This window comes from Specibacter sp. NPDC078709 (genome assembly GCF_040686795.1).
GTDB lineage: Bacteria > Actinomycetota > Actinomycetes > Actinomycetales > Micrococcaceae > Specibacter.
Window position 1 is genome coordinate 1 of the sequence record NZ_JBFBLU010000005.1, and the last position, 57,671, is coordinate 57,671.

Annotated in this window: 40 protein-coding genes and 3 tRNA genes (1 of these 43 running past the window's edge); 18 read left to right on the top strand and 25 right to left on the bottom strand. The window is 61.6% G+C overall.

Going from position 1 to position 57,671, the window contains the following annotated elements; translation table 11 throughout:
* Positions 1–372 precede the first annotated feature (372 nt).
* The 3 genes from glgB to AB0P14_RS10495 are packed head-to-tail and all read right to left on the bottom strand — an operon-like array spanning position 373 to position 7,970.
* The gene (glgB, locus tag AB0P14_RS10485) at positions 373–4,041 is read right to left on the bottom strand and encodes a 1,4-alpha-glucan branching protein GlgB (protein WP_363841457.1); all 3,669 of its coding nucleotides are present in this window, start codon (positions 4,039–4,041) and stop codon (positions 373–375) included.
* Complete coding sequence (gene treS / locus AB0P14_RS10490) at positions 4,041–5,828, bottom strand: maltose alpha-D-glucosyltransferase (protein ID WP_363841460.1); 1,788 nt, start codon at positions 5,826–5,828, stop codon at positions 4,041–4,043. Before treS ends, glgB begins: the two co-directional genes overlap by 1 nt.
* A gap of 3 nt (positions 5,829–5,831) precedes the next feature.
* On the bottom strand, positions 5,832–7,970 hold the full coding sequence (locus tag AB0P14_RS10495; protein ID WP_363842158.1) for an alpha-1,4-glucan--maltose-1-phosphate maltosyltransferase: 2,139 nt from the start codon (positions 7,968–7,970) through the stop codon (positions 5,832–5,834).
* Between the two features lie 239 nt (positions 7,971–8,209).
* Here AB0P14_RS10495 and glgP point away from each other — a divergent pair, with 239 nt between their 5' ends.
* On the top strand, positions 8,210–10,825 hold the full coding sequence (glgP, locus tag AB0P14_RS10500) for an alpha-glucan family phosphorylase (RefSeq protein ID WP_363841463.1): 2,616 nt from the start codon (positions 8,210–8,212) through the stop codon (positions 10,823–10,825).
* A 208-nt stretch (positions 10,826–11,033) separates the two neighbouring features.
* On the opposite strand, the gene glgX is transcribed toward glgP, so the two are convergent.
* From glgX to AB0P14_RS10530, 6 genes are all read right to left on the bottom strand, one after another.
* Entirely contained in the window at positions 11,034–13,196 is a 2,163-nt protein-coding gene (glgX, locus tag AB0P14_RS10505; protein WP_363841466.1) for a glycogen debranching protein GlgX, read from the bottom strand.
* A gap of 2 nt (positions 13,197–13,198) precedes the next feature.
* A complete protein-coding gene (gene rlmB, locus AB0P14_RS10510; RefSeq protein ID WP_363841468.1) occupies positions 13,199–14,194 on the bottom strand; it encodes a 23S rRNA (guanosine(2251)-2'-O)-methyltransferase RlmB in 996 nt (331 codons plus the stop codon).
* A gap of 356 nt (positions 14,195–14,550) precedes the next feature.
* Positions 14,551–15,969 (bottom strand): cysteine--tRNA ligase, encoded by a 1,419-nt coding sequence (gene cysS, locus AB0P14_RS10515; RefSeq protein WP_363841471.1) that lies wholly within the window; start codon positions 15,967–15,969, stop codon positions 14,551–14,553.
* A gap of 27 nt (positions 15,970–15,996) precedes the next feature.
* Complete coding sequence (gene ispF, locus AB0P14_RS10520) at positions 15,997–16,488, bottom strand: 2-C-methyl-D-erythritol 2,4-cyclodiphosphate synthase (protein ID WP_363841474.1); 492 nt, start codon at positions 16,486–16,488, stop codon at positions 15,997–15,999.
* Between the two features lie 4 nt (positions 16,489–16,492).
* Positions 16,493–17,272: a 2-C-methyl-D-erythritol 4-phosphate cytidylyltransferase gene (ispD, locus tag AB0P14_RS10525; protein ID WP_363841477.1), complete on the bottom strand. Its 780-nt coding sequence runs from the start codon at positions 17,270–17,272 to the stop codon at positions 16,493–16,495.
* Positions 17,273–17,389: 117 nt separating this feature from the next.
* Entirely contained in the window at positions 17,390–17,872 is a 483-nt protein-coding gene (locus AB0P14_RS10530) for a CarD family transcriptional regulator (RefSeq protein WP_363841479.1), read from the bottom strand.
* Between the two features lie 277 nt (positions 17,873–18,149).
* Here AB0P14_RS10530 and AB0P14_RS10535 point away from each other — a divergent pair, with 277 nt between their 5' ends.
* Positions 18,150–18,752: a hypothetical protein gene (locus AB0P14_RS10535; RefSeq protein ID WP_363841482.1), complete on the top strand. Its 603-nt coding sequence runs from the start codon at positions 18,150–18,152 to the stop codon at positions 18,750–18,752.
* A gap of 419 nt (positions 18,753–19,171) precedes the next feature.
* On the opposite strand, the gene AB0P14_RS10540 is transcribed toward AB0P14_RS10535, so the two are convergent.
* The 3 genes from AB0P14_RS10540 to AB0P14_RS10550 form a co-directional block, all read right to left on the bottom strand.
* Positions 19,172–19,525 carry a beta-galactosidase gene (locus tag AB0P14_RS10540; protein WP_363841485.1) on the bottom strand — a complete coding sequence of 118 codons (354 nt, stop codon included), beginning with the start codon at positions 19,523–19,525 and terminating at the stop codon, positions 19,172–19,174.
* A 76-nt stretch (positions 19,526–19,601) separates the two neighbouring features.
* A complete protein-coding gene (locus AB0P14_RS10545) occupies positions 19,602–20,282 on the bottom strand; it encodes a response regulator transcription factor (RefSeq protein ID WP_363841488.1) in 681 nt (226 codons plus the stop codon).
* Between the two features lie 15 nt (positions 20,283–20,297).
* Entirely contained in the window at positions 20,298–21,632 is a 1,335-nt protein-coding gene (locus AB0P14_RS10550) for an ATP-binding protein (RefSeq protein ID WP_363842161.1), read from the bottom strand.
* Between the two features lie 170 nt (positions 21,633–21,802).
* Here AB0P14_RS10550 and phoU point away from each other — a divergent pair, with 170 nt between their 5' ends.
* Positions 21,803–22,465, top strand: coding sequence for a phosphate signaling complex protein PhoU (gene phoU / locus AB0P14_RS10555; RefSeq protein WP_363841491.1), 663 nt, complete (start codon positions 21,803–21,805; stop codon positions 22,463–22,465).
* A 243-nt stretch (positions 22,466–22,708) separates the two neighbouring features.
* On the opposite strand, the gene AB0P14_RS10560 is transcribed toward phoU, so the two are convergent.
* A complete protein-coding gene (locus AB0P14_RS10560) occupies positions 22,709–23,455 on the bottom strand; it encodes a phosphoglyceromutase (protein ID WP_363841494.1) in 747 nt (248 codons plus the stop codon).
* Between the two features lie 361 nt (positions 23,456–23,816).
* On the opposite strand from AB0P14_RS10560, the gene AB0P14_RS10565 reads away from it, so the two are divergent.
* Together AB0P14_RS10565 and AB0P14_RS10570 are read left to right on the top strand one after the other, a co-directional pair.
* Complete coding sequence (locus AB0P14_RS10565; protein WP_363842164.1) at positions 23,817–24,629, top strand: class I SAM-dependent methyltransferase; 813 nt, start codon at positions 23,817–23,819, stop codon at positions 24,627–24,629.
* Between the two features lie 37 nt (positions 24,630–24,666).
* Positions 24,667–25,560 carry a PhzF family phenazine biosynthesis isomerase gene (locus AB0P14_RS10570; protein WP_363841497.1) on the top strand — a complete coding sequence of 298 codons (894 nt, stop codon included), beginning with the start codon at positions 24,667–24,669 and terminating at the stop codon, positions 25,558–25,560.
* Between the two features lie 50 nt (positions 25,561–25,610).
* Here AB0P14_RS10570 and AB0P14_RS10575 read toward each other — a convergent pair whose 3' ends face one another.
* A complete protein-coding gene (locus AB0P14_RS10575) occupies positions 25,611–25,970 on the bottom strand; it encodes a DUF2516 family protein (RefSeq protein ID WP_363841500.1) in 360 nt (119 codons plus the stop codon).
* A 9-nt stretch (positions 25,971–25,979) separates the two neighbouring features.
* On the bottom strand, positions 25,980–27,173 hold the full coding sequence (locus AB0P14_RS10580) for an aminotransferase class I/II-fold pyridoxal phosphate-dependent enzyme (protein WP_363841503.1): 1,194 nt from the start codon (positions 27,171–27,173) through the stop codon (positions 25,980–25,982).
* Positions 27,174–27,297: 124 nt separating this feature from the next.
* Between AB0P14_RS10580 and aztD the strand changes: the two genes are divergently transcribed.
* The gene (aztD, locus tag AB0P14_RS10585; RefSeq protein ID WP_363841506.1) at positions 27,298–28,707 is read left to right on the top strand and encodes a zinc metallochaperone AztD; all 1,410 of its coding nucleotides are present in this window, start codon (positions 27,298–27,300) and stop codon (positions 28,705–28,707) included.
* A 120-nt stretch (positions 28,708–28,827) separates the two neighbouring features.
* Here the strand turns inward: aztD and aztA are convergent, their stop codons facing one another.
* Positions 28,828–29,481: a zinc ABC transporter ATP-binding protein AztA gene (gene aztA / locus AB0P14_RS10590; protein ID WP_363841509.1), complete on the bottom strand. Its 654-nt coding sequence runs from the start codon at positions 29,479–29,481 to the stop codon at positions 28,828–28,830.
* 50 nt (positions 29,482–29,531) lie between these two features.
* Here aztA and aztB point away from each other — a divergent pair, with 50 nt between their 5' ends.
* From aztB to AB0P14_RS10630, 8 genes are all read left to right on the top strand, one after another.
* Positions 29,532–30,401: a zinc ABC transporter permease AztB gene (gene aztB, locus AB0P14_RS10595; protein WP_363841511.1), complete on the top strand. Its 870-nt coding sequence runs from the start codon at positions 29,532–29,534 to the stop codon at positions 30,399–30,401.
* Positions 30,398–31,660: a hypothetical protein gene (locus tag AB0P14_RS10600; RefSeq protein ID WP_363841514.1), complete on the top strand. Its 1,263-nt coding sequence runs from the start codon at positions 30,398–30,400 to the stop codon at positions 31,658–31,660. Before aztB ends, AB0P14_RS10600 begins: the two co-directional genes overlap by 4 nt.
* 26 nt (positions 31,661–31,686) lie before the next feature.
* Positions 31,687–32,640: a zinc ABC transporter substrate-binding protein AztC gene (gene aztC / locus AB0P14_RS10605; protein ID WP_363841517.1), complete on the top strand. Its 954-nt coding sequence runs from the start codon at positions 31,687–31,689 to the stop codon at positions 32,638–32,640.
* 140 nt (positions 32,641–32,780) lie between these two features.
* Positions 32,781–33,524: a dTMP kinase gene (gene tmk, locus AB0P14_RS10610; protein ID WP_363841520.1), complete on the top strand. Its 744-nt coding sequence runs from the start codon at positions 32,781–32,783 to the stop codon at positions 33,522–33,524.
* A complete protein-coding gene (locus tag AB0P14_RS10615; protein WP_363841523.1) occupies positions 33,521–34,690 on the top strand; it encodes a DNA polymerase III subunit delta' in 1,170 nt (389 codons plus the stop codon). The genes tmk and AB0P14_RS10615 overlap by 4 nt, the downstream gene beginning before the upstream one ends.
* Positions 34,691–34,708: 18 nt before the next feature.
* A complete protein-coding gene (locus AB0P14_RS10620) occupies positions 34,709–36,262 on the top strand; it encodes an alpha/beta hydrolase (RefSeq protein ID WP_363841526.1) in 1,554 nt (517 codons plus the stop codon).
* Between the two features lie 107 nt (positions 36,263–36,369).
* A tRNA-Thr gene (locus AB0P14_RS10625) sits at positions 36,370–36,445 on the top strand.
* A gap of 541 nt (positions 36,446–36,986) precedes the next feature.
* Positions 36,987–38,159 (top strand): low temperature requirement protein A, encoded by a 1,173-nt coding sequence (locus tag AB0P14_RS10630; RefSeq protein ID WP_363841529.1) that lies wholly within the window; start codon positions 36,987–36,989, stop codon positions 38,157–38,159.
* On the opposite strand, the gene AB0P14_RS10635 is transcribed toward AB0P14_RS10630, so the two are convergent.
* The 8 genes from AB0P14_RS10635 to AB0P14_RS10670 form a co-directional block, all read right to left on the bottom strand.
* Positions 38,156–39,460: an ABC transporter ATP-binding protein gene (locus AB0P14_RS10635; RefSeq protein WP_363841532.1), complete on the bottom strand. Its 1,305-nt coding sequence runs from the start codon at positions 39,458–39,460 to the stop codon at positions 38,156–38,158. The two genes, AB0P14_RS10630 and AB0P14_RS10635, sit on opposite strands and share 4 nt — an antisense overlap.
* Positions 39,457–41,070: an iron ABC transporter permease gene (locus AB0P14_RS10640; protein ID WP_363841534.1), complete on the bottom strand. Its 1,614-nt coding sequence runs from the start codon at positions 41,068–41,070 to the stop codon at positions 39,457–39,459. The genes AB0P14_RS10635 and AB0P14_RS10640 overlap by 4 nt, the downstream gene beginning before the upstream one ends.
* A 5-nt stretch (positions 41,071–41,075) precedes the next feature.
* Positions 41,076–42,140, bottom strand: coding sequence for an iron ABC transporter substrate-binding protein (locus AB0P14_RS10645; RefSeq protein WP_363841537.1), 1,065 nt, complete (start codon positions 42,138–42,140; stop codon positions 41,076–41,078).
* A gap of 147 nt (positions 42,141–42,287) precedes the next feature.
* Positions 42,288–42,803 (bottom strand): hypothetical protein, encoded by a 516-nt coding sequence (locus AB0P14_RS10650; RefSeq protein ID WP_363841540.1) that lies wholly within the window; start codon positions 42,801–42,803, stop codon positions 42,288–42,290.
* A gap of 5 nt (positions 42,804–42,808) precedes the next feature.
* A complete protein-coding gene (locus AB0P14_RS10655; protein ID WP_363842167.1) occupies positions 42,809–43,423 on the bottom strand; it encodes a bacterial proteasome activator family protein in 615 nt (204 codons plus the stop codon).
* A gap of 276 nt (positions 43,424–43,699) precedes the next feature.
* Positions 43,700–43,900 (bottom strand): YbdD/YjiX family protein, encoded by a 201-nt coding sequence (locus AB0P14_RS10660; RefSeq protein ID WP_363841543.1) that lies wholly within the window; start codon positions 43,898–43,900, stop codon positions 43,700–43,702.
* A 2-nt stretch (positions 43,901–43,902) separates the two neighbouring features.
* On the bottom strand, positions 43,903–46,170 hold the full coding sequence (locus tag AB0P14_RS10665) for a carbon starvation CstA family protein (protein WP_363841546.1): 2,268 nt from the start codon (positions 46,168–46,170) through the stop codon (positions 43,903–43,905).
* 524 nt (positions 46,171–46,694) lie between these two features.
* On the bottom strand, positions 46,695–47,678 hold the full coding sequence (locus AB0P14_RS10670; RefSeq protein ID WP_363841549.1) for an NAD(P)H-quinone oxidoreductase: 984 nt from the start codon (positions 47,676–47,678) through the stop codon (positions 46,695–46,697).
* A 96-nt stretch (positions 47,679–47,774) separates the two neighbouring features.
* Here AB0P14_RS10670 and AB0P14_RS10675 point away from each other — a divergent pair.
* Positions 47,775–47,862: transfer RNA gene (locus tag AB0P14_RS10675), tRNA-Ser, on the top strand.
* 501 nt (positions 47,863–48,363) lie between these two features.
* On the top strand, positions 48,364–53,169 hold the full coding sequence (locus tag AB0P14_RS10680) for an ExeM/NucH family extracellular endonuclease (protein WP_363841550.1): 4,806 nt from the start codon (positions 48,364–48,366) through the stop codon (positions 53,167–53,169).
* A gap of 100 nt (positions 53,170–53,269) precedes the next feature.
* Here AB0P14_RS10680 and AB0P14_RS10685 read toward each other — a convergent pair whose 3' ends face one another.
* On the bottom strand, positions 53,270–55,231 hold the full coding sequence (locus tag AB0P14_RS10685; RefSeq protein WP_363841553.1) for an FAD/NAD(P)-binding protein: 1,962 nt from the start codon (positions 55,229–55,231) through the stop codon (positions 53,270–53,272).
* Between the two features lie 220 nt (positions 55,232–55,451).
* Here AB0P14_RS10685 and AB0P14_RS10690 point away from each other — a divergent pair, with 220 nt between their 5' ends.
* Positions 55,452–57,566, top strand: coding sequence for a prolyl oligopeptidase family serine peptidase (locus AB0P14_RS10690; protein ID WP_363841555.1), 2,115 nt, complete (start codon positions 55,452–55,454; stop codon positions 57,564–57,566).
* Between the two features lie 92 nt (positions 57,567–57,658).
* Positions 57,659–57,671 (top strand) — tRNA-Ser (locus AB0P14_RS10695) (it continues 79 nt past the right edge of the window).

Sequence of the window (57,671 nt, forward strand, 5' to 3'; positions counted from 1 at the left end):
CACAGGGGCGGCAACACACAACCAAATAACCAATTCAATATAAATAAATTGGTATCAATAAAACTTGGCACACTATTGAGTTCTCAAACAACAACCACACCCAGCCAACACACCACAAACCAACAAACAATCCATGACGATCAGTGCCGAGGCAACTTTTCAAGCTTACCCGCATGACTTCCTGGAAGTCAAATCCATGATATCGACTGCATTCAAACTTGCATTTGAACACGCATCATCGGGCCTATTTTCAAGGCCACATGAGTTTGTCTAGTTCCGGATCTGAACCATTCGTTCAGCGGAGTACTAACAATAGCACCTGCCTGCTGTGAACACAAAACAACAGGCAGGTGTCCAGAAGATGTCCGGAAGTTAGCGAGCAGAGGGGCCCTTCGGCACCAGGTAGAGGGCGCCCAGGGGCGGAACTCGCAAGCGCAGCGAGGCTTCCTGACCATCCCACGCGAGATCTTCAGCCGTAAGCTCGCCAATGTTGCGTACATCAGAACCGCCATAGACAGAAAGGTCTGTGTTGAGAGCTTCTTCCCATCCACCGAGCTGCGGCAAGCCCACCCGGTAGCCCTCATAGGCAACACCGGAGAAGTTGATGATGCACACCAGCGGGTTACCGGACTTGTCCCAGCGAACGAAGGAGAGCACATTGTTTTCTGTGTCGCCTCCGTTGAGCCAGGTGAAGCCCTCGGAAACATTGTCCAGCTCGTAGAGTGCCGGGGTGCCGGCATAGCTTTGGTTTAAGTCCCTGACCAATTCCTGAATGCCGCTGTGGGCCGGGTTCTCTGCCAGCCACCAATCCAGCCCGTGCTGTTCACTCCATTCAGCTTCCTGACCGAACTCGGTTCCCATAAAGATCAGCTGCTTACCGGGATGCGCCCACTGGAACGCAAGGTAGGCCCGCAGGTTGGCCAATTGCTGCCATCTGTCCCCTGGCATCTTGCGGAGCAATGAGCCCTTACCGTGCACCACCTCATCATGACTGATGGGCAGCATGAAGTTTTCCGTAAACGCGTAGACCAGGGAGAAGGTGATTTGGTTGTGATGCCAGCCTCGGTTGATGGGATCCTCTGCCATGTAGGTCAGCGAATCGTGCATCCAGCCCATGTTCCACTTGATGCCGAAGCCCAGCCCTCCACCACTGGTGGGCGCAGTAACTCCCGGGAACGCTGTGGATTCTTCGGCGATGGTGACAATTCCAGGGTTGCGCCGATAAGCGGTTGCGTTCATTTCCTGCAGGAAGCTGATGGCTTCCAAGTTCTCCCGACCACCGAAGCGGTTGGGGCTCCATGCGCCATCATCACGCGAATAGTCCAGGTACAGCATGGAGGCTACGGCATCCACACGCAGCCCGTCGATGTGGAACTCCTCAAACCAGTAAAGTGCGTTGGCGACCAGGAAGTTACGCACCTCATTACGGCCAAAATCAAAGATCAACGTGCCCCAGTCCGGGTGTTCTCCCAGTTGGGGGTTGGCGTGTTCATACTGCGCCACTCCATTGAACTTGGCCAGCGCCCATTCATCCTTGGGGAAATGAGCCGGAACCCAATCCATGATCACACCAATACCCGCTTGGTGCAGGGCATCAACAAGGTGCCGGAACTGGTCAGGGTGACCGAAACGCGAGGTTGGCGCGTAGTACGAGGTGACCTGGTATCCCCACGAACCACCAAAAGGGTGCTCCGAAACAGGCATCAGCTCAACATGTGTGAAGCCCAGCCACTGCACGTACTCGACCAATTCCTTGGCCAGTTCGACGTAGCTCAGGCCCGGCCGCCACGATCCCAGATGGACTTCATAAACGCTCATGGGCGCGTTGTGCGGATCGGACTTGGCTCGCTGCGCCATCCAGTCACCATCTTGGAAGGCATACGTTGATTCCACAACGCACGACGCCGTCAAGGGTGGCACTTCGGTGCCATAGGCCATGGGGTCCGCTTTTTGCAGCCACTGCCCGTTCTCAGTGAGAATCTCAAACTTGTAGCATTCGCCAGCAGCAATGTCTGGGATGAAAAGTTCCCAGATGCCACTGCCGCCTAGGCTGCGCATGGCATGGGCGCGCCCATCCCAGCTGTTGAACCCGCCAATGACACGCACAGCCTGGACGCCAGGTACCCAGACGGAAAAACTCACTCCTGATACCTCACCCAGCTGTGAGTGGTAGCGCTGGACATGGGCTCCAAGGACAGTCCACAACGTCTCGTGGCGACCCTCCGCAATCAGGTGCATGTCCAATTCGCCCACCGTGGGCAGGTATCGGTAGGGATCATCGCAGCGGAGCACGCCGTCGGCGTAGCCAACATCCAAGCGATAATCGGGCACCTTCCCGGAGTTTTCAACGGGAACAACGGCAACCCAAATTCCCCCGTGTTCGTGTGTCATTGGGTATTCCCCGGAATCTGTCACCACTTGTACCCCTGTTGCCAGATGTCGCAGAGTACGTATGGTGGCGAAACCCTCACCGCCTAAATGCGCACCCAGCACTGAGTGCGGGGCGTAGTACGTGCCCTCGGAAATTCTTGCCAAGACTTCCGCGTCGACTGCCATCGGGGCCAGCTTATTAAGTCCCACGTCCACACCACTTTCTCTGGTTTCAAACAATTCCCGCACGGCGTTTACCGGCACCCAGACCCAATCGGGCCGGTTTTGCAGTTCATATGCAACCTCATACAGCGCCTTATCCAGCCACAATGCCATGAATAGCGCCGAATCCTTGTCAATTTTCGTATCTGATCCGCTGTCATATCCAGCAATAAATGCCGCAGAACTACTCGCAGCCCACGCTGCCGCAACGGCGCGGGAAGTTGTTCCGGTGTCCGCAGCCTGCGCTCCGGCGTAGTCGAAGGAGCGCAGCATGCCGGCAATATCGCGCAGCACCACATCCACCCGGCTGCGTTCAGCCAGCGGGCGCAGCGGTTCACCTTCGAAGTCCAGAATGTGCCAGCCATCGCCCGGCGCAGCCGTGTCTTGGTGCAGGATCTGGCCCAGGTGCAGATCGCCGTGGATGCGTTGTAGAGGTGGCAATCGCTTTATTTGGTTCAGTCGAGCTAAAACACCCTGGAGTTGCTCACCATACGGCCCGATAGCAGTTCCCACTAGATCCCAGCTGACCTGTAGCCGCGCACTCAGGGATCCTATGAAGTCAGCAACACCAGCCGAATCCTGCCTGTGCTCGCCTAGGCTTTGCGCCAATCCAAGATGAACCTGCGCCAACGCCTCGCCGATGGCGTGAGCCTGCTCCGTAAAGTCCTTCCCAGCGGTGGCCGCTTCCAGGGCAACGACCCAAGCATCTCTCGCCGCTGGCACGAAGTCATGGACAACGAACAAGGTTGTGTTTTCTCGCCGAGTTTTCACCGCCAGTCGCAGCGCTGGCACTTGGGTAACTGCTTTTTTGTCAGCCAAACCCGAAAGAGCCACACCGATTTCCTGCTCGGGATGGTTCCCGGAATGCAACACCCTGAAGATTTTTACAATCACGGGACGGCCACCCAGCTCAAAGATGACAGAGCTGTTGGACTGTTCAGTCCCGACCACCCGAACCTTGGAAACCGCTCCCAATCCGACCCGACTCACATCAGACCATTGCGGATGCACCCAGCTGTGCAACCGAGCAGCGACAATGGCGGAGGCGCTTGAACCCTCATCTTGGAAAGAGTTATCCAGCAAATCCAGCCATGCTTGCAAGAATGCCCGGTCCCCTAGACCGTCGTACACGCTCAAGCCTGCTAGGCGACCCACAAACCCGACGGGGATTCTTTCTGGCACAGATGCGCTTTTAGGCTGCTCAGTCGTATGGAAACTCAAGGGAACTTGAAGTAACTGGCTGGATTCCTCCGGTCCAACCCGGACAAACAGCACGCGGAATCGAACCGTCGGGTCCGCGGACGGCAAGTCCAGCTCGCCTTCAAGGGCCAGCTGAGAATCGCCCGCCAACCCGCCCTTGCGGGGGTACCAGCGCTGGCGCGGCAACCATGAAGCCAAGAGAGCTAAAAGCGCCGAACGATCTGAAGAGTCCTTGAGCGTGTCCGCCATCAGTATCCGAACTCCGATCCGTCAATCACCGGCAGTGCCTGTGTTTGGGTGGACAGGGTGTTAGATGACTGCGAACGCACACGCAACCAAAAGAAATCGTAGGACCCCAGCGTCAAGGTGAGGTGGCCGCCGTCGTCAATTCCGGGGAAAATATCGCCACCAAAAACATCACGCAGCCCGCGGCCGGCCAAACCCGGCAGATTCAGAGTGGCTGCGGAGGGGTGCTGGGACAAGTTGAATACGCACAGGACGGTCTCGGGTGCCTCCCCTTCGGCATTGCCCACGGGCAGCACGCGCAAGAAAGCCAGCACGGATTCGTGTGAGGTGTCCACGTTGTCGTAACGGCCCAGGCCAAAAGCTGGGTGGGCTTTGCGGATCTTGAGGATCTGTTTGTTCCAGTGCAGCAGCGAACTGGTGTGCGCCGTCTGGGCCTCAACGTTGACGTGGTTGTAGTGGTACACCAGCGATTGCACCACCGGCAGGAAGAGCTTGCCCGGGTCGGCATTGGAAAAGCCGGCATTCCGATCCGGGTTCCACTGCATGGGTGTGCGCGAGGCATCCCGGTCATCGAGCCAAATGTTGTCCCCCATGCCGATCTCATCGCCGTAGTACAGGAAGGGACTGCCCGGCAGTGCCAGCAGGAGTGCGTTAATGAGCTCAATCTCGGCGCGAGAGTTATCCAACAAAGGTGCCAGCCGGCGTCGGATACCAATGTTGGCGCGCATGCGAGAATCCGGGGCGTACCAGCCCAGCATGGCCTCGCGCTCGGACGGGGTCACCATTTCTAGGGTCAGCTCGTCATGGTTGCGCAGGAACGTTCCCCACTGAGCGCCCTGTGGAATGGCCGGGGTGTTGGCCATGGTCTCCACGATCGGGGCGGCTTTCTGATCCCGCAACGCGTAGTAGAGCCGGGGCATGATGGGAAAGTGGAACGCCATGTGACATTCGGGCACTTCTTCCGTACCAAAGTAATCCACCACTTCGTGGGGCATCTGGTTCGCCTCGGCGATGATCACCCGGCCGGGGAACTCGGCGTCGACCATGGCTCGCAAGTCCTGCAGGAACTGGTGGGTGGCTGGCAGATTCTCGCAGTTGGTGCCGTCCTCGGCGAACAGATAAGGAATAGCGTCGGCGCGGAAACCGTCAATGCCTTGTTCCATCCAGAAGCGCACCACATCAAAAATGGCGGCCCTGACAGCGGGGTTCTTGAAGTTCAAATCCGGCTGGTGGCTGAAGAAACGGTGCCAGAAGAATTGGCGACGGATGGGATCGAACGTCCAGTTGGATTCCTCCGTGTCCACGAAGATGATTCGGGCGTCCTGATATAGCTCAGTGGTGTCGCTCCACATGTAGAAATCGCCATAGGGGCCCTCCGGGTTTTCCCGCGACGCCTTGAACCACGGGTGCTGGTCAGAGGTGTGGTTGATGGGCAGATCGATGATGATCCGCATGCCACGTTCGTGCGCCTGGGTAACCAAGGATTTGAAATCTCTGATGGTGCCGTAGGCTTCCATGACGGCGGTGAAATCGCGGACGTCGTAGCCGCCGTCGAGCAGGGGCGAATCAAAGAATGGCGGCACCCACAGGCAGTCGATCCCCAACCATTGCAGGTAGTCCAGGCGGGAAATCAGCCCAGAAAAATCCCCGGCCCCGTCCTCGTTGGCATCGGCAAAACTCTGCACCAGCACTTCATAAAAGACGGCCTTCCGGTACCAGTGCGGGTCGTGAGCCAACCCGGGCGCGTTCAAGTTGAACTGCGGCGCACTATTGGCATGTGGGAAGGCCATGTGTCATCTCCTAATGTGCAGGATATGTGCTGGTTCCAGGTGTGCATCGAGGCGGAAGTAGTTCTTCTTGCCCCAGTTCCAGGTGGCACCGGTGACCAGATCATCCACCAGGAACGTGCCATCCGGGGACAGCCCCTCCAGCTCCAGGGTATCCAGGTCAAGAGTCACTTCGCCTTCACGCATGCTGTGCGGGTCCACATTGATCACCACAATGATGGTGTCCTTGCGGGCAGGCTCAGTAGCTGTGGCGGCAATGTTCTTGTGTTTGCTAAACACCAGCACAGCATCATTGGAGCTCTTGTGCAGGCTCAGGTTTTGCAGATCCAGCAGGGCCGGGTGTGCGCGACGGATGGTATTGAGCAGGGTAACAAACGGGGCCAGCGATTTCCCGGCAGCTTCGGCCGCGGCAAAGTTCCGGTCCTTGAACTCATACTTCTCATTGTCAATGTTCTCTTCGGACCCCGGCCGCGCCACGTGCTCGTAGAGCTCATAGCCGGCATACATGCCCCATAGTGGACTGCCCATAGCGGCGAGGATGGCGCGGATCTTGAACGCCGCCGGCCCGCCGTACTGCAGGTATTCGGTGAGAATATCCGGGGTGTTGACGAAGAAGTTGGGACGGAAATACCCTGCCGATTCACGGCTCACATGCACCAGGTACTCTTCGAGTTCTTCCTTGGTGTTGCGCCACGTGAAGTAGCTATACGACTGCTGAAAACCAGCCCGCCCCAGCGCGGCCATCATGGCCGGACGGGTGAAAGCCTCAGCCAGGAACACCACATCCGGGCTCTCGGCATTGATGATGCCAATGAGCCATTCCCAGAACCAGACCGGCTTGGTGTGCGGGTTATCGACACGGAAAATCCGCACCCCGCGCTCAATCCACAGCCGGACAATACGCAGAATCTCGGCGCTGAGCCCGGCAGGATCGTTGTCAAAATTTAGCGGGTAAATGTCTTGGTACTTCTTGGGCGGGTTTTCCGCGTACGCAATGGTGCCATCGACTCGAGTGGTGAACCACTCCGGGTGCGCCGTGGCCCAGGGATGATCCGGAGCGCATTGCAGCGCCAAATCCAGCGCAATCTCTAGCTCCAGCTCATTGGCAGCCGCCACAAACGCCGCAAAATCCTCCAGCGAGCCCAGATCCGGATGAATGGCGTCGTGACCACCAGCCGCCGATCCGATCGCCCACGGCGATCCCGGATCCTGTGGCCCGGCCACCAACGAATTGTTGGGACCCTTGCGGTTGATGGTGCCGATGGGGTGAATGGGCGGCAGATACACCACGTCAAAACCCATGGCCGCGACGGCGGGAAGACGGTTGCGAGCCGTGCGGAAATTGCCGCTGGTCCACTCCCCCGTCTCAGGATTGCGACGTGCGCCTTCCGAGCGTGGGAAGAACTCGTACCAGGCGCCACGTCCGGCGGCATCGCGCTCCACCAGCAGCGGGTATTCGCGGCTTACCGTCACGTGATCGCGCAGCGGGAAACGTTCGACGGCGGCACGCACCTCTTTGCCCGTGCCGCCGGCTAGGCGGTCATTGGTATTCAGGGACGAATCCGCCAAGGTGCCCGACGCCTGCTTGAACACGCTGGCGGCTTCCGGTGCGGTGGCTTTGGCTTCCTTGGCGGCGTTGCCTAGCAGCAGCGCACCTTCGGCCAGCATGACCTCAACATCAACATCGGCGTTGATCTTCACTTGGGCGTTGTGGGCCCAGGTGGCAAACAGATCGGTCCAGCCTTCGACGACGAAGCTCCACGTTCCTTCGAAAACGGGAGTCAGCACGCCTTCCCAAGAATCGGTACCTTTAGCTCCGGGCGTCATCTTGGCGCGCTGGACTTCAGACTTATCCGGCGCCAAGAGCACGGCCGTGGCACCCAACGCGTCGTGGCCTTCACGGAAAATGACGGCACTGACCCGGACATCGGCGCCGCGGATGGCCTTGGCCGCAAATTTGCCGTCTTCAAGAACGGGCTGGACGTTGGTGATGGGAATCCGGCCAAAGCGCAGACCCTGCTGCGGATCCGCGGGCACAGTTGCTGTGGTGGGCACAGTTGCTTCGGCGGGCACAGCGGGGGTGATTAGTGCAGCGGCAGGCGAGGGGACCGGCGTCGTACTCGATTTTTCGACGGCGGCAGGCATGGCTGCGCGTCCGGCGGCGTTGGCGGGCACATTTCGCGAAGGCTTAGAAGTACTCACAAACTGAACGTTAGCGACTCCCGGCCAAGATTGCTAAGGTCGCCCGCCATGTAGACGCGTTGGGCCGTCATACGGGGACGGAATTGCCGGTTCGGGGCCGCCTTCGGGCGTGGCGCGTAACAAGCAGCGAATTTGTCACATTTTTGCTCAGCGCGCGGTCGGAGTGGGCTAGTGTGACCGGCATGAAGGCAATTCGCAGATTCACTGTCCGCACTGTTGTCCCCGCGCAGATCTCCGCGCTGACCCGGTTGGCGACCAACCTCCGCTGGTCCTGGCACGTGCCCACCCGCGCCCTATTTGAGTCCCTCAGCCCGGAGCTGTGGGAAAAATCCCGCCGCGATCCGCTCGCCATGCTCTCCGCCCTCTCGCGCGAACAGCTGCAGACATTGGCCGCTGATCCAGACGTGGTGGCCCGCGTGACCGCAGCGGCCAGCAGCCTGGAAAAGTACCTGTCCCAGCCCCGCTGGTACCAAAGCCTGGGCGCGGATGCTCCGGAATGCATCGCCTACTTCTCCCCCGAATTCGGCATCACCGAGGTGCTGCCGCAGTACTCCGGCGGACTCGGAATTCTGGCCGGCGACCACCTGAAATCTGCTTCCGATCTGGGTGTTCCGCTGATCGGCGTTGGACTTTTGTACCAGGCCGGCTACTTCAAGCAGTCGTTGTCCAAGGACGCCTGGCAGCAAGAAAGCTACCCGCTGCTGGATCCTGACGCCCTGCCGCTGACCTTGCTGCGTGAGGAGGACGGCACACCCGTGCAGATTCACCTTCCGTTGCCTGATAACCGGTTGCTGCGCGCGCATGTTTGGCGTGCCGATGTGGGCCGGGTCCCTCTGCTGTTGCTCGATTCCAATGTTGCCGAGAACGACGACGCCGCCCGCGGGGTCACCGATCGGCTTTACGGCGGCGGTGGCGATCACCGTCTGACGCAGGAACTGCTGCTGGGCATGGGCGGGGTAAAGGCGTTGCGCGTTCACGCCCGTCTCACCGGCACCGCTGCGCCGGAAGTTTTCCATACCAACGAGGGGCACGCAGGCTTCCTCGGCATCGAACGCATCCGCGAACTCATGGACCCGGCCATCACGCCGTCGCCGCTTTCGTGGAGCGAGGCGCTGGCGGCCGGCCGCGCGTCGACAGTTTTCACCACGCACACCCCCGTACCGGCAGGGATTGACCGCTTCCCGCGCAGCATGATCGAGCACTTCTTCGCGGGTTCTCTGGCGCCGGGCGTTCCGGTCCCTGAAATCCTCGCTCTGGGCGCTGAGAATTACGACGGCGGCGACTCCGAGGTGTTCAATATGGCCGTCATGGGACTGCGCCTGGCCCAGCGCGCGAACGGCGTGGCCAAGCTGCACGGCGTGGTCTCGCGCGGCATGTTTTCCGGTCTCTGGCCGGGCTTCGATGTGGCCGATGTGCCCATCACCTCCGTCACCAACGGCGTGCACGTGCCCACCTGGATTGACCCGCAGCTGGCCGCGCTGGCGCGGGACCGCTTTGGCGCCGAGGTAGTGGACGGCCCGGATTGGTCCAAGGTGTACGAGGTCAGCGACGCGGACGTCTGGGCCATGCGCCGGCGCCTGCGCTTTGCCCTGGTCGAGGACGCCCGTGCCCGCCTGCGCTCTTCGTGGAAGAAGCGCGGTGCCGCCGATGCCCAGCTGGCCTGGACCGATTCCGCCCTGGATCCGGACGTGCTGACTATTGGTTTTGCGCGCCGCGTGCCCACCTACAAACGGCTGACACTGATGTTGCGCGACCCCGCCCGGCTCAAGGCACTGCTGCTGCACCCGGAGCACCCGATCCAAATCATCATCGCCGGAAAATCGCACCCCGCGGACGACGCCGGCAAGAAAATGATCCAGGATTTGGTGCAGTTCACCGACGATCCCGAGGTGCGCCACCGCATCATCTTCCTGCCCAACTACGACATCGCCATGGCCCGCACCCTCTTCCCCGGCTGCGATGTGTGGCTCAACAACCCGCTCCGACCGCTCGAGGCCTGCGGCACCTCCGGCATGAAGGCCGCCATCAACGGCTCGCTGAATCTGTCCGTCATGGATGGTTGGTGGGATGAAATGTACGACGGCGAAAACGGCTGGGCGATCCCGACGGCCAATACCGGGGCAGACGAAACGGAACGCGACGATATCGAGGCCGCCGCCCTCTACGAATTGTTGGAAACGCAGGTTGCGCCGCGCTTCTACGGCGAAGTGGTGGCTGCGGCCGCCGGGGCTGCAGGACCCTCTCAAGCACACGACGGCGGACTGCCCGCGCACTGGATTTCCATGATCAAGCACACCATCGCCCACCTGGGGCCGGCCGTTTCAGCGAACCGCATGGTGGCCGAATACGTGCAGCGTTTGTATCAGCCGGCAGCTGTGGCTGGGCGGCTTGCCCGGGCCGAAAACTACGCCTCGGTGCGTGAGCTTGCGGCGTGGATTGATCGGGTCCGGCCCGCTTGGCAGGAAGTCCATGTGGAACATGTGGAATCCTACGGGCTCACAGATGAACCGCAAATTGGTGAAACCCTGCAGGTCCGAGCCCACATCATGTTGGGATCGTTGAACCCCGCGGATGTCCAGGTCAACGTGGTGTACGGCACGGCCGGAGAAAGCGATGATCTGAGTTCAACACAGACCCTGGCGCTGGACTCGGTGCAGGACAACGGTGGTGGCCGGTACCAGTACGCGGCCGATCTGCTGATCGACCGATCCGGCGACTTCGGCTACGGCGTTCAGGTGCTGCCCCGCCATGCGTCACTGGCTAACCCGGCCGAGCTGGGGCTGATCACCACAGCGTAAGATGTGACCCCCGGTGATTGAGCCTGCCGGTGGCTGAGCCTACCAAAAGCCCGGCCCAGCTACCGCCAAGTCCGGCTACCGCCGGGTCCGCCGCTCGCAGAAAGATTTTTTAGGGCTCGTTCCTCGCCGAAAAAATCCGTGCTCACTATCCGGCCCGGCGTTCGCCGGGCCGGATAGTCCGCTCGGCTGTGGTGGGAACCGGTGGGGACTACGTGCCGGAAAGGTCGTTCCGGAAAATCTGGACGGTATTTGCACAGGCGCGCACGGCGTCTCCTGCTTCGATCAGCGGTTCCGAACGGGACAGCGTGAAGGTGGGTTCGCCGTCGTCCGTCCGAATCGGGGCCTCCGTGGTCATCCGCAACATATAGGGCCGCGGCGTGCCGGCGATCTCGCTTTCGGGATCACTGAAGCGCGGGTTCGCGGGGAGCACCACGTCCTCATCCGTGATGCCGGTGTTGAAGACGACCAAGCCGTCCACCGCGCCATCCGGGGATCCCATGAGCATGGTGAGGACACGTTCGTGCGGATTTCCCCAGGCTTCCGGGGTCATCGGCTCGCCATTGGCGCCGAACCAGTGGATGAAGGCTTGTCCGCCACGGGTGGGGTAACTGCTGGGCTGGGCGGCGAGGAAATCCTTACGGATCTTCAAGAGGCGCGTGGTGGCCGCGAGCATGGTCTTGGCCTCGTCGTCCATGGTCCAATCGACCCAGGCGATCTCATTGTCCTGGCAGTAAACGTTGTTATTTCCACCTTGGCTGCGGCCAATCTCATCGCCCGCGGTGATCATGGGGACGCCCAAAGCTAGCAGCATGGTGGCCATCAGGTTGCGGCTGGTCCGGGCACGCTGGGCCAGTGTGTTGGGGTTGTTGGTGATGCCCTCGACGCCGTGGTTCCAGCTGCGATTGTTGCTGGTGCCGTCGCGGCTATCTTCCTGATTGTCCTCATTGTGCTTGTGGTTGTAGGCAGTGAGGTCAGCCAAGGTGAAGCCGTCATGGGCCGTGATCAAGTTGACCGTGGCCATGCGGCTACGCCCCGAGGCGGCAAACATCGCAGCCGACCCGCCCAATGCATCACCGAACTTCGCCAGCCCATTGTGATGGTACCCGGCCAGCATCGCAGCCCGATCGGTGAGCCAGACATCGCGGACATTGTCACGGAAGGAATCGTTCCAATCGGCCCAACCGGTCGGGAAATTACCGGTCTGCCAGCCACCGTAGCCAACATCCCACGGTTCCGCGATGAGCTTGGTGGAGGCCAGCACGCCGTCGGTAGCTGCTGCGAGCAGGAACGGATGGTTGTTATTGAAGGCGTGCTCGCCGTCGCGCGCCAATGACACGGCAAGATCGAAACGGAAGCCGTCAATATGGAATTCTTCAACCCAATAGCGCAGCGAATCCATGGCCATCTTGATGACGTGCGGATTGCTGAAATTCAGGGTGTTGCCACAGCCTGTGGTGTCGTAATACTGGCCGTCGCGCATACGGTAATACTGCTCTTCGGCGAGGCCACGCCAACTGTACGACGGGCCGCCGGAGCCACCCTCGGCCGTGTGGTTGTAAACCACATCGAGGATCACTTCAATACCCGCCATATGCAGCAGCTTGATCATGCCCTTGAGCTCGGCCTGGACAGCCTGCGGCCCGGCCGCCTGCGCCGCAGCACTGGCGTACTGGACATGCGGGGCAAAGAATCCCAGCGTGTTGTAGCCCCAGTAATTAGTCATGCCCGTGCCGTGCAGATGTGGCTCGTCAATGTGGAAATGCACCGGCAAAAGTTCGACGGCGGTCACCCCCAACTCCTGTAGGTGCGCAATCATCGCGGGGTGCGCCATACCGGCATACGTTCCGCGAATATCTTCCGGCACCTCTGGGTGGAGCATGGTCTGGCCCTTGACATGGGCTTCGTAAAACACGGTCTCGCGCCACGGCGTGTTGGGACGCTTAACAGTGCCCCAGTCAAAGCCCGAATCCATCCGCACCGAAAGGTACCGGCTCACGCCGTCAGCATCGGTCTGCTCATCGATGTACCGGCCATACGGATCCAGCAAGAGCTGCACGGCTTCGGGATCAATCAGGAGCAATTCCTCCTGGGTGGCATCCATATTCGTGTAGAAGCCGTAGCGCGTTCCCGGCGGCATGTTTTCCACCAAACCGTGGTGCACGCCGTCGGTCTTATCCGCCAAGAGCACTGCTTTCCAACCGCCGCCTGGCGGCTGGAAACACAAAATCACATCACGGTAGGCAGGCGAATACACCGCCACATTGGCGGCAGTCTGACCATGTTCTCTGGGAATGGAGCTGACGCCCAGAGGATAGTGGCGCGACAAGGCCGCACCCAACGTGCTGATCGCCTCAATGACGGTGATAGCCATGGCTAGCTTTGGGCCGAGCGTTGCTTAGAGATCTCGTACAGCGTGATGCCGACTGCCATGGAGGCGTTGAGTGATTCCATGGCCGAGTCGATCGGAATGGAAACAATTTGATCGCAGTTTTCGCGCACTAGGCGGGACAGGCCCTTGCCCTCAGAGCCAACCACAATGCACACAGGCTCCTGCGCCAGTCCCAGAGCGGGCAGCGAAACGTCGCCGTCGCCGTCGAGCCCTAGAACAAAGAATCCCATCTTCTGGAAGGCGCCGATGGCACGGTTCAGGTTGGGAGCCTTGGCAACGGGCACGCGGACGGCGGCACCGGCGCTGGTCTTCCAGGCAGCTGCGGTCACACCGGCGCTGCGACGCTCCGGGATAATGACGGCGTGGCCGGAGAACGCCGAAACGCTACGAATGATGGCGCCGAGGTTGCGGGTATCGGTGATGCCGTCTAGGGCGACGATCAGCGGGGCGTTGGCGATGTGGCCCTTTTTCCACTGGCCGATGATTTCGCTGGCCTTATCTACCGCATCTTCGTAGTCGTACGGCGGAATCTGCAGTACTAGGCCCTGGTGGATGGCGTCTTCGGTGAGGCGGTCCAGCTCAGGCTTGTGGGCTTCGAGCAAGGGGATGCCGCGTTCGGTGGCCAGCTTGATGGATTCGCGCACGCGCTCGTCCATGTCAACGCGGACAGCAACGTAGAGCGCCTTTGCGGGGATGCCTGCGCGCAGCGCCTCAACCACAGAGTTACGGCCGGTCACGAGCTCTTCGGTGGCCTTGCCCTTGGGGCCGCTATTGCGGCGCGGGGAGTTGCTGGTGCCAGCACGCTTGGCAGCGGAGCGATCGGCAAGCTCCTTGTTCTTGAACGCTTTGTGGTACGTACGCTCTTCAGCCTTAGGGGTAGGACCCTTGCCCTCGAGTGCCTTGCGACCAAGCCCGCCCGTGCCCTTGATGGGACCCTTCTTGAGCTTGCGAACAGCGCCGGAACGGGGATTGTTGGCCATGGTGAAACCCTTAAGATTGGTGCGGCGCCTAACAACAGGCACCGAAGTTCGTCAAACTAATCTGTCAAACTATTGCGTCAGCGGGCACATTTTTGGCACGCCGGATAACGGGAAACAACAAACCCGTAACTAGTAGCTTACGGCCTCGATGCAAATCCCGCGCCACATCCACGAAAAAGTGGCACTTCTCACCACTGCCCGTGGCTGTCATCTTCTCTCGGCAAAGCCCATCCACTAGAAACCCCATCTTCTCTGCAAGGCCCGGCGCGGGAGGGTTGGCGCGAACACTGCGCTAGCGTCCGTGAATTTTCAACCATTGCTGCGATAGCGTCCGTGGGAGGGGGCTTTTTGTGGGGCTATTTCTTCAGGGACCAGCTGGAGCCTGTTGCGGAATCTGCAACCTCGACGCCGGCTGCTGCCAGCAGGTCGCGGATCCTGTCCGATTCGGCCCAGTTTTTCTCCGCCCGGGCCTGCGCGCGGGCCTCGAGCTGGGCCTTGACGAGAATGTCGAGCGCCGTCAGCTCGGCCCCCGAGCCACTGCCCTGCTGCCACTGCGCATCCAACGGGTTGATGCCCAATGCATCCGTCATACCCATCACGGCGAGGAACGCATCCTGCAGCGCGTCCTTGTCCCCCGAGGCGAGTGCTGTGTTACCGGCCCTTACGGTTTCATGCAGCACGGCGAGGGCGGCAGGAATGTTCAGGTCGTCGTCCATGGCCTTGCCAAACGCCTCCGGACGGGTTCCGATGTAGCCAAAATCGTTCCCCGGGAAAAGCTGGGCCAGGGCCGCCTTGGCGAACGTCTCGATGCGGTCGACGGCGGCAGCGGCCTCCGTGAGCGAGCCCGGACGGTAGTCCAGCACCGAGCGGTAGTGTGCCTGCCCCAGGTAGTAGCGGACCACGAGGGGACGGGCGAGTTCTAGCATTTCGCGTGGGTTGATGGTGTTGCCGATGGACTTGGACATTTTTTCACCCTGGTAGGTGACCATGCCGTTGTGCATCCAGAAGTTGGCGAAGCCGTGGCCGGCAGCCTGCGACTGTGCCATCTCGTTCTCGTGGTGCGGGAAGCGCAGATCCAGGCCACCACCGTGAATATCAAACTCGGTGCCGAGGTATTTGGTGACCATGGCCGAGCACTCCAGATGCCACCCTGGGCGGCCGGCGCCCCACGGAGACTCCCACCGGGCAGTCTCCGGATCGCCTTGTTTATGACCCTTCCACAGCGCAAAGTCGCGGGGATCGCGCTTGCCCCGGGGATCGGCGTCGGGCGCTGCCTGCATGTCATCAATATTTTGGTGAGTAAGGGAGCCGTACTGCTTCCAGGAGCGCACATCAAAGTAGACGTCACCGGAGTCATCCAGGGCCGGGTAAGCATGGCCGCGCTCGATCAACGTGGCAATGAGGGCGTGCATCTCGGGGATATGGCCGGTGGCGCGGGGCTCGTAGGTGGGCTTCTGAATACCCAACGACTCGTAAGCGGTAGCGAAAGCCTGCTCAAAGCGGTAGGCCAGCCCCCACCAGGGCTCGTTGTTTTCGGCGGCCTTGACGAGAATTTTGTCGTCAATGTCCGTCACGTTGCGCACCACTGTGACGTCGTAGCCGCTGGTCTGCAGCCAGCGCGTCAGCTGGTCAAAGGCGAGGGCGGAGCGGACGTGGCCGATGTGCGGCTCGCCCTGGACAGTGGCGCCGCAGTAGTACAGCGAAACCTGCCCCTCTTTGAGCGGGACGAAGTCGCGGGTGGCGGCGGTGGCGGAGTCATGGAATCGCAGGGTCACGGCTCTAGGGTATCCCTTCAGAAAGATTTACGGGTGCTCGTGCTGGATGACCAGGGCGGTGGCAATAGCGGTGATGCCTTCGCTGCGGCCGGTGAATCCCAACCCGTCGGAGGTGGTGGCACTGACGGATACGGGCGCTCCGGCGGCAAGGCTCAAGGCGGCTTCTGCCTCGCGACGGCGGGGTGAAAACTTGGGCCGGTTGCCAATGAGTTGCACAGCAACATTGCCAATCTCAAAGCCTGCTTCACGCACAATCCGGGCCGCCTCCCCCAATAATTTCGCACCGGATGCGCCGGCGTATTCGGGGCGGTCGGTGCCAAAGTGGGTGCCGAGATCGCCTACTCCGGCTGCCGAAAATAGGGCGTCGGCAGCTGCGTGGGCTACGGCGTCGCCGTCGGAATGGCCGCTAAGTCCGCGTTCGCCTTCCCACAGCAAGCCTGCGAGCCAGAGCGGAGCGGGGGAATGATCGGGGGCGAAGGCGTGCGTGTCGACGCCGATGCCTGTGCGGGGCAAGATCATGGGCTTAGCCTTCAATCCATCGGGGGCGCAGCGGCCCTTCCAGCAGTGCCTCGGCTAGCAGCAGATCGGTGGGCGAGGTGATTTTCAGGCTGTGGGTTGAGCCCTGCACCACGAACACGTCCTCGCCAAGGGCTTCCACCAGCATGGCGTCGTCGGTGATGGCTGCTAGCTCGTCGTCGCTGAGTGTCAGGGCGTGAGCGTGAGCCTGGCGCAGGGTTGCGAGGTCGAATCCTTGGGGAGTTTGGACCGCTCTCAACACGCTGCGCGTGGGCGTGCCCACCACCTTCTCCACGCCAGCGCCCGTGGCGGGCAGAGTTCCTGGTTCCACGGTCTTGATGGTGTCCACCACGGCCAGCGCCGGGATGACGGCTTTGGCACCATCGCGCAGGGCTGCTGCTACGCGGCTGAAGACTCCCGACGGCGTCAGCGGCCGGGCGGCGTCGTGAATCATCACGGTGGTGACGCCCTCCGCCAAGCTGGCCAAGGCTGCGGCCACAGAGTCCGAACGCTCAGCTCCACCCTCGACAACGGTGAAAAGGATACCTTGAGCCTGCGCCAGCTCGGCAGCGGTCTCACAAATGGTCACCAGCTCGGTATCCTCGGGCGGAATGGCGACGCAGATTTGGGCCGCCACACCTGCCTTGACCACGCCACGAATCGCATGGAGCAGCATGGGCTGACCAGCCACCGGAACGCGGGCTTTGGGAACACCGTAGCCTAGGCGCTGCCCGGAACCGGCTGCAACAATAACAACGGCACAGGAGCCTGTCTTGACCTCAATCATGTTCTCTACAGTAGTCCGGTGGGCCCGGTCTTGGTCTAGACGGTACAACTTTGGGCCACCCATGCAAAAACCCCCACACCAAGAGGCGCAGGGGTTTGCATGATTTTCTGGTGGCCGTTAGGAGGCCAGAACCTCGTCCAGCACTTCTGCTGCCTTGTCTTCGTCAGTCTTTTCCGCCAGGGCAAGCTCGGAAATCAGAATCTGACGCGCCTTGGCAAGCATGCGCTTTTCACCGGCAGACAAGCCGCGGTCATGATCACGGCGCCAGAGGTCACGGACGACCTCGGCAACCTTGATGACATCACCGGAGGCAAGCTTTTCCAGGTTGGCTTTGTAACGGCGAGACCAGTTAGTGGGCTCCTCCGTAAACTCGGCACGCAATACTTCAAAAACGTGCGCGAGACCTTCCTTGCCTACAACATCTCGGACCCCAACTAGGTCAACGTTCTCCGCAGGGACTTCAATTGTCAGATCCCCCTGGGCAACCTTGAGCTTGAGATACATCTTCTCTTCACCCCGGACAGTGCGCATCTTGATCTCTTCGATCTTTGCCGCACCATGGTGTGGGTAAACTACTGTCTCGCCGACCTCAAAAAGCATGTGGATTCTCCCTTTCCAATACTCCTAGTTTACCACGGTTAACTAGCCACTCCCTTGAGTTTCCGCAGGTCAGGGGCGGCCAGAGCTACGCTGGCGGCGCAATTGTTCCAACAATTGTAAGAATTCTCCATCCCTTGACTATCGAGCCTCAAAGTGCAGTGGAGCACCACCGCTATTCGGGCTCAGGTTTAGGCCCCGGCGGCGGAAGCATGCTTTTGGCGAATTTGCGGATAAGCTGGACAAAGATATTTTGTCTTTTCCATGAGGAGTTACTGACGTGAGAATCGCTGCCGGCATTCGCGGTACCAAACGAGCGCAACGCTTAAGCCTGATTGCCGCCATCGGCATTGGCGCCATGGCCTTCACCGGTTGCAGTGCCATCAACCAGCAAAGCACCACCATGGTGTACTCCGCATCTGATGGAGTTCGCCTAGATATGGGCCAGCTGGAACTGCGCAACGTGCTGATCATCTCCGAAGCAGCGGGTGGACCGGGCCGGGTTGTCGGCACCTTCTATAACCAGGCTGATTCAGACATCACCTTGACCATCAGCGGCGCCCAGGGCTCGCAGACGGAAATCACCGTCGAGCCCGGCATTCCGCTGGTCCTGAATAGCAAGTCGGATAAGTCGATCCTGAGCACCATGGATCAGGCCCCGGGCAGCATCGAATCCCTTGAACTTCGCCAATCCGGTGCCGGTTCCGAGACCGCAACCTTGAAGGTTCCTGTTCTGGATGGCACCTTGGTCGAGTACAAGGACCTGGTTCCCAGCGCAGAGCCCAGCGCCACAGCTTCTGCTGACGCCAGCGCCGAGGCTTCTGCTGCAGCTTCTGCGGACGCCAGCGCCGCACCTAGTGCTGAAGCTACCGTAGCCCCGTAATTCTGTAGTTCAGCTCAGCAAGTTCGCGTTACAGCCGTTATTGGAGCGCACATCTTGTTGCAGCACTAGTTTTTTCTGAAGTGCAAGTGGGGCCGGTTGTCGTTGAGACAACCGGCCCCACTTTTTTGTCCACCCACAGCCAGCACCCGACCGCCACCTATTCCAAATCACAGATCGCGCGATGAATTCGCGATTTTTGCCGCATCAGCTGCAGTTTGGATCCGGGTTAAAGCTAGAAGCAGGGCAAGAAACCGCATCAGCTGTAGTTTGGATCCGGTCGCAGTGCTTCCAGCGCGGACGCTGACCCGGAATAAGCGACTCCGGGCGGGCACTGGATTGGAATCCTGTGCCCGCCCGGAGACGTTCTTCTACCGGCCTTTGTTAGTGACTGGCCGACATTCTACAAGCTCATTCTCCGCCTAGTAGGTGACAATGGAACCGCCACCATCAGTGACCTGATGCTTGACGGCGGTCTTGGTAGAGGCATCGAGCCACTTCAGTGATTCGGCCGATGCCTCGGGGTCCATGCTGCGTAGGGACTGTGAACCGTTCTTGGTCAAGTAAGCCGGTAGCCCGCCCATGGAGATTTCCGCGTTGATATACGGGCCGAGGCGAGCGATGACATAGAGGCCTTCTTCCTCAGCAATGGTCAGCAGGAGGTTGATGTCCCTAATACCCGTGAAATCAAACTGGCCAGATTCGGTGGAGTGCAGGCCCCAGAAGAAGTCCAGGGACACGGCATTAAAGCCGCTGCCCAGTATCCTCGGGAACATGTCACGTCAGTCGTCAGTACCGGGCAGGCGCCAATGATGGAATTCGCCATCAGAGCCTTGACGAAAGGCTCAACCGCTACGGTTCCAGTTTGTAGCCCAAACCGCGCACAGTGACGAGATGCCGCGGGCTGGCTGGATCTAGTTCGATCTTGCTCCGCAGCCGCTTCACGTGGACATCGAGCGTTTTGGTATCGCCAACATAGTCAGAACCCCAGACCCGATCGATCAGCTGTCCGCGGGTGAGGACCTTGCCAGCATTGCGCAGCAACATTTCCAAGAGCTCGAATTCCTTCAGTGGGAAGGAAACATTCTCGCCACGTACGCTGACCACATGCCGTTCAACATCCATCCGCACCGGTCCGGCATTCACGGTGGAATCCATGAGCTCTTCGGGCTCGCCCTGTCGCCGCAGCACAGCCCTGATCCTGGCGATGAGCTCCCGGGAAGAATAAGGCTTGGTGACATAGTCATCGGCACCCAATTCCAGCCCCACCACCTTGTCGATCTCCGAATCCTTGGCCGTGAGCATGATGATCGGGACACTGGAACGCTGACGCAAGTGCTTGCACACCTCGGTTCCACTCATGCCCGGTAGCTGCAGATCCAGCAGGACCAGATCTGCGCCGGAGCGCTCAAATTCCACCAGTGCGTCCAGGCCGTTGTCTACAACGGAGACCTCATAGCCTTCCTTGGACAGCAGGAACGACAAAGGGTCGCTAATGGAATCCTCGTCCTCAACAATCAAAACTCTGCTCACGCTCGTTGCGCTCCTTTAGATCAATCCGGGGTGCCGGTCACTACGCAGATGCGTACCGACGTCGGACGTTTGGTTGGAAAGTTGGGGCAGCCGCACGGTGAACGTGGAGCCCAGCTTGGGGGCCGACCACAGTGTCACCTCGCCGCCATGGTTGTTGATGATGTGCTTGACGATGCTCAGGCCTAGCCCGGTGCCGCCCGTGTGGCGCGAGCGGGCCGTATCGACCCGGTAGAACCGCTCGAAAATCCGGTCCTGCTCCGCGGGACTCAGACCGTCACCCTGATCGGAGATACTGACAGATACGACGTCGTCAGCCACCGACAATCCGATCCCCACCTGGGTGTTTTCCGGGGAATAGCGCACGGCGTTGTCAATCAAGTTGCGCAACGCGGTCACGAGTTGGGAGCGGTCACCATAGACGTCGGCGCGCTTACGGGGCCCCAGCGCGATGGTGATGTTCCGGCTCTGCGCCGGCGATCTAGTGCGGTCCACGGCCTCGGCAATAACATCGTTTATGTCCACGCTCGTGCCAACCAAAGCCACATCCTTGCCCTGCACCCGCGAGAGCTCGATGATGTCCTGAACCAGAGCCGCCAGCCGCGCGGATTCGGTCATCATGCGCGAAGCGAAACGGCGCACCGTGGCCTGATCTTCGGGAGCCGATTCCAGCGCCTCGGCTAGCAGCGAGATGGCACCCACTGGCGTTTTCAGTTCGTGCGAAACGTTGGCCACGAAGTCATTGCGGACAGCTTCGGTGCGGGCAATTTCGGTGCGGTCATCCGCCAGGAGCAGGATGTATTCCTCCCCCAACGGAGCCACACGCACCTGAATGACCAGAGTTCCCTGGCCCGGCGCGGCCCAATGCATGGGGATCTGCTCGACGGGGGTGACTGCAGGGGCTGTTGCTCCGGGCGCGGCGGCGGTTGCGCTAGTACCAGCCGCGCTAGTTACTGCGGGAGCCGGCGTCGTGCTTGATGGTCCGTGGGGCGCCGGATGAGGATGGGCAGCGCTGGGTAAGATGACGCGCGGCAAGATCAGGTCGCGTTCTTCAATGACGCCCGCGCGGCGCACCCGGTGGGCGAGCTCAATCAGTTCCTGGTGGACCACGGTATGACCGCGCACCAGACCAAAGGCGTACGCGCCGGGACTGGCCCGCACCACGCCGTCGACCGTGTCAATAACAATGTAGGCCTTGCCCACAACGGAGAGGACCTCGGCGGCACCATCAGGCAAAGTGGGTTCGCCAATGTCCACGGTGTGTTTGCGCGAACGCTCGCTGATACTAAACGCGAGCATGCCAAAAACACCAAGGGCCAGGCCAATAAGCCCGGCCGACACTCCAACCAGCAAGGGATCCACACCACAACCCTATGTGCTGGCCGCGGCAATTTGCGCAAAACGGGGCCGGGAGCGTCCCCGTTCAACTAACGTTCACCTTGGCGTGCTGTCTCGTTCACGTGCGGGTGGCATGCTATTACTCATAACAGACCCATTTGGGCTGCCCTTGAAAGGAACCACGCGTGCGCAAAGTATTCCAGGCCGAGCTTCACCAAATTGGTGAGGGGCTTATTGAGATCTCCGAATTGGTTGGCGAGGCGGTAAAGAAGGCAACAACAGCTTTCGCCGCGGCCGATCTCCAGAGCGCCCAGGAAGTTATTGCCGCAGACGCTCGAATCGATTTCCTGCAGAATGACTTGGACGAGCGCGCCATTGACGTATTGGCGTTGCAGGGCCCGGTTGCCAGCGATCTGCGCATGATCGTTGGCTCGCTGCGCATGAGCGCTTCGCTGGAGCGCATGGGCGATCTGGCTCGTCATATTGCCCAGTTGACCCGCCTGCGTTACCCCAACCCGGTGATCCCGGCGCCGCTGACGGAAACGTTTGCCGAAATGGCACGGCTGGACATCATCATCGCCGAAAAGGTCACCGAGCTGCTGGATTCCCGGGACTTGGAGCTGGTGGGTCATATTGCCGCTGCCAAGATTGAGATCAACAAGCTCCACAAGTCGGTGTTCACCGTCATGGGAGCCCCGGAGTGGGACGCCTCCGCTGCGACCACCGTGGATGTCACCCTAGCCAGCCGCTACTTCGAGCGCTTTGGCGACCATGGCGTCTCCGTGGCCCGTAAGGTCTCCTACCTGGTGACCGGCGAATGGCAGCCCGAGGATTTCCTAGCCGGCTAATTCCTGGCCGGCCGCAGCTGAAAAATGCGCCCGTCCCCCATTAATGCGCCCGATCTACGGGGCGCATTTGTGGGGGACGGGCGCATTTTTGCTTGGCGCACGCGCCGGGGCGTGAGTTGGGCTCGCTTAAAGTTCGACGGCGGGACGTCACCTGTGAAAGGTGACGTCCCGCCGTCGTTCTTCACCGCCTCCCACCGCTCGCAAGCTCGCGGCGGGGCCCTCGGCGGCTCTCTTAGGCGTTAGTTACTTCTTGCCCTGGTTAGCGACTGCCTGGATGGCGGCGGCTGCTGCGTCCGCGTCCAAGTACTTGCCGCCGGGGGTGATGGGAGCGAAGTTCTCGTCCAGTTCGTAAACCAGCGGGATACCGGTGGGGATGTTCAACGACGCGATGGCCTCGTCGGAGATGCCGTCGAGGTGCTTGACGAGGGCGCGCAGCGAGTTGCCGTGTGCGGTGACCAGAACAGTCTTGCCAGCCTTGAGGTCAACCTTGATGTCCGATTCCCAGTAGGGCAGCAGGCGGATGAGGACGTCCTTGAGGCACTCGGTGCGCGGCAAGGCGTCGCCCAAGTTGGCGTAACGGGGATCGTGCGCCTGCGAGAACTCGCTGTCGTCGGAGAGGACCGGCGGCGCGGTGTCGTAGCTGCGGCGCCAGGTCATGAACTGCTCTTCGCCGAACTCGGCGAGCGTCTGGGCTTTGTCCTTGCCCTGCAATGCACCGTAGTGGCGCTCGTTCAGGCGCCAGTCGCGCTTGACGGGAATCCAGCCGCGGTCGGCCTTGTCGAGGGCCATGTTCGCGGTGTTGATGGCACGCTTCAGGAGTGAAGTGTACAGCACGTCGGGGAGCAGGTTGTTCTCCACCAGCAGCTCACCACCGCGTGCGGCTTCGGCGCGACCCTGATCGTTCAGGTCAACATCCACCCATCCGGTGAACAGGTTCTTGGCGTTCCACTCACTGTGGCCATGGCGAAGCAAAATCAGCGTATAAGTCATGGTTCCATCCTACCGGGCGGGGCCGGAGGGCTCGAATTACTACGCGACACTGAAGCTGCGTACGGTTTGCCCGCAACCATGCGCAGCTCCTTGAGTGGCGCATGGTTACAACCGAACGGTGCGCAGCAGCAAACAGCAGCGGCCCAACATCGGCACAGCATCGGCACGCAGCGGACCCGGCACGGCACAAACGGCACGGCATGAACCGCACACCACCGCCAAATGTGTCCGGTCACACAACGCAGCAAAGGCGGTTTCGTCAAATCCGGTCACGTGCGGGAAATAAAATTTTCTAGTGGTTCAACGTGCGCAAAGGGTCAAGGGTTCCTCGAGCAACCCCTCAGCAGGTCCAGCCCAAGGCATCACGCAACAACGCGGCAAGCCTTTTGGCAACGCCACCCGCGGCACCACCAATCCCAACCGACTACGCCGCGTCGACCGCTGGCTTGCCGGGCCCCAAGCGTGGCGGCTGAAGTGCGAAAGCAATCCGCTAGTGGTGGATTTAGGGTACGGCGGCTCCCCCGCAACAGCTGTGGAACTGTATTCACGCATCCATGCCATCTGCCCCGAAGCACATGTGACCGGCATTGAAATTGAGCCTGATCGTGTCCGCATCGCCAAACCCTTGGAGCATGAGGGACTCGATTTTCAGGTGGGCGGCTTTGAAATTCCTGTTCCCGGCCAGGCCAGCATGGTGCGCGCCTTCAACGTGCTCCGCCAGTACGACGAAGCCGATGTCCGCCTCATCTGGGACACCGTCTGCGCCCGACTTGCCCCACAAGGCATCTTCATCGACGGCACCTGCGATGAGATTGGCCGGCGCAGCACCTGGGTGGCTTTGGGCGTTGACGGACCCCAATCCCTGACGATTTCGCTGCGTTTTGGCGACTTCGAGTTACCCAGCGATGTTGCCGAACGGCTCCCCAAAGCCCTGATCCACCACAATATGCCGGGCGAAAAAATCCACGGCTTCCTGCAAGCTCTGGACAAGCATTGGCTCTCAGGCGCGTCCCTGGCATCCTTCGGCAACCGGCAGCGGTGGCTGCGCATGTGCCAGAAAATGTACGACGACGGCTGGCCGGTTGTGCGCTCACCCTCTCGTTGGCGTTTGGGTGAGTTGACCATCGCGTGGACGGCTGTTGACCCAACCGCAACCGTCGACTTCACTAGCTAGGAACGGCCACGACGGCTTGTGATGAGCGGAGCAAACCATGAGCGATGCAACACGTCCGGAGGTTCTCCATTTGGCAGCTTTCGCCGATGGTCACGGCGGAGGAAATATGGCCGGGGTGGTTCTCGCGGCCGCAGATCTTAGCGATGCAGAGATGCTGCAAACGGCCAAGGACGTCGGCTACTCGGAGACAGCCTTTCTCACCAGCGGCCTCGATGTTAACCGTAGTGCCCGGATCCGCTACTTCTCCCCCGGCGCCGAGGTTCCTTTTTGTGGCCACGCCACGGTGGCAACGGCTGTTGCTCTCGCCGAAAAATATGGTCCCGGCCCGTTTTCTCTGATCACCTCTGCCGGTGAAATAGTTCTGGATACGTTCGTTTCCGAGAAGGGCATGACGGCCGCTTTCATGAGCGTCGAGCCGTCGGTCACCCCGATTTCACCCACGGTATTGTCCCGTTTGCTGGGGCTACTCTCACTCAACGCAGCGCAGCTACATCCGGAATATCCGGCGGCGCTGTCCTATGCCGGAAATACGCATCCAGTGCTCGTTGTCCAAGAGCAAGCCAACTTTGATGGCTTCGTTTTTGATGCGGACGGACTTCGGATCTTGATGGACGAACAGGGGTGGGCAGGGACCGTGACAGTCTTGTGGGTTTCAAGCACCGGTGCTACGGAAGCCGGCTCTCAAGGATCCGATGCTATGGAACTTGTTGCCAGAAATTTGTTCCCCGTGGGCGAGATTTTAGAAGATCCTGCGACAGGTTCTGCCGCCGCATCAACAGGGGCGTACCTACGAAGCTTGGGAGCTGTAAAAACACCGTCGACCGTGATCATCCGACAAGGCGCGCATGTGGGACGGCCCAGCATTCTTCATGTCAGCATCCCTGCCCAAGGCGGCATAAAGGTGAGCGGGACGGCCACTCGCATTCGCTGATCAGGCTCACCCGATCAGGCTCACCCACTCGGGCCCACCTGCTTAGGAGATTACCAGGAGGATCCGCGGTTGTTTCCGCCGCGCCCGCGTCCGCGTACCTCGGCCAGGGCCGGACGAACATCGGCCAAATAGACGCCTGCTGCGGTGACGCCCGCAAGAGTGAACAGCATCATCATGCCCATGGGCGGCACCGTCAGATTCATGATGGGGCCAATGATGTAGAGGAAGCCAAAGAAGCTGGCACCACCAGTCAAGGCCGTCCAGAACGTCTTGTTCCGCTTGTAGACTCGCTCGAAAGCGGTCGGTGGGGTACGCAAGCAGTCGGCAAAGGCCCACACCTGAATGCCTAGGGCCAGCAGACCAAGGGCAACGAGGATGAAGAACTCCACAAAATTCAAAAGGTTAGACACAGGCTCAGCTTACAGCCCGGTACTGGAAATAGTCTGTGCCGAGTGGGCCAATGCCTGCTCCAGATCGGTCCAGAGGTCTTCCACGTTTTCAATGCCTACGCTTAAGCGCAGCAGGTTCGCGGGAACAGATGCTGGTTCGTTGGAGTGACGGCGGCGGCGCTCGATGAGTGATTCCACGCCACCCAGCGAGGTAGCAGGTGTCCACAGGCGCAGCGCTTGGACTACCGAGTCGGCGACTTCTTCGCCTCCGACAATCTGAATACACAAGATCGATCCAAAGCCGCTCATCTGCGCCTTGGCCCTAACATGACCCGGATCTGACGGTAGACCGGGGAACAAAACCTTCTCAACGCCGTCGTGCATGTCCAGACGGTTGGCCAGCTCGAGGGCACTGGCCTGCGAGCGCTCGACCCGCAATGCCAGAGTGCGCAAACCGCGCAGGGCCAGCCAGGCTTCGAACGGCCCGGCGATGGCGCCATGGATGGAACGGTGGTGCAGCAGCTGCGCGCGGATCTCGGGGTTGGAGGTGGCCAGCGCGCCCATGATGACATCGGAATGGCCGGCCAGGTACTTGGTCACCGAGTGCAGTACGACGTCGGAGCCCAACTCAAGCGGTTTTTGCACGAGAGGGGTGGAGAAGGTGTTGTCGGTGACCACCAGTGCGCCGACGGCCGCAGCGGAGCGGCACAGAACCTGCATGTCTGCGACTTCCAGCATGGGGTTCGTGGGACTCTCAAGCCAGAGCATGCTGGCCGCCTTGTCCCCGGCTCCGGTGAGGGCTGCGATGACCTCGTCGTTATTGGCGATGTCCACGGTCCGCAAGGTGAAGGAACCCTTGGCTGCCATTTCCTGCGCCATGACCAGCGCGCCCTGATAGGAATGGGCGGGCATGACCAGCACGCCGCCCGCAGGAATCAGTGAGAGTGCGGCAGAAACAGCGGCCAGTCCGGAGCTGAAAATGAGCGCTGGCAGTGTTGCACCCTCCAACTGGGCCAGCGCGTCTTCCAACGGATCCCAGGTGGGGTTGGAGTAGCGCCCATAGGCTCGGTCGCCATCCACCACGGTGCCGGTGCCCACATAGGTGGAGGAGAGCACGATCGGCGGGTTGACTGGGGTGTCGTGCCCACGTTCGGGGCGTCCGGCCGCAACAACGACTGTGTCTGGGCTGAGATGGTCTGGGTGCGAGGCAGGCTGGTAGCTCATATTTTCCAGAGTAGACCGACAGTTCCCGGCAAGGGGAATTTCATGACGCGCTCAAGGGTGGTTTTATGACAAATTACCCCTCCCTCCTTTTGATAATGATTCTCATTAACGTTAGCATCGGGTTATGACCATCACAGAAAATACCCATCCACCCATTTCTACGCCCGCTGCTTCGCCCACCGCGTCGCTCACTTCTCCGCCCCGGCGATCCCCTGCGCCGCGAGGGACCGCACTGCGAAGTTCAACCCTGGCAGGCATGGCGCTCGCGGCAACTCTCGCGCTGGTTTCGTGCGGCAGTGCGCTTGGCGCCCCTGGCACTACACACACCGAGACTTCCGCCAACCATGCGTCGGGCAATCACGATCACGAGAGCACTGAGGTTGAGACCCCCCAGTCTCGGCTAGTCCTCACGCACGACGGCGGCATGACAGTTCTCGACGCAAGCACCGGTAAGCCTGTGGCTGAGCTGGATCTGTCGGGCTTCAACCGCGTCAATCCCGCCGGTGATGGCAGGCATGTTCTGGTGTCCACCACGGGAGGATTCCAGGTTTTGGATGCGGGCAGCTGGTCTGAGGCACATGGCGAACACCACCATTACTTCACGGGAACCCCAGCCCTGGAAGAGCTGAAGTTTCCGGCAACCACGCCCGGTCACGCCGTCAACCATGGCGGTGTGACAGCCCTGTTCGATGACGGCACCGGCGCTGTCAATATTTTCACCCCCTCAGATTTGGGCGGCGATTCACTACCTCCCACACAGGAGTACAAGACCAGCGCCGCCCATCATGGTGTGGCCGTGCAATTGACTAACGGCCGATTGCTGGTCACGGACGGAACCAGCGAGAGCCGTAAGGGTGCAAAGCTTCTGGACGCACCGGACGCTAAAGGTGCCCGCGCCGTTCTGGCAGAAAGCTCAGACTGCCCCGGCGTTCACGGCGAAGCGACAGCCAAGGGCGAGGCCCTGGTTCTTGGCTGCGAAGACGGCCTACTTCTCATCAAGGACTCCACGTTCACCAAGATCGCCTCCCCGGACGCCTATGGGCGAATTGGCAATCAAGCCGGCAGCGACGTCTCCACAGTAGTTCTGGGTGACTACAAGAAGGACAAGAACGCCGAACTGGAGCGCCCAAATTCGTTCTCGCTGACAGATACGGCTTCCGGAAAGCTCACGCTGGTGCCGATAGATTACTCGTACTCATTCCGCTCACTTGCCCGCGGGGGCGACGGAGCCGCGTTGATGCTGGGCACCGACGGCAAACTGCACGTCTACAACCCAGACACGGGCAAGGAGAGCGCAGCCGTGGACATCATGGCTGCCTGGGAAGAGCCTCTTGATTGGCAGCAGCCGCGCCCAGCGATCTTCGCAGCCGGATCCGTGGCGTACGTGAGTGATCCGGCAAAAAAGATGATCCATACCGTGGATCTAGCCTCGGCTAAGGTGACAGCAAGCCACCCACTGGATCATGTCCCCAACGAAATTACCGCAGTCTCCGGACTTTCCGCAGTCGCCGGCGCAGACAACTCGGCTCACTAGTCCCGCTAACCCGCTAACCCAGCACCCCTAGCCGCCTGAACCTCTAGCTGCCTGATCCTCGGTCCGGGCCTCACTTTCCATCAGCGATGAGTGAGGCCCGGGCTCGCCCCTTCAACAGGACTACCCGACCAACGTCGTAGCGGTATCCGCTACGACGCAACCTTGGGCTAGCGTCACGATGCGTCCAGCCTGAGCCGCATCAGCATCGCTGTGCGTGGCCTCGATCACGGTGACACCGCGAGCAACTTCTTGGGTGATGATGTCCCGGATGCGCGTCTGCGTTTGAGTGTCCACGCCAGCGGTAGGCTCATCCAACACCAGCAGCCGCGAACCCTGAACCAGGCCTTGAGCCAACAACACGCGTTGACGCTGGCCACCGGAAAGCTCACCCAGCTGACTACGTGCAATATCACTCAAACCCAAGGCTTCCAGGGTGCGATCCACCGCGACCCGCTCCCCCACCCCCAGCCGGCTCAGCCATCCGCGGTTACCCCAACAACCCATAGCCACCGCCTGCCGAACAGTCAGTGGCAACGATTCCGGCGCCGAGCTACGCTGCAGCACCAACGCCGGGCGCACCCCGGGCATCGCAAGAACTTCGCCCCGCGAGGGGCGGAGGACTCCGGCAAGCAACCCGAGCAGAGTCGACTTCCCCGATCCATTGGCTCCTTGAATAGCTGTCAACGTTCCGGCGTCGAGACTCAGATTCATCCCGTCCATGACCACACGATTCCCATAGGCGAAAGCAACATCCCGCAGACTAACAACACTCATGACACATCCCCTCTAATTGATAATGATTCTCATTATAGTAGGTTGATTGAATGCACTGGCTCCTTGACCCCTTCACCGTTTCCTTTGTCCAACGTGCCGCCCTGGGTGGATTCGCGGTGTCCCTGCTGTGCGCCGTCGTAGGAACCTGGGTGGTCCTGCGAGGCATGGCCTTCATTGGCGACGCCATGTCCCACGGCATGCTTCCGGGCATCGCCATCGCCCTACTCCTTGGCATCAACCCAGTCATCGGGGCAGCCGTCAGCGCGTCCGCCATGGCATTCGGAATCTCGGCCATGTCCCGCCAGCGGCGCCTCTCCCACGACACCTCCATCGGATTGCTGTTCGTGGGCATGCTGGCGGCCGGCGTCATCATCATTTCGCGCTCGCGGTCCTTCGCCGTGGACCTGACAGGCATCCTCTTCGGCGACGTTCTGGCCGTCACGTGGTCCGATATCTGGCTCTTGTGCGGCGTATTGGCTGGCACGGCCGTGATTGCCACGGTTTTTCACCGCCCCTTCGCTGCCCTGACTTTCGACGCGCGGAAAGCCGTCACCTTGGGCATGCGTCCCGGGCTGGCTACCACTGTCCTCTTGCTCATGGTCACCGCAGCCATGGCAGGCTCATTCCAAGTGGTGGGCACGTTGTTGGTCTTTGGCTTACTCATTGCCCCACCGGCCGCCGCGCTGCCGTGGGCAAAATCCATCCCGGCCATCATGGCCATCGCCGCCGTTCTGGGCTGCGTTGCTGTGCTCGCCGGGCTTCTGATCTCTTGGCACGCGCGGACCGCCGCGGGCGCCACTATCGCAGCGACCGCCGTCGCCCTTTTCTTTGCCTCCAGCATTCTGGCCGCCAGCGTCCAATCCTCCGGCACTGCCAAAGCTGCGCGGCCATCCCTGAACCGAAAGGCACTTTCCGCATGACCTTCCACACCACCAGACGAACCCTCATCACTTCCTTGGTCCTGACGTCATTGGTGGCGCTGACCGCCTGCGCCAGCTCACCAAGCGCAGAACCGGGACTAGAGCCCGGGCCAGGACAGGAAAGCAGCGCCGTTCCACACGGCTTCGTTGCTGGCGCCACTGAGGCAGACGAAGCGCAAGTCCGTTTGAGCTATCTGTCGGCCGATTCAGGGGCCATCACCATGATCGATCCGCTCACCGGCGAGGAAGGATTTAGCACAGCTGTCCCGGGGGCCACTTCCTTGAGTCACGACGGCAGGTACATCTTTGTCCGCACCACACCCAACGCGCCCCTGAAAATGATTGACACTGGGGTGTGGACCCGCGCCCATGGCGATCACAGCCATTTCTACTCCGCCGCCGCGCACACCGTAGAGACCGACTCACCCCTGCCATCAGGCAGCGCCAGAGGGGATGGCAACAAGGTGGCCATCTTCGATGAAAGCACTGGCACCACCTCGGTCCTGCTGCGCGAAGCACTCGATAAAGGGGACGTCCACGTAGCGCTGAGCATTCCGGGGACACCGCACACCGGGCTGGCGGTCCCTTACAAAGGACATGTGCTGGTGACAGGCGCCCCGGGCGGCGATCAGCTCCCCACCACGGTTTCCGTCTTTGACAACGCTGGTGCCAGCGAATCCCTTACGAACGCCGCGTGCCCATCATTGCGTGGCCATGCCATCACCAGTTACGGCGTGCTTTTCGGCTGCAGCGACGGTGTACTTATTGTCAGCGACGACACCGGTTCTCTCACGGCTGCCAAGATCCCGTACCCCAGCACTCACCCGGGTACGAACCCCGGCGAGCGCATTGAGTCCTTTGGGCATAGGCCCGGATCAAGCGAACTGACAGCGCTGGCGGGCACTGCCGGATTGTGGCACCTTGACGCGGCTGCCCAGAAAATCCAGTTCATCAAGAGCCCCGAACCTCTCGTTACGTCAACCACCGCCGGCAACGGCACCCCCGCCTTGGCCGTTGGCACGAGCGGAACGGTTTACGCCTTCAATACCAAGACCATCGCAGTGGAAGCACAAGCGGACCTCCTGCCCGCCACGAAAACGGGCCAGACGCCGTCGCTCGTGGTGGACAATAACCGCGCCTACCTGAGCCACCCCGGCACAGCAAAAATCTACGAACTCGACTACCGCGACCACTTGCGTGTGGCGCGCACCTTCCCCACCAGCACCACACCCGCGCAACTCGTGGAGACCGGACTGTGAGGGGCCTGGGCTTGAAAAGAAACAGCATGAGCGCAAAAGCCAAGATTGCTCTGGCAGCGCTCCTAGTTGTCGCCGCCGGAGCACTCCCTGCCTGCTCAACCTTCCCAGATGGGAACGGGCAGGCAAGTGAGAAGACCGGCAGCGACAAGGCCACCATCATGGTGACGACGAATATCCTGGGCGACATCACGCGCAACATTGTCGGTGACACGGCCGACGTCGTGATTCTGATGGAGGCGAACGCCGATCCGCATTCATTCGGGGTTTCCGCGTATCAGGCGGGCCAAATGGAGCAGGCTGAACTGATTGTTTTCAATGGTCTGGGGCTGGAAGAAACGGTGCTTAACCACGTCGCCTCGGCTGAAAAGCAGGGCGTTCCTGTCCTCGAGGTGGGCGCTGCGATCGAACCGCTGTCTCATCGGGGCGCAACGGCGGGCGGAACTCTCGATCCGCACTTTTGGACCGATCCGCAGCGCATCCTCACAGCCATTACGGTCATTGAGGAGGCCGTCGCCCAGCATGTGAGAATCGCTAATCCCCAAGCGCTGCACAGCAATGCCGCCAGCTACCGTGCCGAAGTGGCTGAGCTGGATGCCTGGATGGCTGCGGAATTTGCCGCCGTGCCATCTGACCGGCGCAAGATCGTCACCAACCACCATGTGTTTGGTTACCTGGCGAACCGCTTCGATCTAGAGGTAGTGGGCGCCGTCATGCCCAGCGGCACCACGTTGGCCGCACCCAGCGCCGCCGATCTCAGCGCCTTGGCCACCACCATTCGTGAGGCCGGCGTTCCCGCCATTTTTGCCGACACATCCCAGCCCGAAAAGCTCGCCGAGGTCTTGGCGCAGGAAGCAAAAGTGAAGGTGGAGATCGTTCCGCTGTTTTCCGAATCCCTCAGTGCCCCGGGTGAGGGCGCGGACAGCTATCTCGAAATGATGCGAACCAACACCACGCGCATGAGGACCGCACTAGCGCGATGAGCGTTCGGCGCTGTGGCGCTGCGGCGCGTGGTGGCGTTGTGGCTACTGGGCACGTCCGGGTCTCGCAGCTGGCCCCTGTGCCTGTGGATAGTCCCAGCGCGCCCAAGGAATCATTCAGTTTGGGCCGGTAGGCTTATGGCGTGACTGATTCCCCCGCTCTTTCTGCCCCCGCCGCGCCTACACTGGGCCTTTTCATCGCTTTTGAGGGCGGGGACGGCGCCGGAAAATCCACTCAGGCCGCGTTGCTGGCCAAGGCCCTGTCCGACGCCGGCCGCACAGTTCTGCGGACCCGCGAGCCAGGCGGGACTCCCGTCGGCGAAAAGCTGCGCTCCTTGGTTCTGGACCATGGGCAGGGTGAGATCGATGCCCGGACCGAGGCACTCATTTTTGCCGCCGCACGTGCAGCACATGCCACCCAAGTCATCTCCCCCGCAGTGGCCCGCGGCGAGATTGTCATCAGCGACAGGTACGCGGATTCCTCGATCGCCTATCAAGGGGTGGGCCGGGGATTGGGCGCCTCCGCGATCGAAAAACTCAACGACTGGGCCACCGGCGGCTTGTGGCCGGATCTGACGGTTTTGTTGGACGTCTCCCCCGCTGCTGGCCGTGAACGCCGCACTGCCGGCGAGGCTGCAGAGGACCGGATGGAATCCGAACCCGACGGCTTCCATGCTGCCATTCGTGCCGCCTTCTTGGAACGAGCCGCAGCCACCCCGGAACGGTACCTGGTCCTCCCTGCAGATGGAGCCATTGACACTTTGGCCCTCGCCATTGCCGAACGCGTGGCCATGCTGCTCTCGGAGCACGGCGACGGCGCCGGGCTGTCCAACCACGCCACGGGGCACGCCAACCACGCCAACCACGCCAACCAGGAGCGTGCATGAGCGTCTGGGTCGACCTGCAAGGTCAGGAATCGGTGGTGACACAGCTACGGCGGGCCGCCCAGTCCGGCAGCCCCACCCACGCTTGGCTCTTGACAGGCCCGCCGGGCTCCGGCCGCTCCAATGCAGCCTTAGCTTTCGCGGCCGCGCTGGTGTGCGAACAAACTGAGCTCAACGCCCGAGGCTGCGGCGTCTGCAAGGCCTGCCACACCACCTTGGGCGGCACCAACGCCGACGTCACCTTCATCGCCACCGAAAAAACTACGATCACCATCGAAGAGGCGCGGCAACTTGTCCGCAAGGCACACGACAGCCCCTCCTCCGCCCGCTGGCGCGTCATCATTGTGGGCGACGCCGACCGCATGGCCGAACGCACCACCAACGTCCTCCTCAAAGCCATCGAAGAACCGCCGCCGCGCACCATCTGGATCCTGTGCGCCCCGAGCCCTGCCGACGTTCTGGTCACCATCCGGTCCCGCTGCCGCACCCTAACCCTGCGCCTGCCACCGGTCGAGGACGTGGCAGCCCTGCTGGTGCGCCGCGACGGGATCGAACCGGCCCTAGCCCTCACAGCCGCCCGCGCCGCGCAAAGCCACATTGGCATCGCCCGCCGTCTGGCGCAGGATACTGGCGCCCGCAAACGCCGCGACACCACCGTTCGACTGCCCCTGAATCTGCGCGATGTCACCTCCGCCGTCATGGCCGCCGCCGCCCTGTTGGCTCTGGCTCAGGACGAAGCCTCCTCCTCCAATGAAGAGCGCGACGCCGGCGAGAAGGCCACGCTGTTGCGGAACCTTGGCGCACCCGAGACCGGGACGTTGCCGCCGCCTATGCGCGCCCAGGTTCGCGCCTTGGAAGAGGACCAGAAACGCCGCGCCAAGCGCTCGGTGACGGACCACCTCGACCGGGCCCTGACGGATCTGCTCTCCTTCTACCGGGATGTGCTGGTACTGCAGCTCAACGCCCGAGGAGGCAACGGCGTCGAACATGCCTCGGTGGAGCTGGTCAACGAAACCCTGCGCGCGGAGCTGAACGAATTTGCCCGCGGCTCGCGCGCCGAAACCACCCTGGTGCGCATGGATGCCATCAACGCCGTCCGCAACCGCCTGACCACCACCAATGTTGCCCCGCTGCTGGCTCTTGAAGCCATGGCAGTCAGCCTGCTCTAAGCCATGAAGGATTTTTCTATGACTGCCCGTAATACACGACGGCGCCACCGCCACTTCCTCAGCCTGCCCCTCACCGCCGCCGTGGCTGTGCTGGGCCTGATGCTGGGATCGTGCTCGGTGCTGGCGCCGGAACAGCCTACCGTGAGTTCCGCGGACCCGACGGTGGTGGGCGATGTGCCCGCAAACCTGGCGGATTTCTATACGCAGGCGGTGACGTGGACCTCGTGCAGTGGCGGATTCCAGTGCGCGGAAGTGGAAGTGCCGATGGACTATGAGAAGCCGTCTAAGGAATCGATCAAGCTTGCGGTGACCCGGCTGAAGGCCAGCGGTAAACGGCAGGGCGCCATGCTGGTCAACCCGGGCGGTCCGGGCGGATCCGGGGTGGACATGGTCCAGGACGCCGCACAGGCCTACTTCTCCGAGAAGCTGCGCGACGCCTACGACGTGGTGGGCTTTGACCCGCGCGGGGTGCAACGCTCGGCGCCCGTGAAGTGCCTCGACGCTGCACAAATGGACGCTGCCCGCCAGCAAACTTTCGATCCGTCCACCGACGCCGGCATGGCCTCGTTGGAAGGGGAAGCCAAGCGCCAGTCCGAGCTGTGTAAGGATAATTCCGGTCCGTCACTGCCGTTTGTGGACACCGTCAGCGCTGCTCGCGACATGGATATTTTGCGGGCCGTGGTGGGAGACCCGAAGCTGAACTACATGGGCTTCTCCTACGGCACCAAACTGGGCGCAACCTATGCCGGCTTGTTCCCCGAACGGGTGGGAAAGTTCTCCTTGGATGGCGCCATGGACCCGTCGTTGGACATTGATCAGGTCTCGATGGGCCAGGCCGTGGGCTTTGAAAAAGCCCTGCGGGCGTGGGCTGCTGATTGCTTGGCCGGCTCCGATTGCCCCGTGTCCGGAACCGTGGATCAGGCAATGGCTCAAATCCGCGATCTCAACGACGTCTACACTGCCACACCCCAGCAAACACCTGAAGGCCGCGTCGTGACGGGCACCGAATTTGGCGGCGCCTTGGCGTTTGGCATGTACTCCACGGATCTGTGGGCACCCCTGACCGGCGCCTTGAAGCAGGCGTTTGCTGGTGATGCCTCGGGCATGCTGATGCTGGCAGACTTCTCCGCCGACAGGGACTCCGACGGCCAGTACAACTCCAACACCGCTGCAGCGTTCACGGCCATCAACTGCCTGGACTACCCGATGAACTCGGACATTGCCCATATGCGCGAACAGGCCAAATTGCTCAAGGAAGCCGCTCCCACGTTTGGGGATTTGCTGGCCTACTCCGGATTGAGCTGCAAGTTCTGGCCGTATGAGGCAACGGGCAAGCCAGCCGCCATTTCTGCCGCGGGGGCTGGCCCGATCCTCGTTGTCGGCACCACCGGCGATCCGGCGACCCCCTACGCATGGTCTGAGGCTCTAGCCAAGCAGCTAGATTCCGGAGTATTGGTCACGTGGGAAGGCGAAGGTCACACCGCTTACGGGCGTTCCAATGCCTGCCTGACCTCCGTCGTGGACGACTACTTCGTGGACGGTAAAGTTCCCGCCGAGGGAACTCGCTGCTAATTTTTCGGGTGTTTGGGGGCGGGCGGATTTTGTACATCAGGCCCGGTCATATTAGAGTGGTTTCTTGTGTTCGGTACTTGATCCCGTAGGGGTAAAAAACAGCACAGGCCTCCATAGCTCAGTTGGTAGAGCGTTTCACTCGTAATGAAAAGGTCAACAGTTCGATTCTGTTTGGAGGCTCCACTTAAACCCCGCCACGGCGGGGTTTTTTGGTTAAGCCGGCTTCGGCTTGCTGTCCAACGTCAGCCGTCGCTGTAGCCAATTGCCCGGAGCTGCTGTACCCAAGCCCGAAAACCAAGCCCTCGAAACTGCAAGTGATGCGATTCCGCCAGACCGACCACTTTCAAACTGCAGCTGATGCGACAAATCCGCGATTTTCACCGCATCAGCTGCAGTCTCGAATCGGCAGAGTCCCAACAAACCGCATCAGCTGCAGTTTCAAACTGTCCGAAGTGGCGATACCGGAATGCTGGGCAGGTTGAGCACCGGCGTAAATCGATCCGTGAGCTTTGGTCGTTTAGGGAGCTCTAAACGACCAAAGCTCACGGATGAATTCTGGGCACCCTGCTTCGGACCCTCGTCCCCGCGTCCCCGGGCCTCCTCGGACCTCGGGCGGACCGCGGGCCTCTGGCGGGCCCTCGGGCAGAACTCGGGCTCCCTCCCCGCGGACTTACCTCCAGGTTTTTCGACCCTCAGCGCCGCGCCACGGGTCTACCATTGGCCCATGGAGGGAATTTCCCAGCCCTTGAATGCCCCGCACCGGCCACCGGCGCGTGAACCTGGCCGCGTCCACTGGATGGAACTGTTCTTCGATTTGGTGTTCGTGGCATTCGTGGGGCAGCTGGCCCACGGCATTCATGGCGATCCAGGCTGGCCCGAGTTCGGCACCTACCTACTACTCTTCTTCCCAGCGTGGTGGGCGTGGGTCAACATTGTCTCTGTCATCAATCTCCTGCCCTCCCTCACCTCAAGGCAACTGGGCATTGCCATGCTGCTGGCTATGGCGGCGACCGGCCTCATGGCCGCCTCCGCACACGAGGCCTTCGGCGATCGGGCATGGGCCTTCTCACTAGCAAACTGCGCGTTAAGGGTGCTCCTACTGCTCTTATGGCTTTACCAGCACCGGCAAATGTCCGTTGTCCCGTCTTGGCGCATCTGGATCTACAACGGCGGAACGGCGGCCCTGTGGCTCATTGCCGTGTTCCTCCCGTTCCAGGCGGCCGTCATCCTCTGGGCGCTGTCCATCACCATCGAAGTGGGCATGATCGCCATCAGCAGCCGACTCGGGACGCAAAGCGGACTGGCAGGCATCAACGTGGAGCACGCTGCCGAACGTCTTGGATTGTTCGTTATCATCGTGCTGGGCGAATCGGTGTTCACCATCGTGACCGAGATTTCGCAAGACTGGGCCCCCGATCCTGGCTTGGCCGCGTCGCTGGGTTTTGTCATTGTGGCACTGCTTGGCTGGGCCTTCTTCCAATACGGTATGGGCACTTTGTCCTCCGGATTGGAGCACTTGCGCGAACGCGATGATTTCGCCGGAATCCTGCAAACCACGCTTTTGATGCCGTTCGTCATGGTTGTTGGCGTCACCTCAATTGCTGCCGGCATCGCCACGGCCATCCCGGAACCATTCCACCCGCTACCATGGGGCGCCGCCATCTCTAGCGGCGGTGGCGTGGCGCTCTTCTACAGCATCAACGCGGCCGTCTCTCTTCGTTACGGCCAAAATCCGCGCTCGGTCTTGGCTTGGGCAGCTCCCACGGTCGCGGCCGCGCTGGTCCTGATACCGGTCAGCACGGAGGTTCCAGCCGTCGTCGGACTTGCCTCAGTGGTGGTGCTCTTGGCGCTCGTGACGGCCTATGTAGAAGTTAAGGCACGACGCCGGGCACGTTAGTCCCAAGGGAAGATGACGCCTTCGCCCACTACTTTGAGCGACAACTCGGTGCCGGGGCGGGCAAGCATCGCGTTCCAATGCCGGATGGTGATGATTTCCCCACCGACTGGTTGGTGCGGATCGAGGGGGTGTTCGGCGTCGACTTTGATCGGCTCAAGTTGGATGCGGACGGTGGTTTCGGGGCCGAAGTAATCAGTGTCGACCACGCGCCCGCGGATGGGGCCGCCGTTGGCGATGCGGATTTGTTCGGGCCGCAGCATCAGGTGCACTTTGCCCTGGACTGGTGGGCGGCGTACCGGGATTCCGCCGAGCGAGCAGAGCGCCAGGGAGCCTTCCATCCATGCTTCGATGATGACGGCATCGCCCAAAAACTCTGCCGTGGCCCGGTCTGAAGGGCGGGTGTAGACGACGAAGGGGCTGCCGATTTGAGCTAATTTCCCATCGCGCATAACGGCCACTTGATCGGCGAAACTGAGGGCTTCGGCTTGATCGTGCGTGACGAGGATGGCTGTCACCCCAGCCTGTTTCAGCGTTTGGGAAACAGCACGCCGGGTGGCAACGCGCAAACCTGCATCGAGGGCACTGAATGGTTCATCCAGCAACATCAGCTCCGGCTGGCGAGCCAACGCCCGCGCTAGGGCCACACGCTGCTGTTGGCCGCCGGAAAGTTGGTGCGGGCGGCGCTTGGCATAGGAGGCATCCATCGACACCATCTCCAGCAATTCCCCCACGCGCACCGATGCAGCCTTGCCCCGCAATGGCAGACCAAAGGCGATGTTGGCGCCCACGCTCAAATGCGGGAACAAGGCCCCGTCCTGAGCCACATAGCCAACACTGCGTTTGTGGGCCGGGTTCCACTGAGACGGCCCGGCAACTTCTTTCCCGCCGAGTGCGATCCGGCCCGAATCCGGGGCTGAGAAGCCTGCGATGAGTCGCAACAATGTGGTTTTGCCTGAGCCGGAGGGCCCTACGATCGCAGTGGTGCGACCTTGGACAACGTCCAAATCCACACCTTTAAGGACCTCGGTGCTGCCAAAGCTCTTGCGGACATTGCTGATTTGCAAATGGGCTGGAACATCACTGGTGGCTTGGACAAAGGTTCGGCTCTCGTCTGTGCCGGGCAGGGGGCCGCCCACCATGCGTACGCGCGTGGCGGAGCCGCCAGTGGTGACGCCGCCCGTGACGCCACCAGTGGAGCCGCCAGTGGCGGAGCCCATAGCGGAGCGTCCCGCATGGCGCCCATTGGGGTGCGGAGCTTCGTCGGCCGCCGGCACACCGGGCTGCTTGGGGTAGGTGGTCATTGGCCGGCCGCTTTCTTGGATTGCACGAACAAGAGATATGTCATGGGGGCCGAGAGCAGAATCATCAGCAAGGCGTAGGGGGCAGCACCCATATAGTCGATCTCGCTGCTCAGCGACCAGAACGCGGTGGCCAGCGTCCGGGTGCCGTTGGGGGCCAGCAACAAGGTCGCCGTCAGCTCATTGACGATCCCCAGAAACACCAGAGCCGCGCCACCGGCAGCTGCCGGCGCCGAGAGCCGCAACGTCACACGCAAAAACGCCACCAGCGGTGGCTTGCCCAAAGACTGTGCAGCCTCATCGAGCTCATACGGCACTTGAGCTAGACCTGCACGCAGGTTCACCAAGGCTCGCGGCATGAACAACAGCGCGTAGGCAAACACCAGCACCAAGGAGCTTTGGTAGATTGCTGGCACGTTGTGGACGGTGATGGTCACCAGCGCCAGCGCTACCACGATGCCCGGCATGGAACTAGAAATATAGTTCACGGCTTCCAGCACCTTACTGACAGCTCCGGCATGGCGGACCACCAAATACGCCAGGGGAAAAGCCAGCACGATGGTCAACAACGCCCCGGCCAAACCATAGCCAAAGGTTGAGAATAACGTTTGCAGCAGATCCGAGCGTTGCCAGATGGCCGCTCCCCCAGCAATGAGCCAGCGACCCACATGCCACAACGGAACACCAAGGGCCAGCACCGCCACGGCGATCAGAGCAAGCTGGCTGGGCCCCTGGAAGAGACCAAGCGTCAGACGGTCGGGGCTCGACTGCACGCCAGCACCCACCCGCGCATACCGGGCGCTGCCACGTGCCTTGGATTCGGCCAGCAGGAGCAGCAGGCAAAACACCACCAGGACGCTGGCGAGCATGTTCGCAGCAGCCCCGTTGAACGTGGACCGGAACTGGTCATAAATGGCGGTGGTGAAGGTGTCGAACGCGATCATGGCGAAGGCGCCGTATTCGGCCAACAGGTGCAAGGACACCAGCAGCGCCCCGCCGGCCATGGCCAGCCGAAGCTGCGGCAACACCACACGGAAAAATACCTGCCACGGCCCAAGCCCCAACGACGACGCCGACTGTTCCAACGCCGGGTCCAGCCGGCTCAGAACGGCAGCAACGGGGATGTACACCAGCGGGAAATAGGACAGCACCGAGATCAGCACACCCCCAAAGATCCCACCCAGCGACGGAATGGCGCTGACCCAGGCATAACTGTTGACGAAGGCCGGGATGGCCAGCGGCGCCGCGAGCAGGACAGCCCACGCCTTGTGTCCGGCAAGACTGGTGCGCTCCACCAGCCACGCACCACCCACGCCAATCACCACACACAACGGCACGGTGATGAGCACCAACAACAGCGTGTTAAGCAGCAATTCGCCAACACGAGGACGGAACACCAAAGTAACCACGGTGTCCCACCCAGTGCTGGCGGTAGCGACCACCACAAACCCCAGCGGTAGCAGGGAGAACGCGGCAATCGCCAGACAAAGCACGACGACGGGCCAAGGGCCGAGGCGTGAACCCCGGCCCCCAGCCCACTTAGCTAAGTTGCGCTTAGCCAAGCTGTTGGCACCCAGCCCGGGCGCCGTCGTCGTACGCTGTTTGGAAGTCATTGAAACTAGAGTAGACCGGCCTGCGTCATGAGATCGGTGACCTGGGCCGAGTTCAACTTGGCGGGATCGATCTTGGGGGCCTGGAGATCTGCCAGCGGGGTCAGTTTGTCATTGGCAGCGACATCGGAACCCACCGGGTATTCGAAGCTTCCGCCGGTCTGCAGCACGGTCTGGCCGGCCTTGCCGGTGACGAACTCGAGGAACTTCTGTGCACTGGCTTGATGCGCGCTGGAGGCCAAAACGCCACCGCCGGAGATGGAGACGAAGGCGCCCGGATCTTCATTCTTGAAGTAGTGCAGGGCCACGTTCGTGGAGTTCTCGCCGGTCTTGGCCTGGTCCCCAAAGTAGTAGTAATGGTAGATGACGGCGCCTTCAACTTCGCCCGCATTGACAGCCTTCATGGCCGTGCTGTTGCCCTTGTAGGACTTGAAATTTTCCTTCATGGACTTCAGCCAGGACAGCGTGGCGTCCTCACCCTTGAGCTCCAGCATGGCTGAAACGATGGCTTGGAAATCAGCGCCCGACGGCGACGCAGCCCACCGGCCCTTCCACGCAGGATCGGCTAGATCCATGATGGATTTGGGCAGCTGAGCTTCGGTCAGCTTGGTCTTGTCGTAGGCAAAGACGGTGCTGCGCGCGGCAATCCCGGTCCACTTGTTGGTGGACGGGCGGAACTCGGCGGGAACCTGCTCTTGGATTGTGGCGCTGACGTCCGTGAACAAGCCGGCGTTTTCAACCTGCGTCATGGCCGGGGAATTCTCGGTGAGGAAAACATCGGCCGGGGACTTGGCGCCCTCAGCGATGATCTGGTTACTCAGCTCCAGGTCGCTGCCTTGACGCAGGGTCACCTTGATGCCGGTTTCCTTGGTGAACTCGTCAACCCACGCCTGGGTCAGTGATTCGTGCTGGGCGTTGTAGACCGTGATGGCGTCATCCGCGCCGCCGGCAGCGCCAGTGCTTTCCGACGGGGTGGTGGAGCCGCCGCAGGCAGCAAGGGCAAAAATGGATGCGCCTGCAATGGCGGTCAAGGCACTTTTACGCAAAGTCTTCAGGGTGGGCCAGGTCAGCATGGGGGCCTTTCGGCGGTAGAAACAATTAGCGAAGGTAATTTGATCGTAATCGATCCAAGGGCAGGCTAACCTCTCAAATTGCTATTTGTGACGCAGCTCACCATGTCGCTGATGGCTTTTTTAGGATTGTTGTGTCTGCGAGACAGCTTATTGCTGGGTAGGTGACGTTCCGTGGATCAGTTCCCCTGCACGGGCGACATGCTGACGCACCAGATCGGCTTTTAGTTCCACCGCTTGAGTAGTGCCCACGCCCAGACGCAGCAGCGCCAAGGACTCAGCCGTCGCCGCCAGCGCATTGCCGGCCCGGGACAGTTCCCGGTGGACATCGTTGAGATAGCCGCCGGTCCCGGTGGGGATTTCCATGCCCTCGCTGGGGCCAAGCAGCTGCGCTTCCATGGCCAGGCTGCGCACTACGGGCAGGAGATCAGCGAGCTGGTCCGCAAGCCTCACCATGGCTTCGTAATGATGGGCCCCGGACACCGTCGTCCCATCGGCCGGTCCCGACGCAGCTGCCGACTCCGTTTCTGCCAGTCCCTCAAGCATTTGGTGGAAGCGGTCCAAACCGCGGCGGAAACGGTCGTGGGCGCGGCGCCACACGCCCTTCCCGAGTTCGTTATCGTCCCGCTTGGCCTGCCGGCCTGCACTAAAAAGTCCCTTGAGCATGCGCGTCAGAGGTACTGTCCGGGGCCGCCGGAATCGGCGCCGCCGGCCGAACCGTTATTGGCCGTGCCGTTACTCGCCTCGCCCGGGACAACCTGCTGACCACCTGAGCCCGCTGGCGCGCGCTGCGGCTCACCGTTGGGGCCCACCACCACACCGGGAGCAATGACGGTTCCGGGCGGCAACTGGTGCAGGGCCAAGCGGGACGCCGTCTGTTGATTCATCATGGCCTGAGCCGCCATAGTGGTCTGAATGCCGTGGAAGAGTCCCTCCAACCAGCCGACCAGTTGCGCCTGAGCAATGCGCAGCTCGGCATCCGTGGGCGTTCGCTCGTCAGTCAGCGGCAGGCTGAGCCGGTGCAGTTCTTCCACCAGTTCAGGTGCCAGCCCGTCCTCAAGTTCGGCAATGGAAGCGTGATGAATCTCGGCAAGGCGGACCCGTGCAGCGTCATCCAGCGGCGCACTCTTCACCTCATCCAAAAGTTGCTTGATCATGGTGCCAATCCGCATGACCTTCGCAGGCTGGTCCACCATCGCCGCAACGTTGGCTGGCTTCTTGGGCTTCTTTTCGGTCGGAGATTCCCCCGCAGGGCGCTCCTCCGTGCCGTCTGCCGTGGTGTCCATGATCTGTCCTTCAGCCGCATCATCTGAGGCCGGGAGCTGCGCCTTTTCAGTCATGCTGCCAGTCTCTCACGGGTACGCAAAACCCGCCCGCATGGACCGCTATTGCCCCGCCCGGGTGCCGGTCGGGCGGTGGTCGGGTGGCGGTCGGGTGCCGGTCGGGTGGGAGGGGCGTTCCGCCGTCGTGCATGGCCTTAAACACCGATGACGTGGCACACCGGCGAACGTGGGGGAAATTTCCCCTACGTTCGCCGGCTTGCCACGTCATGACAGCGGAGGTCAGCAGCAGCGACCCTCCGGGTTGGCGTCCTGGCGGTCTGTCTTGTCGCGCCAGAACTCCTTGATATTCATGGGCTCGGTGGCGCAGCCGGTGGCCTGGTGGTGGTCAAGGTACAACTCGTAAGAATCCTCGCCGAGGACGCCCTTGAGGTACTTGTTGACCGCCGCCAGGCCGCGGCCGGCGCTGCGCAAGAGGTCCATGATTAGTGTCCGGACCGTGCCGACTGCTTGCCGGATTCTGCCCATTCCTTCACGAGCGCCTTCTCGGCGGCGTTGGGAAGGACCGAGGCCGGAGCGAAGATCCGTGATGCTACAGCCGGGTCTTCCTTGCTGGGTCCGCCGCCGGCTTTGATGGCGCGGATGGTGACCAGGATGGCCGTCGCAATGACAATCAGGGACAGCACCACGAAGATGATGGACAGGCTGCCCTGAACGAAGGTGTTCCGGACAACGGCTTCCATAGCCTCGACGGTTTTGGCCGTACCGTGACTGGTTTCGCCGTTAGCCAGCGCAGTCTTGAACGCGGTGTGCTGAGCCCAGTAGCCCACGGCCGGGACCGGCGAGAAGATCTTCTGGAAGGAAGCCACTACTGTCACGACGGTGACGAAAGCGAGCGGCAGCGCCACCATCCACAGGTACTTCACGTGCGTGTTCTTGGAAACGATCACCAGACAGACGGCCAGCGCAATGGCGGCCAGCAGCTGGTTGGCGATGCCGAAGAGCGGGAACAAGGTGTTGATGCCGCCGAGCGGATCGGTGACACCCATGATGAGGATCGCACCCCAGCCAGCCACCATGATGCCCGTGGTGATCCACGACCCCAAGCGCCAGGAGGTGTCCTTGAACTTGGGAACAAAGTTACCGATGGAATCCTGGAGCATGAAGCGCGCAACGCGAGTTCCGGCGTCGACCGCGGTGAGGATGAACAGAGCCTCAAACATGATGGCGAAGTGGTACCAGAAGCTCATCATCGCCTGGCCACCGGCCACCTGCTGCATGATGTGTGCCAGACCGACGGCGAGCGTGGGTGCGCCACCGGTGCGGGAGACGATCGACTCTTCACCGACATCGGCCGCGGTTTGGGCCAGCGTGGCCGGATCAACGTGCACGCCGGTCAGGCCCAGCGAGTTCACGAACGCCGCAGCACCTTCAATGGTGCCGCCGGTGGCAGCGCCGGAGGAGTTCATGGCGAAGTAGATGCCGCGGTCAATGGAGAGCGCCGCGACGAGTGCCATGATGGCCACGAAGGACTCCATGAGCATTCCGCCGTAGCCAATGTAGCGGGCCTGACGTTCCTTTTCGATCAGTTTCGGCGTGGTGCCGGAGGCGATCAAAGCGTGGAAACCGGAGAGTGCGCCGCAGGCGATGGTGACGAACAGGAAGGGGAACAGTGCGCCGGAGAAGACCGGGCCGTCGCTGCGGCCAGCAAATTCGCTGAACGCCGGGACGTTGATGGTGGGGCGGACCAGCACGATGGAGCCGGCCAGCATCACGATGGTGCCGATCTTCATGAAGGTGGAGAGGTAGTCGCGCGGGGCCAACAGGAGCCAGACAGGCAGGACTGCCGCGATGAAACCGTAGATGATGATGGCCCAGGCCAAGGTGGTGCGGTCCAGGTGGAAGGTGGCAGCGCCCCATTCGGTGGCTGCGACCATGCCGCCGCCAACGATTGCGGCCAGCAGCAGTACGACGCCGATCAAGGAGACTTCCATGACCTTGCCGGGACGCAGGTAGCGCAGGTATACGCCCATGAATAGTGCGATCGGGATGGTCATGGAGACCGAGAAGACACCCCACGGGGATTCGCCCAACGCGTTGACAACCACTAGGGCGAGGATTGCGACGATGATGATCATGATCAGCAAGGTGGCGATGAGGGCAGCAGTGCCGCCGATCACGCCGAGTTCTTCGCGAGCCATCTGGCCCAGTGAGCGTCCGCCGCGGCGCATGGAGAAGTGTAGGACCAAGTAATCCTGAACAGCACCGGCAAGCACGACGCCGACGATGATCCAGATTGTGCCGGGCAGGTAACCCATTTGGGCTGCCAGGATGGGGCCCACGAGGGGGCCAGCGCCAGCAATAGCGGCGAAGTGGTGGCCGAAGAGGACGTTGCGGTCGGTGGGGACGAAGTCCTTGCCGTCGGCCTTGTACTCGGCCGGAGTGGCGCGCTTGTCATTGGGTCGAACCAGGAACTTCTCAATGACCTTGGAGTAGAAACGGTAGGCGATCAAATAGGTACATACTGCGGCGAAGACGAACCAAATGGCGTTGACGGTTTCCCCACGGACCACGGCCAATACAACCCAGGCGACACCGCCCAACAATGCAATAGCTGCCCAAATGGCAATCTTGATCGGGGTCCACTTGTGCGCTTCGGCCTCGGCTTCGAGGTCGACGGCAACGGGTGGCAGATCTGGATCCTGGACTAAGACATCGGCTGATTGCTCAGCCCTGTTCGACGGCAATGTCATGTTTTTCCCTACGCTAAGACTTCACTTACGGCCTTTTGAGAGTAGGCATAGGTTATGGGTCACAGTACCGATGTGGCGTCAATCATGCTAACGAAGCGGCCAGTGGTAGTAACTGTGCGACGAGCGGCCGAATGGGCGCCCAGTGGGCGTGTTGGGTCGGAGCTGGGCTGGTGGCTGGGTAGGTGCTGGTCACAATGAAAAACTTGGGCTGATGTTAGCCACGAATTCGGGTGTGTAACTACCGATTTTGTGGCTAACACCAGCCCAAGTTGTTTCTAGGCGAGACATTAACGAGATCTCGGTGCGCTCAGACCAGGGTTTGGCGCCGGGTCATGGGCAGTTTTCCCATGGTCAGCACCCACGCTGCCGCCGCGCCGAAGAGGGGACCACGATGGCGAGCGCGCCTAGTTGCAGCCACGGAAAATAGCGAAAGCCCAAACAGCACAAGTCGCTCTCGCGCCTTACCATTGAGCCCCACGTGGCTGGTGATCCTGGGCGGGGCCGTGCTACGCACCCCTCAACAGCTAGAGCGTCAACAGCACCTTGCCAACGTGTTCTCCGGAATCAAGATATTCGTGCGCGGCGCCGGCCTGCTCCAGCGGGAATGTCCTGTCCACCATGGGCTTGACTGCGCCACTGGCAACCAGTGGCCAAACGTGCTGATGCACGCCCTCCATAATGGCTTGTTTCTCTTCCACCGGCCGGGCGCGCAAGGTGGTGCCAATGATGGCCGCGCGCTTGGTGAGGAGGGCACCCAGGTTGAGCTCCGCCGTCGCACCTCCCTGCAGGCCAATGACCACGAGGCGGCCGTAGGTGGCCAGGGCGGCCACGTTGCGGGCTAGGTATTTGGCGCCCACGACGTCGAGGATCACATTGGCGCCGCGGCCCTCCGTGAACTCCTTGACTCGTTCCACGAAGTCGTCGGTGCGGTAGTTGACCGCTAAATCGGCGCCGAGGTAGCTAGTGAGCATGGCGACCTTCTCATCGCTGCCGGCCGTGGCTATGACGCGGGCCCCGGCAGCCTTGGCGAGCTGGATGGCCATGGCGCCAATGCCGCCCGCGCCGCCGTGGATGAGCACTGTTTCACCGGCCTGCAACTGCGCTGTCATGAAAAGGTTTGAGTGAACCGTGGCAGCAACCTCGGGCAGCCCTGCGGCGGAAATCACATCAATTCCCTCGGGCAAAGGCAGCACTTGACCGGCCGGAACACACACCTGGGCCGCATAACCGCCCCCTGTGAGTAAGGCCACAACCTTCTGGTTAATGCTGAACGGCTTGGTCACGTTCGCGCCAAAGGCGGCAATTCGGCCGGAGACTTCCAATCCCAGAATCTCGGAGGCACCGGGCGGCGGAGGGTAGAAACCGCGGCGCTGCTGCACGTCTGCACGGTTGATTCCCGCGGCAATCACGTCAATAAGCACCTCACCCGGACCCGGCGTCGGCGCAGGGACCTCGGATATGGCCAGAACCTCCGGCCCGCCGGTACCCGTTGTAACAATCGCCTTCATAACCTTCTCCATTGCCGTTTTCACCCTGCGAATCTTCAAGAGGACCGCCACTCATTTTGGTGGCATGGCCCTGCCTATGAAACACTACTAGGGTAAGGAAGGTTGTCCGAGCGGCCGATGGAGCTGGTCTTGAAAACCAGTGTGCGGTAACCCCGTACCAAGAGTTCGAATCTCTTACCTTCCGCGCTAAAAAGGGAAGTAATCTCATCACGAGATTGCTTCCCTTTTGCGTTTCCCTGCCTCCCTCCGGCTCGGAGCGGATTCGAGACAGCAGCTACGGCGATTCCGGCGTTCGAGACTGCAGCTAATGCGCTAAAAATCGCCGATTCGTCGCATTATCTGCGATTTCAATTGCGGACGGGCACCGGCGCCTCAGCTTCGGGCCCTGACTGTGAATGCCTGTGAATGTCCGAGCAAAAGTAAAAGCACTTATTCAAACAGTGACATGAAACACAGGCAGCCTATTTGAACATAAAGGGCTCATTTTCGCCGGATAGCAAACAAAACCCTCGTGTTTGCTTGACAGAAGCGATCCGTTCATGAATGGTTCACATCTATGCGCTTGGCTCAATAACGTTCCCGCAATTGTGTCCGTGGATTGCCCCTGTGCCCATCCTCGGAAGACTTCTTCGGGCGATCATCACCCATGGCACAACGGCGTGCCGCCCTTTCGAGAGTTGGAGACATGACGAGCAACAACTTCTACAAGGCAGGACTGGGGGCCGCTTTGGCCCTTGGACTCGCCGTTGCACCGCTGGCAATTGCGCCAGCAATGGCCAACGACGTTCCTGACATAACCGAAACGACGGCCGCTGCTAGCACCGAATCAGCTGCCCCTGAGAGCACACCCGAAAGCACGACGGCGGATCCCTCACCGGATCTGGCACCCGCAGAGGGACTTCCCGCTGATGCACCGGCAGAAGCACCGGTAGCAGAACCGCTGGCTGCCCCTCCGGCCGCACCGAACGTCATCATCAACGAGGCCTACCTCAACGGCGGCAGCGCGAACGCCAGCTACAAGAACAAGTTCGTGGAACTGTACAACCCCACCAGCGCGGACGTCAGCCTTGATGGTTGGTCGGTGCAGTACCGAAAGAATAGCGGTACTGACTCACCCAGCGGCGTGGCCGTGCTCGCCGGCACGATTAAGGCCGGGGGCTATTTCCTCATCAACGGCGGGTCGAATGGTGCCGCTGGGCTCGACCTGCCCCCAACAGACTTTTCTCAAACCACTATCAACTCTGCGGCTGGCGGCGGAACCCTGATCCTGTCCGACAAGTCAACCGCTCTGCCTGCTGACTTTGGCACCGGCTCGCTCGTCGGCAAAGCCGGCATCATCGACCTCCTGGGATACGGAGACTCCAACACTTTTGAAACAGCTGCTGCTTCAAAGGCCAGAGTCACTACCTCGCTGAACCGCACAAACTTCGTGGACACGGACAACAACGCGGACGACTTCACCACGTCCGCTCCGACCCCCACCGGCACCGCCGGCGGAGACGAGCCCCCCGCACCGCCGGAAGACGCCGGCACCAAAACCATCGCCGAGATCCAGGGCGAGGGCGCCAAGAGCCCCCTCGAAGGATCCACCGTCACCACCAAGGGCAAGGTCACTGCGGCCTACCCCACTGGCGGATTCAACGGCTACTTCATCCAGACCCCCGGCACCGGCGGCGATCTGGACATGGCAACACACAAGGCCTCCAACGGTATTTTCATTTACTCCCCCGCAACCGTGGCTGACGTCAAGATTGACGATTACGTCCAGGTCACCGGGCTCGTCAAAGAATTTGGTGGCAACACCGGAAGCACCACCACCGAGATCGACGTCCCCGCCAAGGGCATGACAAAACTGGACGAGGCAGCGGCAGAGGTCAAGGCCGCCGTCGTAGGTGTCCCGGAAACCACTGAAGCCCGCGAAACCCTTGAGGGCATGCTCATGGCACCCGAGGGCGACTACACCATTACGGACAACTACTCGCTGAACAACTACGGCGAGGTTGGTTTGGCTGTGGGAACCGATATGCTGCTGCAGCCCACCGCTGTGGGGCAGGTCGGTTCCGCCGCGCACGCCGCTCAGGTAGCCACTAACGCTGCCAAGGGCATCAAGCTCGACGACGGCGCCAGCACCAACTTCCTCAATGCTGCAGGACAGTCGGTCCCGCTGCCGTGGCTCAGCCCCGCAACCCCCATGCGTTTGGGATCCACAGGCACCTTCGCCGGAAACGTCATCTTCGATGACCGCAACGGCGCCTACAAGTTCCAGCCCTTGGAAGCACTGACACCGAGCAATGCTGACGATGTGCAGCCGATCGCATTTGGTACCAACCGCAATGAAATCGCCACTCCCAAGCCCGTGGGCGGGGATTTGAAGGTAGCCACCTTCAACGTGCAGAACTACTTCACGCAGACCGGCGATCTGGACCCCAAGTGCGAGTTCTACAACGACCGCGAAGGTAACCCCATCGCTGTCCGCACCGGTTGTGATCAGCGCGGTGCCGCGAATGCGGAGAACCTCAAGCGCCAGCAGGACAAGATCGTGGCCGGCATCCACCAGTCCGGAGCCGATGTGCTCTCACTGGAGGAAATTGAGAACTCCGCTAAGTTCGGCAAGGACCGCGACGCAGCGCTGGCCACCTTGGTTGCCGCTCTCAACGTTGAAACACCCGGCGTCTGGGACTATGTCCGCTCCCCCGCGGCACGTCCGGCCGTTGACGTAGAAGACGTGATCCGTACGGCGTTCATCTACAAAAAGGCTGTTGCCAAGCCTGCGGGTGACTCCGTTATTTTGGACGATAAGGCGTTCACCGGCATTGCCCGCCAGCCGTTGGCTCAGGCCTTCACACTGGCAGATGATGCAAATTCAGCCAAGGTCATCTTGATCGCGAACCACTTCAAGTCCAAGGGTTCGGCGATCGGAAACGACACCGATCAGGGCCAGGGTAACTCCAACCTTGCCCGCACCGCGCAGGCAGCAGCTCTGGTGCAGTTCTCCACATCATTGCAGGCTTCACAGGGCACCAACAAGGTCCTGCTCATGGGTGATTTCAACGCCTACACCTTTGAAGATCCCATGCTCGTGATGGCCGCCGCCGGCTACGTGGACCAGGGCGCCAAGACAGGCAAGCACTCCTACGCCTTTGGTGGTCTGGTGGGATCACTGGATCACATTGTGGCCACCCCGGCAGCCAATGCGCTGATCACCGGTGCGGACATCTGGAACATCAACTCCGCTGAGTCCATCGCCATGGGCTACAGCCGTTACAACTACAACGTCACGAACTTCTATGACGCTTCAGCCTTCGCCGCCTCCGATCACGATCCTGTGGTTGTCGGTCTCAAGCTTGGTGGCGCCGCGGCGAACACCAAGGACATCAACCTGTTGAACATCAACGATTTCCACGGCCGCATTGACGCCAATACGGTGAAGTTTGCCGGCACTGTGGAGCAGTTGCGCGCCGCCTCAGGCGAGGCTAATACGGCGTTCCTGTCCGCTGGCGACAACATTGGTGCCAGCCTGTTCGCTTCCTCTTCGCAGGATGATCAGCCCACCATTGACGTGCTGAACGCCCTGGATCTGCAGGCTGCAGCCGTTGGTAACCATGAGTTCGACAAGGGCTTTGCGGACCTTACCGATCGCGTCATCCCTGCCGCCGACTGGAGCTACCTCGGCGCCAACGTGTACAAGAAGGGCACCACCACCCCGGCGCTCGAGGAGTACAAGATCATCACCGTCGACGGCGTCAAGGTCGCCATCATCGGTGCCGTCACCCAGGAAACCCCCACGCTGGTGACACCCACTGGCATCAACATGCTGGACTTCGGCGATCCCGTTGAAGCCGTGAACCGTGTTGCCAAGAAGATCGTCGACGGCAAGCTTGCCGATGTCATCGTGGCCGAATACCACGAGGGCGCCGGCGCAGGCACCCCCGATGGCGCAACCTTTGAAGAAGAAGTTGCTGCCGAGGGCGCATTCCGCGAACTCGTCACCAAGACCAGTGCCTCGGTCAACGCCATCTTCACCGGTCACACGCACAAGCAGTACGCCTGGGATGCACCCATTCCCGGCGCTTCCGCTGACGCAGCCGTCAAGACCCGCCCCGTCCTCCAGACTGGAAGCTACGGCGAATTCATTGGCCAGATCGTCCTGACAGTGGACACCAACAACAAGGTTGTCTCCTACACGCAGGTCAATGTGCCTCGTTCAAAGAACGACGATGCACACCTGATCAACGCGTTCCCGCGTGTTGAAGAGGTCAAAACCATCACGGATGCAGCCCTAGCTGCAGCCGAAGAAGCCGGTAGCGTTCCCGTGGGCAAGATCTCCGCTGACATCACGACAGCGCAGACCTTCGACGCCGCAACGAACAAGTTCACCCGCGATGACCGTGCCAGCGAATCCACGCTGGGCAACTTGGTGGGCAACTCACTCCTGGACGCACTCAAGAGTGAGCAGACAGGCGGAGCCGAGATCGGCGTCGTCAATCCTGGCGGTCTGCGCGCGGACCTGCTGTACAAGAACGAAGGCCTCGAGGACGGCGTGGTAACGTACGCTGCCGCCAACGCTGTGCTGCCGTTCGTGAACAACCTGTGGACCACCTCTCTCACTGGCGCGCAGCTCAAAACCATGCTGGAGCAGCAGTGGCAGACCAACGCGGACGGCAGCATTCCCAGCCGCCCGTTCCTGAACCTGGGACTGTCCTCTAACGTGGACTACACCTACGATTCCACCCGTGAGCTGGGCGAGCACATCACCTCCGTGGTCATCAACGGTGCACCACTGGATCTGACGCGTTCCTACCGTGTGGGCACGTTCAGCTTCCTGGCCACCGGCGGCGACAACTTCCGCATCTTCACCGAGGGCACCAACACCAAGGATTCCGGTCTCATTGACCGCGATGCCTGGATCAAGTACCTCGGCGAAAAGTCTGCCGATGCTCCGATCGCACCCGACTTCTCCCGCCGCGGCGTGGACGTAGTCGATGCACCGGCCACTGTCACCGAAGGCCAGAAGGTCACGCTTGGATTGAACAAGCTGGATCTGACCTCCCTCGGCGTCACCAAGTCCACATCGGTCACTGTCCGTTACGAACCTTCGGGCAGCGGTGGCGGCACCGGATTCGCGGTCTTGGCCGCAGCGGTTCTGCCGTCCGAGTTGGGCACCGCCACGGTCACCGACGGAGCTGCAACACTGAGCTTCACGGTGCCGGCACAGCTCAACGCCGGCCGCTTCACCATCACCACCGACGCCGGCACGTACGCCCGCCTGCCGATCACCATCCCCGTGACGGCTGGCACGGTTGTACCTCCCACTACAACGCCCTCAAGCACGACGCCGGGCACCTCACCATCCGCTGGTGCCGGCGACGGCGCGGGTAAGCTCCCCAACACCGGAGCCTCCTCGTTGCCGTTGGGCTTGGGCGCTTTGGTGCTCCTCGGAGCAGGAACGGCTGTGGCCATGGCTAACCGCCGCAAGGCAGCCAAACACTAGCTGTTCAGTTTTACCGCTGTTGTTCCACCGCTGACCCGCAGTGGACGGCGAGACTCACAGGATTCTCTGTGGTTTCACCGTCCGCTGCGGGTCAGCTGCGTTAAGCCAAAATGGCCGCGGCAATCACGTCAGCATCCACCACTGTGCGGTAACCACTGCGGTACTTGGCGGAGGCCTCGGCCGCGATGGCCGTGCCCCACTGGGTCGAGGAAAGCTGCAGCCCAAGAACATAGAGTCCCTCGACCGGGACACCTACCCCATCCACCGGCCGGTATGGCGGCGCAGTGACGTCAAGGCCGCTAGTGATGACGGGTCCGCCGTCGGAAGCCATCATCATGCGGGGCCGGACAATGCCGTCGGCCAACAGGTTTTGCAGCAAGGGGGAGGCACTGTTTTGCACGTTGTTAGACGGCGCCAGGGCCTCGACCAAGTGGCGACCTTCCCACGGGGCATCGGCCACCCAGGGAGAGCTGGCAGTGAACACTCCATGCTCAACGCGGAATACCGGATCCGGCCCGGTGAAATGAACCACCCCGGCCCGCACCAACGCCGCCAGTTGCTCGACGCGAATAGCTGGCGGACCGCTGGCCAACCCTTCGACGAATCCTTCAAACCAGCCGCGCAGCTCCCCCAGCCAGGACTCCTGAGTGATGCCGCGGTCGGCCACGAGAGATTTCACAATCGCCCGCCCAGCATTCAGGGCACCAATCGCCATCTTGACCGGATCATCTTCGCCGAGCGCCGAACCTGCAGCGTCCGCCACGAGGTACTCCAGCACGGCGGCGTCCAGCTGATCGTGGGTGGCAAAACGCCTGGTCGCGGTGGGCAGTCCGCCACGGTCGGCAAGGCCGGCACGGCTGGCCGCTAACCCGGCAAGAGGGCGGGCCAGCCCAGGCAAATCCAACACATGACCGTCCAGCACATGCCGCGCCAGCAACTCGGCGAGCTCCTGCTCCCAGGCCGGGGAGCCGCCGTCGAGCCCGGCATGCAGCAGGGCATCGAGCTCCGGCAGCAGCTCCTGGGTGACCAACTCGGGGCGGGTCCGGGCCAGCGTGGTGTAATACGCCCAGATGGTGTCCCGGTGCAGCAGCGGCCAAATATCGTGGTCAAAACCGGCTGTGGCACCCATGGCACGAATGGCGGCCACGGCATCCTCGCCCAGGAACCGCAACGTGATCGACTGCGGATAGTACGCAGCCAGTTCGGCCTTGGCCCGGTACGGCGTGCCGCGCCGGGAAGCGCCCACAATGACCGGTTCACGCCCCGACACCACGTAGCGCAGCGCCTGCCCCGCCGGACGCCCGGTGTCCTCAAAACGCCCGCCACGACCCTCGGTCAGCTGGCCCACCACATCAAAAAAGTTCAGCCCCATGCCGCGCACCAGCACTGTTTCCCCGGCGGGCAGCTGGTCCCAATCAACGTCGTTGGGTACGGCAGGGGGCAGGTACGTCAGCCCATGATGGCGTGCATCATCGCGCAGCCCGCGCTGGGCCGGACTGAGCTTGGACTCCACATGACCTAGGGCCAGCACCACCTGATCCGCGTGCAGTTTTGGTCCCTCGAGAAGTTCGAGATCGAACCCGCCTTGGGTGCGGTTACGCACCACACGCTTGGCTTCAGTGGCGTGATTGAACAGGCTGACACCGTCTGGCAGGCTTTCGCGCAACTGCTCAAAGCACCAGCTCAGATACCGGCCGTAGAGGGGGCGGCTGGGGAAGTTGTGCTCCGCCAGGTGTGCCAGCTCTTGCCGATCTTCTTCGCTGAGTTCGGCCCAAGGGGTGTTCAGCTGGGCCGCGCGCCACTGATTGAACGTGCAACCGGCCACGGGCGGAGTGTCCACGCCCTGGTCAGGAATCAGTGTTGGAAAAAAGCTCTGGGTATTCATCAGATACAGGCGCGATTGCTCCGTGCGCCACACATGGCCGGCACCCGGGGCGAAGGGGTCAATGAGGTGGATATGTAGCTCCCGGCCCTCGCTTTGGGCTCGGCGCGCCAGCAGCCGTTCCACCACGGAAGTCCCGCGGGGCCCCGCCCCCACAATTGCCACCGTCTGTACGCCCAAGAAATCCACTCTTTGAGCTTAACTGATTGCGACTCACTGGCGGGCTGCCGCTATGTTTGCCGCGGGGCTGCCACGGGCTGCCGCCGGGCGGCCGCTATGTTTGCCGCTGGGCTGCCGCGACCCCCTGCACGGGCGCGTGGTTTCTCGTTAACCGTGCGCCGCTCCAGAAGTAGCGCGTGGTTAACTCGCAACCACGCGCCGCTTCAACGAAGATGGTGCCATGACTGAAGCTGCCCCGAGCCCCACACTTTCCCACGAGCCCACCGATGAAAACCTGTGGCTGGAGGACATCCACGGCGAGGACGCCATGAACTGGGTCCGGGAGCACAACGCCAACACCGATGCCACCTTGGTGAACCCCGCATATAAGGCGTTGGAAGCGCAGGTTCTGGAAGTTCTGGACTCCAAGGACAGGATCCCCATGGTGTCCAAGCGTGGCGACTGGTATTACAACTTCTGGCGCGACGAGACGAACCCGCGCGGGCTATGGCGCCGCACCTCGTGGGAGAGCTACCTCAGTGATACGCCCGTTTGGGATGTGCTGCTCGATGTTGATGCGCTCTGCGTCGCCGAAGATGAGCAGTGGCTGTGGGCGGGTGCGTCTTTCCTGCGGCCCGCTCCCGGCGAGGAGTACCGCAATGCCATGGTGGCACTCTCCCCCGATGGCGGCGACGCGGTGGCCTACCGGGAATTCGATCTTGCCACAGGCACCTTTGTGGCGGGCGGATTTGAGCTTCCGGCCGCCAAGACCCGGCTCAGCTGGGTGGATGCGGACACACTCTACGTGGGCACCGATACCGGCGAAGGGTCCATGACGACCTCCTCCTACCCGTCCGCTGCACGCGTCCTGCGTCGCGGGGAATCCCTGGCCCAGCTGGCCGCGAAGGAGCCGTTGTTCTCCGTCCCGCTGGATCACCTCAGCGGTGGCGTCTCTCACAGCAGCACCCCGGGATTCGAGCGGGACCTCGCTTACGACGTTTTGGACTTCTACAACAGCCGCAGCTACCTGCGCGTGGGCGACGACTGGGTGCACATCGATGTCCCTGATGACATGAACGTCTCCCTCCACCACGAATGGCTGCTGTTGCGCCCGCGCACCGACTGGAACGTTTCCGGCACCGAGAACGGCACAGTCTATGGCGCTGGAACTCTGCTGGCGATCGAACTGGACGCATTCATGGCCGGCAGCCGTTCGCTGACCACCATTTTTGCGCCCTCGGCGTCTGTTTCTTTGCAGTCGTGGAGCTGGACCCGTGACTTCCTGCTGCTGAACTTGCTCTCCGATGTCTCCTCCAAGATCCTGGTGCTGGACCCGGCCGCGAACTGGGCCTCCACGGAACTGGACGCCTGCCCGCCGTTGCATTCGGTGGACGCCTTTGCCGTGGACGACGAAGATCCCGACGCCGGCAACGACTACTGGCTGGTCGCTTCCGGCTACCTCACCCCCACCACGGTGCTGCGCGGCTCGCTCACCCCAGGCGGCACCCCCGGTGCGGCCGCAGCGGTGGTGCGGGAGGCGCCGTCGTTCTTCCCGGCGGAAAACTACCGCGTGGAGCAGCACTTTGCCACCTCCGCTGATGGCACCCGCGTGCCCTACTTCCAGGTGGGGCCACAGGACCTGAAGCTCGACGGCGCGAACCCCACCTTGCTGGGTGGTTACGGCGGGTTTGAGGTATCGCGGACGCCGTCGTACAGCGGCGCGGTGGGACGCACGTGGCTGGAGCGCGGGGGCGTGTACGTGGTGGCGAACATCCGCGGCGGTGGCGAATACGGGCCCAGCTGGCACACGGCCGCGCTGCAGCAGAACCGTTACCGCGCGTATGAGGACTTCGCCGCGGTGGCCCGCGATCTGACGGCGCGCGGGGTGGCCTCCCCGGCGCATCTGGGGTGCGCTGGTGGCAGCAACGGCGGGCTGCTGGTGGGCAATATGCTCACGCAGTATCCGGAATTATTCGGCGCGATTTCCTGCGGGGTGCCGCTGCTGGATATGCGCCGGTACACGAAGCTGTCGGCGGGTGCGTCGTGGATTGCCGAGTACGGTGACCCGGATGTTCCGGAGCAATGGGAATTCATCAAGACGTTTTCGCCGTATCATCTGCTGCGCTCCGACGTCACTTATCCGGCCACCTTCATTTGGACGGCAACCTCGGATGATCGGGTGGGCCCGGTGCAGGCGAGGAAGATGGCTGCGCGGATGGAATCCATGGGCATTCCCGTGCTGTTTCATGAGGCGTTGGAGGGCGGCCACGCGGGCGCCGGCAACAATGAGCAGGCTGCCCGGCTGCATACGGCGTCGCACGAGTTTTTGTGGCGGGCGCTGACTGGCGGGCTGTAATTTTGGCGCACCCGGCCCTCGTTTTGCTTTGAGTGCCTATTACTGGGTAAAGTTTGGGATGCTGGTTAGGGGCTTCTACCTTAGCCAGTGTTGGAGACGTGCCAG

What these genes read in the sequence shown, in the direction of transcription:
- glgB (WP_363841457.1), bottom strand. Translation starts at nt 4,041, where the DNA reads ATGGCGGACACGCTCAAGGACTCTTCAGATCGTTCGGCGCTTTTAGCT.
- treS (WP_363841460.1), bottom strand. Translation starts at nt 5,828, where the DNA reads ATGGCCTTCCCACATGCCAATAGTGCGCCGCAGTTCAACTTGAACGCG.
- AB0P14_RS10495 (WP_363842158.1), bottom strand. Translation starts at nt 7,970, where the DNA reads ATGCCTGCCGCCGTCGAAAAATCGAGTACGACGCCGGTCCCCTCGCCT.
- glgP (WP_363841463.1), top strand. Translation starts at nt 8,210, where the DNA reads ATGAAGGCAATTCGCAGATTCACTGTCCGCACTGTTGTCCCCGCGCAG.
- glgX (WP_363841466.1), bottom strand. Translation starts at nt 13,196, where the DNA reads ATGGCTATCACCGTCATTGAGGCGATCAGCACGTTGGGTGCGGCCTTG.
- rlmB (WP_363841468.1), bottom strand. Translation starts at nt 14,194, where the DNA reads ATGGCCAACAATCCCCGTTCCGGCGCTGTTCGCAAGCTCAAGAAGGGT.
- ispF (WP_363841474.1), bottom strand. Translation starts at nt 16,488, where the DNA reads ATGATCTTGCCCCGCACAGGCATCGGCGTCGACACGCACGCCTTCGCC.
- ispD (WP_363841477.1), bottom strand. Translation starts at nt 17,272, where the DNA reads ATGATTGAGGTCAAGACAGGCTCCTGTGCCGTTGTTATTGTTGCAGCC.
- AB0P14_RS10530 (WP_363841479.1), bottom strand. Translation starts at nt 17,872, where the DNA reads ATGCTTTTTGAGGTCGGCGAGACAGTAGTTTACCCACACCATGGTGCG.
- AB0P14_RS10540 (WP_363841485.1), bottom strand. Translation starts at nt 19,525, where the DNA reads ATGTTCCCGAGGATACTGGGCAGCGGCTTTAATGCCGTGTCCCTGGAC.
- AB0P14_RS10560 (WP_363841494.1), bottom strand. Translation starts at nt 23,455, where the DNA reads ATGACTTATACGCTGATTTTGCTTCGCCATGGCCACAGTGAGTGGAAC.
- AB0P14_RS10570 (WP_363841497.1), top strand. Translation starts at nt 24,667, where the DNA reads ATGAGCGATGCAACACGTCCGGAGGTTCTCCATTTGGCAGCTTTCGCC.
- AB0P14_RS10580 (WP_363841503.1), bottom strand. Translation starts at nt 27,173, where the DNA reads ATGAGCTACCAGCCTGCCTCGCACCCAGACCATCTCAGCCCAGACACA.
- aztD (WP_363841506.1), top strand. Translation starts at nt 27,298, where the DNA reads ATGACCATCACAGAAAATACCCATCCACCCATTTCTACGCCCGCTGCT.
- aztA (WP_363841509.1), bottom strand. Translation starts at nt 29,481, where the DNA reads ATGAGTGTTGTTAGTCTGCGGGATGTTGCTTTCGCCTATGGGAATCGT.
- aztB (WP_363841511.1), top strand. Translation starts at nt 29,532, where the DNA reads ATGCACTGGCTCCTTGACCCCTTCACCGTTTCCTTTGTCCAACGTGCC.
- AB0P14_RS10600 (WP_363841514.1), top strand. Translation starts at nt 30,398, where the DNA reads ATGACCTTCCACACCACCAGACGAACCCTCATCACTTCCTTGGTCCTG.
- aztC (WP_363841517.1), top strand. Translation starts at nt 31,687, where the DNA reads ATGAGCGCAAAAGCCAAGATTGCTCTGGCAGCGCTCCTAGTTGTCGCC.
- AB0P14_RS10615 (WP_363841523.1), top strand. Translation starts at nt 33,521, where the DNA reads ATGAGCGTCTGGGTCGACCTGCAAGGTCAGGAATCGGTGGTGACACAG.
- AB0P14_RS10620 (WP_363841526.1), top strand. Translation starts at nt 34,709, where the DNA reads ATGACTGCCCGTAATACACGACGGCGCCACCGCCACTTCCTCAGCCTG.
- AB0P14_RS10630 (WP_363841529.1), top strand. Translation starts at nt 36,987, where the DNA reads ATGGAGGGAATTTCCCAGCCCTTGAATGCCCCGCACCGGCCACCGGCG.
- AB0P14_RS10635 (WP_363841532.1), bottom strand. Translation starts at nt 39,460, where the DNA reads ATGACCACCTACCCCAAGCAGCCCGGTGTGCCGGCGGCCGACGAAGCT.
- AB0P14_RS10640 (WP_363841534.1), bottom strand. Translation starts at nt 41,070, where the DNA reads ATGACTTCCAAACAGCGTACGACGACGGCGCCCGGGCTGGGTGCCAAC.
- AB0P14_RS10645 (WP_363841537.1), bottom strand. Translation starts at nt 42,140, where the DNA reads ATGCTGACCTGGCCCACCCTGAAGACTTTGCGTAAAAGTGCCTTGACC.
- AB0P14_RS10650 (WP_363841540.1), bottom strand. Translation starts at nt 42,803, where the DNA reads ATGCTCAAGGGACTTTTTAGTGCAGGCCGGCAGGCCAAGCGGGACGAT.
- AB0P14_RS10655 (WP_363842167.1), bottom strand. Translation starts at nt 43,423, where the DNA reads ATGGACACCACGGCAGACGGCACGGAGGAGCGCCCTGCGGGGGAATCT.
- AB0P14_RS10660 (WP_363841543.1), bottom strand. Translation starts at nt 43,900, where the DNA reads ATGGACCTCTTGCGCAGCGCCGGCCGCGGCCTGGCGGCGGTCAACAAG.
- AB0P14_RS10665 (WP_363841546.1), bottom strand. Translation starts at nt 46,170, where the DNA reads ATGACATTGCCGTCGAACAGGGCTGAGCAATCAGCCGATGTCTTAGTC.
- AB0P14_RS10670 (WP_363841549.1), bottom strand. Translation starts at nt 47,678, where the DNA reads ATGAAGGCGATTGTTACAACGGGTACCGGCGGGCCGGAGGTTCTGGCC.
- AB0P14_RS10680 (WP_363841550.1), top strand. Translation starts at nt 48,364, where the DNA reads ATGACGAGCAACAACTTCTACAAGGCAGGACTGGGGGCCGCTTTGGCC.
- AB0P14_RS10690 (WP_363841555.1), top strand. Translation starts at nt 55,452, where the DNA reads ATGACTGAAGCTGCCCCGAGCCCCACACTTTCCCACGAGCCCACCGAT.